We start from the raw sequence: 57,671 nt of genomic DNA, 5'->3' as shown, positions 1-57,671 counted from the left end.
GCGCTGGCTGATGGTGATTTCGATCTGGCGGACATTCTCGTTACCCTCAGCCGGCGCGGTGGCGCTGTCGAGGATGAGGGCTGCCTGCTTGCCGCCGATCAGCTCGATATAGACTTCGGCCAGCAGTTCGGAATCGAGCAAGGCGCCGTGCTTGGTGCGCCTCGTGTTGTCGATGCCGTAGCGCCGGCAGAGCGCGTCGAGCGAATTGGGGCCCATCGGGTGCTTGCGGCGCGCCAGCGCCAGCGTGTCGACGACACGGCCATTGTCGATGACCGGGTGACCGAGGCGGCCGAATTCGACATTGAGGAAGCCGACATCGAACGTTGCGTTGTGGGCGACCAGCTTGGCGCCGTCGATGAAGGCCAGCCACTCCTCGGCAATCTCGGCAAAGGTCGGCTTGCCCGCGAGGTCCGCGGCGCTGATACCGTGGACCGCCTGCGCTTCGGCGTGGATCGGCCGCCCTTGAGGGTTGATGTAGTGGTGGAAGGTCTTGCCGGTCGGGAAGCGGTTGACCAGCTCGATGCCGCCCAGCTCGATGACGCGGTCGTCGCGCGAATCGAGGCCGGTGGTTTCCGTGTCGAAGATGATCTCACGCATCGAATCAGTCGCTCCAGGCGAGCAGAATCATAAGACCGGAACAAAATGGCAATGGGCAATGCTGACGGCCTGGCGTCAGGAGATGGCATTCCTTGACTTATCCCCGGTCAGATCCGCAACCATGGCTTTGACCGCCGCGCGGGCGGCGTCCATCCCTTGTCCAGTGTCGATGATGAAATCGGCCTGACGACGCTTATCCGCATCCGGCACCTGCTTGGCCAGGATCGATTCCAGTTTTTCCTCGGTCATGCCCGGTCGCGCCAGCACGCGCTGGCGCTGCACTTCGGCCGCGGCGGTGACGACGACGACCTTGTCGACGCGGTTGCGGCCGCCGGTTTCGAACAACAGCGGAATGTCGAGCACCGCGAGCGGCGCTCCGGCGGCCCGGTTGCGCGCCAGGAAGGCATCGGCATCGGCGCGCACCAGCGGGTGGATAATGGCCTCCAGCCGCCTCAGCGCGCTGGCGTCGCCAAGCACGCGTGCGCCCAGCTTTGTGCGATCGACCACGCCGGCGTCCGTCGTGCCGGGAAAGGCCGCTTCGACCAAGGGCGCGGCCTTGCCGGCATAGAGGCGATGCACCGCCTCGTCGGAATCATGAACCGGCACGCCGGCCTCGGCAAACATCCTGGCCGTTGTCGACTTGCCCATGCCGATCGAGCCGGTGAGACCGAGCACGATCATGGTTTCGGCACCAGGTCGGCGACGATGAGCGCACGCAATTCGGCCGTAACCTGCGGCCTGACGCCGAACCAGCGCTCGAAGCCGGGCACGGCCTGGTTGAGCAGCATGCCGAGACCGTCGACCGTCTTCAGCTTCCTTGCGCGGGCCGCGGCAAGCAGCGGCGTCTCCAGCGGCACATAGACGATGTCGTTGACGATGGCGTGATCCGGCAGCAAGGCCGGATTGGCGGCAAGGGTTTCATCCCCTTGCATGCCGAGCGCCGTGGTGTTGACCAGCAGGCCGGCATCGGCAAGCAGTTCGCCGGTCGCCGCAGTGCCGTGCGCGGTAACGCCGGCGCCGAAGCGATCGCGCAATTCCTGCGCCCGGGCCAGCGTGCGGTTGACGATGCGGATGTCGGCGACACCGCGTTGCTTCAGTGCATGGATGACGGCGCGCGAGGCGCCGCCGGCGCCAAGCACGACCGCCGGGCCGTTGCTCGCCCAGCCCGGCGCGTGATCGTCGAGATTGGCGGCAAAGCCGTGACCGTCGGTGTTGCCGCCCCACAAGATGCCGTCCTCGAACCACAGCGTGTTGACGGCGCCGATCTCTTCAGCCGCCTCATCACGCCGGTCGACCAGCGCGAAGGCGGCCTCCTTGTGCGGAATGGTGACATTGCCGCCGCGATAACCGTTCGCCTGGAGCGTCGCCAGAAATTGAGCAAAGTCCTCCGGCGCCACGTCGATGGCCTGGTAGCTGCCGACGATGCCATGTTGGGCAAGCCAGTGGCCGTGGATCTTCGGCGAGCGTGAATGCTTGATCGGATGGCCGGTGACGAAGGCTTTTTTGGTCGCCTCAGCCATCGATCGCTCCAAGGGCACGAAGTTCGGCCAGCAACGGCAGCAGCGGCAGGCCGACAATGGTGAAATGGTCGCCCTCGATCTTCTCGAAGAGCTCGATGCCTTCGCCTTCGACCTGGTAGGCGCCGACGCTGGCCAGCGCCTTGGCGCCGACGCGAGCCAGATGGCGGCCGATGAAGGCAGGGTCGAGCTTGCGCATGGTCATGCTGGCGATGCCGACATGCCGCCACAGCACCTGACCATCGCGGACCAGCACGGCGGCGCTGTTGAGCTGATGGGTCTTGCCCGACAATGCCAGCAGGTGACGGCGCGCGCCCTCCATGTCGGCCGGCTTGTGGAACACGTCGTCGCCGAGCGACAGCGTCTGGTCGCAGCCGAGCACCAGTGCACCCGGCCTGCGCTCGCTGACCTCGGTCGCCTTGGCCTCGGCCAGCACCAGGGCGACATCCTCGGGCGAAACACCGCTGTCCTGCAAGGGCGCCTCGAGCGCCCGCTCGTCGACGTCGGCCGCAACCGCCTCGACGTCGACGCCGGCATTGACGAGCATCGCCTTACGGAACGAACTGCTAGAGGCGAGGATGATTTTTTCGGTCATTTTGCACTCGGGCGCAGACACAGGCGCGGTTAGAGTATGAGCAGCTCTAGTCGGTAAAGTGGGCGCTGCCCCTCATTGTCCTGCCGGACAGCTTCAGCGCCGACGCTGTTTCCGGCCACGCTGGCGATTGGCGAAACCATCGATGGCAGCGCCCCTCTCCCCGCCACTATACGGGGAGAGGGGGCCGGCAGGCGGGTGAGGGGCAGCAACGACTTTCGGCTAGATTTCGCCTGGAGAAGACTCGGAAAACTCACTTTTCGCTCATTTATCTCGACTTGCCGCGCAGGGCAACGATCGCCGCCGCCGTTTCCTCGATCGAGCGGCGGCTGACATCGATCATCGGCCAGCCATGGCGCGTGCAGATCTGGCGGGCATAGGCGAGCTCCTCGGTGATGGCGGCGCGGTCGACATAGTCGCTCGCTTCGTAAGTGCTGCTGTTGCCGAGGATGCGGTTTTGCCGGACATGCGAGATGCGCTCGGCGGTGGCAATCAGCCCGACGATCAGCGGGGTCTTGGCGTTGACTAGGCTCTCCGGCACCGGCACGCCGAGCACGATCGGGATGTTGGCGGTCTTGATGCCGCGGTTGGCGAGATAGATGCTGGTCGGCGTCTTCGACGTGCGCGAGATGCCGATCAGCACGATGTCGGCATCGTCCATATTGGCCGGCAGCTGGCCGTCATCATGCTCCATGGTGAAATTGAGCGCGTCGATGCGGCGGAAATATTCGGCGTCGAGAACATGCTGGGCGCCGACGCGGCGGCCGGCCGGCGTGCCGAGATAGGACTGGAACACGGTCAGCACTGGCTCCAGCACCGACACGCAGGGCAGGCCCATGGTCGCACAACGCTCGTCAATGCCGCGCGCCAGCTTCTGGTCGACGACCGTGTAGAGGATGATGCCCGGTTCCTCCTCGATGTCCTCGAACACTTTTGCCACCTGCTTTTCGGTGCGGATGAGCGGGTAGATATGCTCGATGGCGCGCGCGTCCTTGTATTGCGCGGAAGCCGCCCGGCCTGCGGCGAGCAGCGTTTCGCCGGTCGCGTCGGAAATCAGGTGCAGGTGGAAGAAGCTCTGGGGTTTGTTCACAAGGGGTCACTCCAGGCTGTGGGCGGCTGTGGATAAAGCGGGATGGAAAGACGGGCCGGTCACGGGTGACTGTATCAGATGGCAGTTTGTCCACAATTCGTCGCACTGTCAGCTTCGCCGAGCGGCTGGGGACAAGTCTGGGGACGGTGTCTTTTGCCTCTCGCCTGTCCACAGCGACGGCTTTTCCATTCGCTTCCTAACGCCTTGACTCCAGTCATGGATTCCAGGCTTTCCCCAGAACCCTACAGTTTGGAGAGGCAAGCGCGCGACAATATGCTGGCTGGTGTTTTTGTGGGCAAAGCGGGACAGGTGACAACCACCACAACCAACAGACTCTTAGAATCAGAAGAATCTTAGATATAAGAATCTTTGATTATAGAGAGGCTTGGAGAAGCGAGCGCTCGATGCCCCAGAACCGGATCATGCTGGACGTCCTGAAGGGCAAGACGGTGTTTCCGCCTCCCCTCTGGATGATGCGTCAGGCCGGGCGTTATCTGCCGGAATATCGCGAGACACGCCGGCGGGCCGGTTCGTTTCTCGACCTTTGCTACGATCCCGACCTTGCCGTCGAAGTGACCTTGCAGCCGATCGAGCGCTTCGGCTTCGATGCCTCGATCCTGTTCTCGGATATTCTCGTCGTTCCACACGCGCTTGGCCGCGACGTACGCTTCGAAGAGGGGCGCGGGCCCCTGCTGACGCCGATCACGGCGCCAGAGATTGCGGCTCTGGAGAGCAAAACGTTTCACGTGAATCTCGAACCGGTCTACGAGACGGTCCGCCGCCTGCGGGCAAAACTGCCCGATGAGACAACGCTGATCGGCTTCTGCGGCGCGCCTTGGACGGTGGCGACCTATATGATTGCCGGCCATGGCACGCCCGACCAGGCGCCGGCGCGGCTGTTCGCCTATCGCGAGCCGGAAGCCTTTCAACATTTGCTGAAAGTGCTTGCCGATCATTCGGCCGCCTATCTTATCCGCCAGATCGAGGCCGGTGCGGATGTGGTGCAGATCTTCGATTCCTGGTCGGGCGTTCTCGATGATGCATCGTTCGACCTGTTCTGCGTTCAGCCGGTGGCCGAGATCGTTGGCCGGGTCCGGGCGGTTCATCCCGATGTTCCAATCATTGGCTTTCCCAAGGGGGCCGGTGCGCGGTACCGGACCTATCGCCAGAAGACCGGAGTAACGGCCCTGGGGATCGACTGGACGGTGCCCCTGGTGGCGGCGAAGGATTTGCAGCGCTTGGGTGCGGTCCAAGGCAATCTCGATCCCTTGCGGCTCGTTGCTGGCGGCAAAGCCCTATCCGATGGTGTCGAGGCTATCCTGAAAACGCTGGGCGACGGGCCGCTGATTTTCAACCTCGGTCACGGCATCACGCCGGAGACGCCGATAGCGCATGTCGAGACAATGGTGAAACTGGTGAGGAGCGCGACCCGCTGATGACTCATTCAAACAGCACTGGCAGCACCAACAGCACCGGCCAGGCAATGATGCGGATGATGATCGGCATTGCCGTGCTGGTCGTTCTCACGGCACTTTTGTTTTTCGTCGCGCCCGACAGCTTCTATCCATGGGCGAAAGCGATCCACATCCTTGCCGTCATCTCCTGGATGGCGGGCATGCTCTATCTGCCGCGGCTGCTGGTCTATCACGTGGATGCCGAGAAGGGCTCGGTGCAGTCGGAGACCTTCAAGGTGATGGAGCGCCGCCTGCTCCGCGGTATCATCAATCCGGCAATGATCGCCACCTGGGTTTTTGGTCTGTGGCTCGCCTGGAAAGGCTTTGGTTTCCATGGTGGCTGGCTGCACGCCAAGATCGGTGCCGTGCTTCTATTGTCCGCCGTTCATGGCTATCTGGCCGGCGCGGTGCGCAAATTTGCCGAGGACCGCAACGAAAAACCGGCCCGGCACTGGCGGATGATCAACGAGATCCCCACATTACTGATGATCGCAATCGTGATCCTGGTTGTCGTCAAGCCGTTTTAGCTCTTACCAGGGCCCATAAAACGCAGCTTGCTCTTTCACCCAAGCGACGATAAAAGACGGGTCTTCCTTCCCGTCATGCGCCGCCCTTTATTGCTTTCGGCCGCGCCCGGCATTTGTCGCATCCCGCCGATATATTTTCCCCAAAGCAGATTCAGAGTCCGTCTATGCAAGAAATGAAACTCGCAGAGTTCAAGAACAAGAAGCCACCAGAGCTGATCGCTTATGCCGAATCGCTCGAGGTCGAAAACGCCAGCGTCATGCGCAAGCAGGAGCTGATGTTCGCTATCCTGAAGAAACTGGCCGCCCAGGAGATCGAGATCATCGGTGACGGTGTTGTCGAGGTGCTGCAGGACGGTTTCGGTTTCCTGCGCTCCGCCAATGCCAACTATCTGCCCGGTCCCGACGACATCTACATCTCACCCTCGCAGATCCGCCGGTTTTCGCTGAAGACAGGCGATACCGTCGAAGGGCCGATCCGCAGCCCGAAAGAGGGCGAACGCTATTTCGCCCTGCTCAAGGTCAACACCATCAATTTCGACGATCCCGAAAAGATCCGTCACAAGATCCACTTCGACAATCTGACGCCGCTCTATCCGACCAAGCGGCTGAAGATGGAGATCGACAATTCGACCAGCAAGGACATCTCGCCGCGCGTGATCGACCTGGTGGCGCCCATCGGCAAGGGACAGCGCGCGTTGATCAACGCGCAGCCGCGTACCGGCAAGACGGTTCTGATGCAGAATATCGCCCACTCGATTACTGCCAACCATCCGGAATGCTATCTGATCGTCCTGCTCATCGACGAGCGGCCGGAGGAAGTCACCGACATGCAGCGCTCGGTGAAGGGCGAGGTTATCTCCTCGACCTTCGACGAGCCGGCGGTGCGTCACGTCCAGGTCGCCGAAATGGTGATCGAGAAAGCCAAGCGCCTGGTCGAGCATGGCCGCGACGTCGTCATCCTGCTCGATTCGATTACCCGCCTCGGCCGTGCCTACAACACGGTTGTGCCGTCATCCGGCAAGGTGCTGACCGGCGGTGTCGACGCCAATGCTCTGCAGCGGCCGAAGCGCTTCTTCGGTGCCGCCCGCAACATCGAGGAAGGCGGCTCGCTGACCATCATTGCGACTGCGCTCATCGACACCGGCAGCCGCATGGACGAAGTCATCTTCGAGGAGTTCAAGGGCACCGGCAACTGCGAAATCCAGCTCGACCGCAAGGTTGCCGACAAGCGCATCTATCCGGCCATGGACATCTTGAAGTCCGGTACCCGCAAGGAGGACCTTCTGGTCTCCAAGCAGGACCTGCAGAAGATCTTCGTGCTGCGCCGCATCCTGGCGCCGATGGGCACCACGGACGCGATCGAGTTCCTGATCGACAAGCTCAAGCAGACCAAGACCAATGCGGATTTCTTCGATTCGATGAACACGTAACGGTCTGGCCGACACCTTCCGGCCTAAGCATCAACCCCATTCCGGCAAAACCGGGATGGGGTTTTTCATTGTCCGGGATCAGGTCGCATTCCAGATACGGCGTGGCCGTATGTGGCAGCGGACTCCCCCCGTCGGTGGAAGGCGAGGTTTCCTGATCCTATTGGCGACGCAAGAGATGTTCGAGCTCTTTGGGATTCGTCACAACGGGAAGGCAGACTTGACCGGTGCAGAGCCAGCCGCCGGCTGCGTCGGTCGGCGGCAGGATACCGCCGGGCAGCAGGGGTCGATTCGCTTCCGAACCGATAGAAACCATTATGTCGACCCGACGCGGATCGGGGTTTCGATTCGCAACCGGAACAAGTTCGGGATTGGTCGGATCATCAATTAGCACCAGCTTAAGCGGCTCGATCGCCAGCGCGCAGGCGTTGACGATGCCGGCCTGGCCATAGGCCTGCTGCGCGGCCCGGCCGGCGGCATGCTCGGCGAGGTTCCAGGCTTTCTCCTGCAGGTCGAGATCGCCGGTGACGGAGGCGAGCCGAACCAGCGCTTCGATGATCTGTCCGGTCGCGGACGGACTGGCCTCGTCGACGTCGCCCCGGATGCGGATCGGCAGGTCGGTGCTGTCGGAAGCGGTGAGATAGTAGCCGGTCCTGTCGGCATCGGCGTGCCAGAGATCGAGCTGCTCGACAAACCGGCTGGCCTGCTCGACATAGCTCCAGTCGCCGGTGGCTTCGAACAGCGCGATCGCGGCATTGGCCATGGCGGCATAGTCGCTGGACAGCGCCGGAAACAATTTCCTGGCGCCGAGCATCGAATGCGGCAACCGGTTGTCGCGGCTGGCGGCGCTGATATGGGCAAAGGCCTTTGCCGCGGCGTCGATCCAGTCGCGCCGAGCCAGCGACCGGCCGGCCTCCGCCAGGGCTGCAATCATCAGGCCGTTCCAGTCCGTGAGCGTCTTCGCGTCGAGACCCGGCCTGACCCGCCCTTCCCTTATGGCGAGAAGTTTCGCTTTGAGCGGCACGAGTTGGTCGCGATCGACCACACTTTGGGCTTGCTGCGAGCTGGTTTGATGGACGACCGGCTTGCCTTCCCAGCCAGGTGGGCTGGAGAGTGTGAAGTATTTGAAAAACAAGGCCGAATCATCACCGAGTGCGGTTTCTATCTCCTCCCTGCTCCAGGTGTAGAACAGGCCCTCCTCGCCGTCGCTGTCGGCGTCGAGGCTGGCAGCGAAGGCGCCGCCGTCGACCCGCATTTCGCGCAACAGCCAGTCGATGGTGTCTTCGATTCGTACCCGGAACAAATCATTGCCGCTCGCCGCATAGGCCCAGTTGCAGAAGCGGACGAGCTGCGCATTATCGTAGAGCATCTTTTCGAAATGCGGCACCAGCCATTCGGCATCGGTCGAATAGCGGCTGAGCCCGCCGCCGATATGGTCGTAGATGCCGCCGCTCAGCATCCGGTCGAGGCTGAGCAGGACATCGTCACGATGTGTGGAACTGCCATCGCGCAGCCAGGACAGCCACAGCGTGAGCATGAACGGCGCATTGGGGAATTTCGGCGCGCCGCGCAACCCGCCGAGATCGCGATCGATCATGCCGTCGATGCCCCTGGCAAGGCCTTCCAGCGTGTCGCGATCAAGCACTGTTTTGGCATGCGAACCAGCCAGCCGCGCCTCGACATGCGTGGTCAGGCCGTCGGCGCTCTCGTTCAGGCTCGCCCTTTTCTCCCGCCAGGCCTTGTCCACCGCTTGCATCACCTGGATGAAGCCTGGGCGGCCATAACGTGGCTCGCGCGGAAAATAGGTGCCACCCCAGAACGGCTTGCCGTCCGGCGTCAGGAACATGGTCAGCGGCCAGCCGCCTTGCTCGCCCATCGAGGACAGTGCGGCCATGTAGATCTGGTCGATGTCCGGACGCTCCTCGCGGTCGACCTTGATATTGACGAACAGACGGTTCATGACGGCGGCGACGTCGTCGTTCTCGAAGCTTTCATGCGCCATGACATGGCACCAGTGGCAAGCGGCATAGCCGACCGAGAGCAGGATCGGCCTGTCCAGCGCCCTCGCCTCTTCAAGCGAAGCCGGCGACCAGGCCCGCCAATGGACAGGGTTGCCGCTGTGCTGCTGCAGATAGGGGCTGGCTTCTTCGGCAAGCAGGTTTTGCGGAGGCAATGTCACGATGAAGCACTCGGCGATGCGATTGGACGGGCAAAGCTAGGGCAGTGCGGTAGAGCGGGCAAATGATTTCAAGGGATTCGATTGTCGCGCTGTCGAGCGGCCGGCTTCCTGCCGGCGTCGCCGTCATCCGCATTTCAGGCCCGCAGACTCGATTCGTAGTCGAAACGATCGCCGGCAGCATGGTTAAGGACCGGGTGGCGGTTTTGCGCAAGTTCCGGGCGCCTGATGGAGCCGTGCTCGACAACGGCCTGATTATCTTCTTTCCCGGCCCGGCAAGCTTTACCGGCGAGGATGTGGCGGAATTCCACGTTCACGGCGGGCGCGCGGTGGTGGGCAGGATGCTGGAGACGATCACCGGTTTCGACGGTGTCAGGCATGCCGAACCCGGCGAATTCACCCGTCGCGCCTTCCTCAATGGCAAGGTTGACCTGGTCGAAACCGAGGCGCTGGCCGATCTCGTCAACGCCGAAACCGAGGCGCAGCGGCGCTTTGCGGTCCAGAATGCGGAAGGTGTTCAGAGCGAGCTCTATTTGAGTTGGCGCCGCCGGCTGATCCACGCCCGCGCCATGATCGAGGCCGAGATCGACTTTGCCGACGAGGATGATGTGCCAGGTTCCGTTTCGGATACGGTCTGGTCGGATGTTAGGGCGATGATCGACGAGATCGACCGACACATTGCCGGATTTCGCGCCGCAGAAATCATCCGCGATGGGTTCGAGGTCGTGATTCTCGGTGCGCCCAATGCCGGCAAGTCGAGTCTGTTCAACGCCTTGGCGCGGCGCGATGCAGCTATTGTAACGGATGAGCCTGGCACGACCCGCGACCTGCTTGAGGTGGTGCTGGATCTGGAGGGGCTGCGCGTCAGGTTGACCGACACCGCCGGGCTGCGCGAGGCGGTTGGGAAGGTCGAGGCGATCGGCATCGAGAAGGCAAGGGCCAAGGCCGATAGCGCCGATCTGTTGTTGCTGTTGCAGGACGTCGCTGAGCCGCAGGCGATTGCTTCGATCCCGTCGGCGATTCCGGCCTTGCAGGTCGGCACAAAGCGAGACCTTTTGGATAGCCAAGCGGCTGCCAGTGCGGACAGGCGCTACGATTACGTGATCTCGGTCGTCGATGGGGCCGGCGTTGACGCGTTGTTGGCGGAAATCGGCCGGCAGGCAGCGCATGCGGCCAGCAGCGCCGGCGATGTCCTGCCGTCGCGCCTGCGCCATGTCGACTTGCTTGGCGAGGCGAACCGCCATCTGCACCGGGCGGTTGACGAGCGGGCCGTCGGGCAGGAGCTGCGCGCCGAAGAGTTGCGGCTCGCCGCCGACCGCCTCGGACGGATCGTCGGTGCCATCGATGTCGAGGATATGCTCGACGTGATTTTTGCGCAGTTTTGCATTGGGAAATGACTCACGTGAAACATTGGCAGCGCATCGCGGTGGCGACCTCGTTGATTCACGTGAAACACAGTGGCTGGACGCTGGTGCCCTCATTGCCCTGCCGGGGCATTTCTCCCCGTATAGGGACGGGGAGAAAGAGGCTGGCCGTTGCGCCAGCGCCTTTTCTGCAGCGCCGACAATTGGCGAAACCGTAGATGTCAGCGCCCTCTCCCGTCCCGGTACGGGGAGAGGATGCAGGCAGGCAGGTGAGGGCAGCGCCAAGCTGTGATTGCCCTGCTGTTTGGAGCGCGGATTCACGTGAAACATGGCGAAGGCTCGCCACAGGGTTGTTTCACGTGAAACGAGCAGCGGAGTTTTCTTGACAGCATCGCCTTGCGGGGACATGTGTCGCTCAATCTTTTTTGAGTCTAGGACGTTGTGGAAATGACCGATCACTATGATGTGGTTGTGGTGGGCGGTGGCCATGCGGGTTGCGAGGCGGCGAGTGCAGCGGCGCGCGCCGGCGCCAGCACCGCGCTTGTGACGTTGCGCTTCGACACGATCGGCGTGATGTCGTGCAACCCGGCCATCGGCGGTCTCGGCAAGGGCCATCTGGTTCGCGAGATCGATGCCATGGATGGGTTGATGGGTCGGGTGGCTGATGCCGCCGGCATTCAGTTCCGCCTGCTCAACCGTCGTAAGGGGCCAGCGGTGCGCGGGCCACGCACTCAAGCGGATCGCAAACTCTATCGCCTTGCCATGCAAGATGCGATTCGGCTCCAGAACGATCTCGACGTGATCGAGGGCGAGGTTCTCGACTTCGAGATCGTCGATGGGCGGATCGGGGCTGTTCTGCTGGCCAACGGCCGGCGGCTCGCCTGTGGCGCCGTCGTTTTGACGACCGGGACTTTCCTGCGCGGGCTTATCCATATCGGCGACAAGAAGATCGTTGCGGGCCGGATGAACGAGCAGGCGAGCATGGGCCTCTCGGCGACGATGAGCCGCGTCGGCTTCAAGCTCGGCCGGCTGAAGACCGGCACGCCGCCACGGCTGGACGGGAAGACCATCGATTGGGTGTCGCTGGATCGCCAGGCGGCGGATGAGGATCCGGTGCCGTTCTCACTGATGACCGATCGCATCGAAACACCGCAGATCGAGTGCGGCATCACCCGCACGACCGCGGCGACGCATGATTTGATTCGCGCCAATCTTGGCCGGTCCGCCATGTATTCCGGCTCGATCGAAGGTGTCGGGCCGCGCTATTGCCCATCGATCGAGGACAAGATCGTCAAGTTCGGCGACCGGGACGGGCACCAGATTTTTCTAGAGCCGGAAGGGCTCGACGACGACACCGTCTATCCCAATGGCATCTCGACCTCGTTGCCGCAGGATGTTCAGCTGGATATTCTCAAGACCATCCCTGGCCTAGAGCGCGCCGTGATGCTGCAGCCGGGCTATGCCATCGAATATGATCATGTCGATCCGCGCGAGCTGACCACGGGTCTGGAGACCAGGCGCGTCAGTGGTCTCTTTCTCGCCGGTCAGATCAACGGCACCACCGGATATGAGGAAGCCGCCGGGCAAGGCCTGCTCGCTGGTCTCAATGCGGCGCGCCGTGCGGCCGGCAGCGAGCAGATCGTGCTTAGCCGCACCGAGGCCTATATCGGCGTGATGGTTGACGATCTAACCAGCCGCGGCATCAGCGAGCCCTACCGGATGTTCACCTCGCGGGCCGAGTTCCGGCTGTCGCTGCGCGCCGACAATGCCGATGAGCGGCTGACGCCCCTCGCCGCCAGGTTGGGGATCGCCTCCGCGCAGCGGATGCAGCGCTACGGCAATATGATGCAGCAGCTCGACGAAGCGCGTCGGCTGGCGGTGTCGCTGACCATGACCCCAAACGAGGCGGCGCGGCATGGGCTGGAGATCAACCGGGATGGCGTGCGCCGCTCCGGCTATGAACTGCTGGCCTATCCCGGTGTCGACGTCGGTTGGCTGGCGCGCGTCGAGCCCAAGTTTGCGGCGGTTGATGCTAAAACGGCCGAGCGCCTGGAAACGGAAGCGAAATATTCGGTATATCTGGACCGCCAGAAGACAGATGTGGCGCAGATCCGGCATGAAGAGAGCCGGCTGATCCCGGAGACAGTCGATTTCGCCGGTGTGCCCGGGCTGTCCAACGAGCTGAAACAGAAGATGCAGGCGCGGCGGCCACGGTCCATCGCCGATGCCCAGCGCATGGAAGGCATGACGCCGGCCGCGCTGGCGATCATCGTCGCGCATGTGCGCCATGAAGAGAATGCGCAGAGGCCCCAGAGGGACGTTGCGTGAATTCTTTCTCTTGGAAGAGCCTGCAGGACGCGGCCGGTCCGGTTTCACGTGAAACATTCGACCGCCTGGTGACGTTCGAGCAGATGTTCCAGAAATGGAACCGCAGCATCAATCTGGTTGCGCAGTCGACGGCAGGCGATGTCTGGCAGCGTCACATCCTGGACAGCGCGCAGCTTGGGCGTATCGAGCCGACCGCGAATCACTGGGTCGATATCGGTTCGGGCGGCGGATTCCCGGGCCTTGTCATGGCCTTCCTGCTTGCCGAGCGCGACGGGGCGAGCATCGATCTGGTTGAAAGCAATCGCAAAAAGGCGTCGTTCCTGCAGACCGTCATTGGCCAGTTCGGCCTGCCGGCGCGGGTGGTGGCGCGCCGCATCGAAGACAGCCATGCGCTGGTCCCGGCGCCGCAGATCGTCACAGCGCGTGCCCTGGCCTCGCTTTCGACCTTGCTGGACCTGTCGGCGCCCTGGCTGACGTCAGGCGCCCGCGGGCTGTTCCACAAAGGCCGGGATTACCGCGCGGAAGTGCAAGAAAGCGTTCACCGATGGGCCTTCGATCTGGTAGAACATCCGAGCGTGACCGACCCGCATGGGGTCATCCTCGAACTGTCGAATCTTCGACCTGTCTGATTTGCTCCAGGCGACCCAAAAATGAATTTCTGGCATAGATCCATGATGAAGAATGGCCCCCGAATCATCACCGTAGCCAACCAGAAGGGCGGTGTCGGTAAGACGACCACCGCCATCAATCTGGCTACTGCGCTCGCGGCAATCGGGGAAAAGGTGCTGATCGTCGACCTCGATCCGCAGGGAAATGCGAGCACCGGCCTCGGCATCGACCGCAAGGACCGGACGGTCTCGTCCTATGACGTGCTGACGGGCGAACTGGACCTGGAAGCTGCGGCGATCCCGACGGCGGTGCCCGGCCTGTCGATCGTGCCGTCGACGCTCGACCTGCTCGGCATCGAGATGGAGATCGCCTCGGCGCCTGACCGGGTGCTGCGGCTGCGCAACGCCTTGCGTGCCTCGGCCGACCGTTCGGCCGGTTTCGGCTATGTGCTGATCGACTGCCCGCCGTCGCTCAATCTCTTGACGCTGAACTCGATGGCCGCGGCCGATTCGGTGCTGGTGCCGCTGCAGTGCGAATTCTTCGCGCTCGAAGGCCTGAGCCAATTGCTGGAAACCGTCGAGCAGGTGCGCCGCTCGATCAATCCGGATCTCACCATCCAGGGCATCGTGCTGACCATGTATGACGGTCGCAACAATCTCGCCAACCAGGTGGTGCAGGATGTGCGGGCACACATGGGCGACAAGGTCTACGAGACCATCATTCCGCGCAATGTGCGGGTGTCCGAGGCTCCGTCCTACGGCAAGCCGGCGATCCTGTACGATCTGAAATGCTCGGGCAGCCAGGCCTATCTGCAGCTCGCGTCGGAAGTGATCCGCCGCGAGCGTAAATTGCGGGCCGCTTGATTAGCTGCAATGCATAATTAAGAGCCGATTCGATACCGAAACGATCTGGATGTTAACTGGAAGTGTTATGAGCGAAGACCTTTCGAGAAAGAGACTGGGGCGTGGGCTGGCAGCGCTGATCGGCGAAATCGATCGTCCGGTGGCACCGGAAAAGCCCGGGATGAGCGCCGACGGCAAGGTGCCGATCGAGTTCCTGACCCCAAATCCGAAAAATCCGCGCCGGCATTTCGGCGAGGCCGAGCTGACCGACCTCGCCCACTCGATCCGCGAACATGGCGTGGTGCAGCCGGTGGTGGCGCGGCCGTCGCCGACGCAGGCCGGCCGCTACGAGATCATCGCCGGCGAGCGGCGCTGGCGCGCGGCGCAGCGCGCCGGGCTGAATGATATCCCGGTCATCATCCGCGAGGTCAACGACCGCACCGCGCTCGAACTGGCGATCATCGAGAACGTCCAGCGCACCGACCTCAACGCGGTCGAGGAAGCGCTTGGCTACCAGCAGCTGATCGACGATCACGGCTACACCCAGGCTGATCTCGGCCAGGTGATCGGCAAGAGCCGTAGCCATGTCGCCAACACGCTGAGACTCTTGAAACTGCCGGATGTGATCCGCGACATGCTGGTCGACGGCGCTCTGTCGGCGGGCCACGCCCGCACGCTGGTGACCGCGGAAGATCCGGCCGGCCTTGCCAAGCGCATCGTCGAAGAAGGGCTCTCGGTGCGCCAGGCCGAGGCGCTGGCGCAGATGCCGGCCGGCAGCACGACAAAGGAAGCCAAGCCGGCGGCAAGCCCGGAACAGAAGGACGCCGACACGCTGGCGCTGGAAAAGCTGTTGACCGATACGACCGGGATGATCGTGTCGATCGACCACAAGAGCAAAGGCGGCACGCTTCGTGTCGCGTATCGGTCGCTGGAGCAGCTCGACGAGCTATGCCGCCGGCTGAAGCAGGAGCGGTAGTTAGCCGGCGAATATTCTGATGGAAGGCTGATCTACCAAGGGCTCACTCAAATGGAATTCGCTCGTTATTCCAAGTGCTTGGTACGCCAGCGCCGCCCCTCACCTGCCTGCCGGCATCCTCTCCCGTAAACGGGCGAGGGACGCTGTCATCAGCGGTTTCGACAATCGCCAACGTCGCAGGAATAGCGCCAGCGTGGCGGCCAGCCCCTTTCTCCCCGTTCACTGGAGAAATGCCCGGCAGGGCAATGAGGGGCGGCGCTGACCTCGACGGCTGAGCCGTCAGTCCCAAAACTACCGCTGCGCCAGCCGGCTGCTTTCCACCGCAATGCCAAGCAGTGCTTGGCGCGCCAGTGCGACGGAGAGATCCGGGCGCCGCCGCGTCTGCAGCACAGCGGTCTGCAGCCGGGTCAGCGCGCGACCGAGGGCTTCGCTGCTCCAGCGCTCCAGCGCCTTCTCCACCAGCTTGCGCCGCGAGAAGAAAACCGGCGGGCGGGCGGCGGCCACGACCGAAGCGGCGTTGCGGCCGGCAGACTCCATCTGGCCGCGCATGGCCTGGATCGCCTGCAACTGGCGCATCGCAGAGGACAGCACCAGGAAGGGCTGGCCACCGGATTGGCAGTGCCGGGTGAAGGCGGTGTCGAAATCGCCGACCTTGCCTTCGAGAAGCGCGTCGACGGCGTCATCGAAAGAGGCGCCGGAGACGTCGCCCGACATCGCCCTGACGTCGTCGAAGCCGATCTCCTTCTGGCCATGGGCGTAGAGGATGAGCTTTTCGATCTCGCCCCGCGAAGCCAGCCGGTCGCCGCCGAGATTTCGGCGCAGCGCCTGTCTTGCCTCCATGGTCATCGACATGCCGGCCTTGCGCAATTCGTCGTCGATGACGGCATCGATGTCGCGGGCCTCATCGGCATAGCAGGGCAGCGCCATGGCGTTGTCCGCAGCCTCGACCACGGCACGTAGCCCGACGCCCTTCTTGAGATCGCCGGCCTCGATCAGGATGATGGCGTCGCGGGGCGGCTCCGCGGTCAGCGCCTTGACGTCATCGGCCAACGCCTTCTGGCCGCTGGCGTTGCGCACCCACAGCAGGCGCCGGTCGGAAAACATCGGCACGGTGCGCGCCTCGTCGAGCAGCCGGCCCTCGTCGCGGTCAACCTCCGAACCATCGAGCCTGACCACCGAGAACGGATCGTCGAGCGGCAGGCCGGTCTTTTCGGCAAAGGCCTTGGCGCGCTCGGCGACGAGCCCGCGATCGGGGCCGTAGAGCAGGACGATCGAGATGCGCTGGTCCGGACGGGCCAGCCAGGAATCGACCTCGAAAGCTTTCTTCTGTGCCATGGGGGGTGGTTAGCATGATGCTGTGGCGGCTTCCAGCTTGGGTCCGCCAACCTTGCCGTCCTTCCTCCCCTCCGGGGCGCAAAGTGAGGGAGAGGAACCCAACTGTTGCCAACCAAACCTTATCTGGCGAAAAACCTCCGGCAACCTTGCCCCTAATTGCGCGCCGCCGCCCAACATCGACAAGAAATTTCGCGGACATATCTTCATGTTGTGCCTCGGAGGCCGGCGCGGCTGGGACCGAGGCCTGAAGGCTTGCCCAGACGAATTCGCACTGGTCTGGCGGCGCAGATATGCAAATATCCTTGGCCGGGGAAGTTTGGGCCAGGGAAATTTGGGGCCAGGCAACATTGGAGGACAAAGGTCATGGCCGATGCTGGGATGTTGCGTTTTCACGTTCCGGAGCCGGAAGTGCGGCCGGGCGGAACGCCTGACTTTTCCAACGTGCCCATCCCCAAGGCCGGCTCGGTGCCGCGCCCCGACATCGATGTCGATCCGCGCACCATCCGCGATTACGCCTTCTCGATTATCCGCGTGCTGAACCGCAATGGCGAAGCCGTCGGCCCTTGGGCCGGGCTGCTTTCCAGCGACGAGCTTCTGGCCGGCCTGCGTCACATGATGACACTGCGAACCTTCGACGCGCGCATGCAGATGGCGCAGCGCCAGGGCAAGACCTCGTTCTACATGCAGCATCTGGGCGAGGAGGCGGTGGCCTGCGCCTTCCGCAAGGCACTTGCCCCCGGCGACATGAATTTTCCGACCTACAGGCAGGCAGGCCTGCTCATCGCCGACGGCTATCCGATGGTCACGATGATGAACCAGATCTACTCCAACGAGGCCGACCCACTGAAGGGCCGGCAACTGCCGATCATGTATTCGTCGAAGGAGCACGGCTTCTTCTCGATCTCCGGAAATCTGGCGACGCAGTATATCCAGGCGGTCGGCTGGGCGATGGCCTCGGCGATCTCGAACGATTCGAAGATCGCTGCTGCCTGGATCGGCGACGGCTCGACGGCCGAGTCCGACTTCCATTCGGCGCTGGTGTTCGCCTCCACCTACAAGGCGCCCGTGGTGCTCAATGTCGTCAACAACCAGTGGGCGATCTCGACCTTCCAGGGCATTGCCCGCGGCGGCTCGGGCACCTTCGCTGCCCGCGGCCTAGGCTTCGGCATTCCGTCGCTGCGCGTCGACGGCAATGATTATCTCGCCGTCCATGCGGTGGCCAAATGGGCGGCCGAGCGGGCGCGCAGCAATCTCGGGCCGACGCTGGTCGAATATGTCACCTACCGCGCCGGCGCGCATTCGAGCTCGGACGATCCTTCGGCCTACCGGCCAAAGACCGAATCCGACGCCTGGCCGCTCGGCGACCCGATCGTGCGGCTGAAGAACCACCTCATCCAGCTCGGTGTCTGGTCGGACGAGCGACATGCACAGGCCGAGGCGGAAATCCTCGACACGGTGATCGCGGCGCAGAAGGAAGCCGAGAGCCACGGCACGCTGCACGCCGGCGGCAAGCCGTCGACACGCGACATGTTCGAAGGGCTCTATGCCGAGATGCCGCCGCATCTGCGGCGCCAGCGCCAGCAGGCGGGGGTCTGACCATGCCAAGACGGACCATGATTGAGGCGATCCGCGACGCCATGGACGTGTCGATGGGACGCGACGACAAAGTCGTCGTGTTCGGCGAGGATGTCGGCTTCTTCGGCGGCGTCTTCCGCTGCACGCAAGGTCTGCAAGCCAAGTACGGCAAGAGCCGCTGCTTCGATGCGCCGATCAACGAATCCGGCATTGTCGGCTCGGCCATCGGCATGGCCGCCTACGGGCTGAAGCCATGCGTGGAAATTCAGTTTGCCGACTACATGTATCCGGCCTACGACCAGCTGACCCAGGAAGCGGCAAGGCTGCGCTACCGCTCGAACGGGGATTTCACCTGCCCGATCGTGGTGCGCATGCCGACCGGCGGCGGCATCTTCGGCGGCCAGACGCACAGCCAGAGCCCGGAAGCGCTGTTCACCCATGTGTCGGGGCTGAAGACAGTGGTGCCGTCCAACCCGCATGACGCCAAGGGGTTGCTCATCGCGGCGATCGAGGACCCCGATCCGGTGATCTTCCTCGAGCCGAAGCGGCTCTACAACGGCCCGTTCGACGGCCACCACGACCGACCGGTGACGCCCTGGTCCAAGCATGCGCTCGGCGAGGTCGCCGACGGCCACTACACGGTGCCACTCGGCAAGGCGGCGATCCGCCGGCCGGGCTCGGCAGTCACGGTGCTGGCCTACGGCACCATGGTCTATGTCGCGCAGGCCGCCGTCGAAGAAACCGGCATCGATGCCGAGATAATCGACCTTCGGACCCTCTTGCCGCTCGACCTCGACGCCATCGTCGCTTCGGTCAAGAAGACCGGGCGCTGCGTCATCGTGCATGAGGCGACGCTGACCTCCGGCTTCGGCGCCGAGCTGTCGGCGCTGGTGCAGGAAAACTGCTTTTACCATCTGGAGGCGCCGGTGGCGCGGGTCGCCGGCTGGGACACGCCCTACCCGCATGCGCAGGAGTGGGACTACTTCCCCGGTCCGGCGCGCGTCGCCCGGGCGCTGCTGGAAACCATGGGAGCTTAAGATGGGCGAACACATCATCAAGCTGCCCGATGTCGGCGAAGGCGTCGCCGAGGCCGAACTGGTAGAATGGCACGTCAAGATCGGCGATATCGTGCGCGAGGACACCGTGCTCGCCGCGGTCATGACCGACAAGGCGACGGTCGAGATTCCGTCGCCGGTCGATGGCGAGATCCTGTGGCTGGGCGCCGAGATCGGCGACACGGTGGCGATCGGCTCGCCGATCGTGCGGCTGAAGGTGGCTGGCGAGGGCAATGTGAAGCCGCAGGGCGGCGACGTTGAAGTGGTGGCCGCCGAACCGCCGGCGAAGCTGCCGACCCCGAAGCCCGAGACTGCCGCGCCGGCCGCGAAGGCGCCGCCAAAGGCGGGTGGGACAGACGTGAAACCTGCAGCGGCCGTCTCGAAGAGCCCCCGGCAGCCTTCCGTCTCCGGCGCACCGCGTCCGGAGGGCGAAAAGCCGTTGGCCTCGCCGGCGGTCCGACTGCGGGCAAAGGAGGCCGGCATCGATCTCAGGCAAGTTGCCGGAACTGGGCCGGCCGGCCGCATCGGCCACGAGGACATCGAAGCTTTTTTGGCGCGCGGACCCCAAGTTGCGAAGACATCGGGCCTCGCCCGCAACGAGGCCGTCGAGGACATCAAGGTGGTGGGGCTGCGGCGCAAGATCGCCGAGAAGATGACGCTGTCCAAATCGCGCATCCCGCACATCACCTATGTCGAGGAGATCGACGTCACCGCGCTGGAGGACTTGCGCGCCGCGCTCAACAAGGAAAAGCGCGCGGGCAAGGCGGAGCGGCCTAAGCTGACGCTGCTGCCGTTCCTGATGCGGGCGATGGTCAAGGCGATAGCAGACCAGCCCAATCTCAATTCGTTGTTTGACGACGAGGCCGGCATCATCCACCAGCATGGCGGCATCCATATCGGCATCGCCGCGCAGACTCCGTCGGGGCTGGTCGTGCCAGTGGTCAAGCATGCCGAGGCACGCGACATCTGGGAGTGCGGCGCCGAGGTGATCAGGCTTGCCGAGGCGGCCAAGTCGGGCACGGCGACACGCGACGAGCTGTCCGGTTCGACCATCACCATCACCTCGCTCGGCGCCATGGGCGGCGTGGCGACGACGCCTGTCATCAACCATCCGGAAGTGGCGATCATCGGCGTCAACAAAATGATGGTGCGGCCGGTCTGGGACGGCACCCAGTTCATACCGCGCAAGATGATGAACCTGTCCTCCAGCTTCGACCACCGCGTCATCGACGGTTGGGACGCCGCCGTCTTCATCCAGCGCATCAAGACGTTGCTGGAAACGCCGGCGCTGATTTTTGTGGATTGAGGGTGAGACAATGCCTTCTCAGCGTTTTGCTCAACCTGCCTTTCGGAGTCGCGCTGCCCCTCATTGCCCTACCGGGCATTTCTCCCCGTATAGAGACGGGGAGAAAGACGCTGTCGTTGGGGGTTTCGCCAATCGCCAGCATTGCAAAGAAGGCGCCGAGGTCGCGGCGGTCCCCCTTCTCCCCGTCCCTATACGGGGAGAAGGTGCCGGCAGGCGGATGAGGGGCAGCACGACGCCGGATGGACAGTGCGACTGGCAGTTCTCACTGGAAGGATGCAGCTGACATGAAAGAAATCTCCTGCAAGCTGCTCGTCATCGGCGCCGGCCCCGGCGGCTATGTCTGCGCCATCCGTGCCGGCCAGCTCGGTGTCGATACGGTGATCGTCGAGGCCGGCAAGCCGGGCGGCACTTGCCTCAATGTCGGCTGCATCCCCTCCAAGGCGCTGATCCATGCGGCGGAGGAGTTCGAGAAGGTGTCGCACATGGTGGGCGGCAACAGCCCGCTCGGCATCTCGGTCACCGCTCCCGTGCTCGATCTTGCGAGGACCGTCGCCTGGAAGGACGGCATCGTCAGCCGGCTCAACAGTGGCGTCGCCGGCCTGCTCAAGAAGGCTGGGGTCAAGACCGTGCATGGCTGGGCGACGTTCCGTGACGGCAAAACCGTTGCGGTCGAGACCGAGACCGGCGTTCAGGTGATCCGCGCCGAGACGATTGTCATCGCCACCGGCTCGGCGCCGGTCGAGCTGCCGTTTCTGCCGTTCGGCGGCCCGGTGGTTTCGTCGACCGAGGCGCTGGCCCTGAGCGAAGTGCCGAAGAAGCTTGCGGTCGTCGGTGGCGGCTATATCGGCCTCGAGCTCGGCATCGCCTTCGCCAAGATGGGCGCTGAGGTGACCGTCGTCGAGGCCTTGCCGCGCGTGCTGGCGCAGTATGATGCCGAGCTGACGCGGCCGGTGGTCAAGCGGCTCGCCGCACTCGGCATCGAGGTGATGACAGGCGCCAAGGCCAAGGGGACCAAGGGCGGCGCGCTGCTGGTCGAGACATCGGACGGCAAGAGCGCCAAGGTCGCCGCCGATAAAATCCTGGTCACCGTGGGCCGCAAGCCAGTGACCGAAGGCTGGGGGCTCGACCAGATCGACCTCGACATGGCGGGAAAGTTCATCCGCATCGACGACCAGTGCCGCACCTCGATGCGCGGCATCTTCGCCATCGGCGACGTCACCGGCGAGCCGATGCTGGCGCACCGGGCGATGGCGCAAGGCGAGATGGTCGCCGAGATCGCTGCCGGCCACAAGCGCAGCTGGGACAAGCGCTCGATTCCCGCCGTCTGCTTCACCGATCCCGAGCTGGTGACGGCCGGCCTGTCGCCGGATGAGGCCAAGGCTCATGGCGGCGAGATCAAGATCGGTATGTTTCCGTTCGCCGCCAACGGCCGGGCGATGACGAAACTTGGCGAAGACGGTTTCGTCCGCGTCGTCGCCCGCGCCGACAATCATCTGGTGCTCGGCATCCAGGCAGTCGGCCTGGGCGCGTCGGAACTGGCGGCAGCCTTTGGGCTGGCGCTGGAAATGGGTGCGCGGCTGGAGGACATCGCCGGCACCATCCATGCCCATCCGACGCAAGGCGAAGGCTTCCAGGAAGCGGCGCTTAAGGCGTTGGGGCACGCGCTGCATATTTGAAGTGGTGGCTTTCCTCTCCCTCCGGAGGGGGGAGAGGTGGCGCTGCGAAGCAGCGACGGAGTGGGGGAAGCCGGTCCTCGAAGGCACAGTCGTCGACAGCTTACCACAGGCTGCAATCAGCGCGAGGCATCGCTCCGGCTTGAAATAACAACACCTGAGCCGGTCGACCCCCACTCCGTCGAGCTTAGCTCGACACCTCTCCCCCGATTGACGGGGGAGAGGAACGGCGCGAACCTCCAGGCTTCCTTCCTCCTCCAGCCGACTCCCTCAGGGAGAGAAAGTAAGGGCGGCTCCTCAGCTCGCGAGCCGGCTCACCATTTCATGTTGCGCGTAGGCGCGGCCGAAGCGGTTGGCGAGGAAGGCGTCGAGCGCGATGTCTTCCTGCTTGACGAAGCCGGTTGCCGGCAGGCTGCCGTCGGCCAGCATGTCGAGCACGGCGCAGATGCCGGAGGCGGTGGTGATCTGGATGGCGCTGCGCACGACGTCGCCGACGCGCTTGGAATAGATCTTATTGGCGTAGGTTTCCTGCAGCAGGCGGCCGTTCTTGCGGCCCGAGACGGTGACGAAGACGATGACCACATCCTGCAGCGTCGCCGGCAAGGAGCTTTCAAAGATGTCCTTCAGCACGTCGCGGCGATGGCGCAGGCCAAGGTCGTTGAGCAGCGCCTTCATGATCGCGGCATGGCCGGGGTAGCGGATGGTGCGGTAGTTCAGCGTGCGCACCTTGCCTTTCAGCGTCTCGGCCAGCGTGCCCAGCCCGCCGGAGGTGTTGAACGCCTCGTAGGTGACGCCGTCGAGCGAGAACTCCTCGCGCTCCTCCAGCGGCGGCACTTCGATCAGCTCGCCCTCGACGATCGCCTCGCAAGGCTCGCAATACTCGTTTATGACGCCGTCGGTGCTCCAGGTCAGATTGTAGTTCAAGGCATTCGACGGGTATTGCGGCAGCGCGCCAACGCGCATGCGCACGCTTTCCAGCGAATCGAAGCGGCTGGCGAGATCGTTGGCGACGATCGAGATGAAGCCCGGCGCCAGCCCACATTGCGGGATGAAGGCGCTCTTGCCCGAACGCGCCAATTCCTTGACCCGCCTGGTGCTGACGACATCCTCGGTGAGGTCGAGATAGTGCACGCCGGCGTTTGCCGCTGCCTCGGCGATGCGCGTGGTCAGGTGGAAGGGGGCGGCGCTGAGCACCGCGAACTTGCCGGCCAAGGCCGCCTCGAGCGCGCCCGATGCCTCGATGTCGAGTTCCAGGGTGGCAACCGTGGCCGGCAGTTCGGCAGCGGCGAGCTGTGCCGCCGAGCGGTCGACGAGAGTGACGTGGTAGTCACCGGTGGCGGCGAGCATTTCGGCAATGGTCGAGCCGATCTTGCCGGCGCCGACAACAACAATTTTCTTCATGAAACGTCCCTCACCCAAAAGCTGAACCTGAGCACATAATTTTGTGCATGTCGTTTGTCCCAAAACCGCTGCGCACTTTTGGGAGACATGCATCAGAATCGCAGCTTGCCCGTCGAAAGGAAGCGTGGAATTGTTCGAAACGAAACTCTGATTGTGCATTATGCCGAATGGAATCGTCGAAATGCTCAGTGAAGCCGAACAGGCCCTGCTCTCCCTGCTGCGCGACAATGCGCGTGCCTCGACCGCCGAACTTGCGCGCAAGCTCGGCGTCTCGCGCACGACAGTGCAGAGCCGGATCGAACGGCTGGAGCAGCGCGGCATCATCACCGGCTACGGCGTCCGGCTGGCGCCGGACTACGAGCAGGGGCTGGTGCGGGCGCATGTGCTGCTCACCGTAACGCCCAAGCTCGCCGACAAGGTGGTGCGCGGCCTGCAGGCGCTGGCGCCGGTCAGGACGCTGCATTCGGTCAGCGGCAATTTCGACATGATCGTCATCGTCGACGCACCGTCGATCCGGGACCTCGATATGCTGCTCGACCAGATCGGCGCCATGGACGGTGTCGAGCGAACCTTGTCGTCGATCATCCTGTCGACGCGCATTGACCGCTGAGCTGACTCGATGGAGCCGGGCCTTTCAGGACCCAGGCTTGATCGCCGGCTAACCAACTGCCAGCGGAAAGCTTATCACGACGGCGAGGCCCGGCCGGCAATCGTCAAGGGCGATCGACGCGCCGTGTAGATCGGCGATGGCCCTGACAAGGCTGAGGCCAAGGCCGCTGCCCGGTGTCGACCGGCTGTGGTCCAGTCGGTAGAGCCGCTGGAACACTTTCTCGCGTTCGTCCGGAGGAATGCCGGGTCCATTGTCGGCGACGCTGGCGACAACGCGCTCGCCCTGGCGCGTCACCGACAGCTTGATGGTCGTGCCGGGCGGGCAGTGGCGCAGCGCATTCTCCACCAGATTGGCGAACATCTGAGTCAGCAGCTCGCGATCGCCGTGGATCCGGTCCGCGGTTTCGTTCAGTTTGGTCGACGACAGCACCTTGCCGTCGTCCTCGGCCACGTCGGTGTAAATCTCGGAGATGGTTTGCAGGATTTCGCCGAGAGCGACGTCGGTAAAGCGCGCCCTGCGGGCGCCGGCCTCGATCTGGGCGATGCGCAGCAGCGCATCGAAGGTCTCGTTGATCTGGTGGCCCTCGGCGCGCGCTTCGGCCAGATCGTCGGAGACCTCGCGGCCTTGCGCGGCTCTGTCGGCGGCGCCCTCCAGGATCATCTGCAGCCGGTTGAGCGGCGTCTTCAGATCATGGGCGATGTCGGCGCTGACCTGTTTCATGCCCTCGACCAACGCCGACAGGCGGTCGAGCGCCGCGTTGACCTGGCGGGAGACGATGTCGATGTCGTCGTCCTTGCCGGTCAGCGGGATGCGGGTGTCCAACCGTCCATGCGAGACGTCCACCATGGTGGCGGCGATGCCGTCGAGCCGGCGCTGGACGCGCGAGGCGAGCAGGGCGCCGCCGGCGACCGCCAGCCCGGTGATGATCAGCGTTGCCCAGCCGAAGCTCATCAGCATGATGGTCTCCAGTTCCTCCGTCTCGGACAGGCTGAAGGCGACCGTCAGATTGTTGCCGCCGATCGAGCCGGAATAGGCACGGTATTCAGCGCCGGGCGGCACGCCGGGCATTTCGGCGTTGAACATCGAGAAGCCGTCGGGAAGTCCAGCTGCCGTGAAATTGCCGGCCAAGCGAATCCCGGCCGCGTCGGTCAGCGAAAACAGCTGTTCCTTCTTCGGGCTGCGCATGGAGTGGCTTTCGATGGTCTCGACAAGCTCCTTCAGGTCATTTTCGGCATAGGTCGCCGCGACGACCGCGTAGGTTTCCTTGATGGTGTCGTCGAGCTGCTCGGCAAGATCGGCGCTCATCATCTGGTATACGATGGCGCCCGACAGCACGAAGGCGAGCATGAACAGGAAGGCGAACGTCAGGGCGAGCCGGAACGGCGTGCTGCGCAGCAGGCGGGGCCATGCTCCGGTCATGGCGCTGCGTGCAGACTGTAGCCGGTGTTGCGGACGGTGTGGATAAGCTGGGTTTCGAAAGGCTTGTCGATCTTGGCCCGCAGCCGGCTGATATGGGTTTCGACGACGCTGGTCTTGGGGTCGAAGTGAAAATCCCAGACGCGCTCCAGAAGCATGGTGCGGGTGATCACGCGTCCTTCGCCGCGCATCAGGACCTCCAGCAGGCTGAACTCCCGCGGCTGCAGGTCGATCGGCTGGCCCTGTCGCGTGACGCGGCGCATGATCAGGTCCATTTCGAGGTCGGCAACCCGCAAAACGGTCTTCTGCTCCTGCGCGGCCGGCCGGCGGCCAAGCGCGTTGATGCGGGCGAGAAGCTCGGAAAAGGCGAAGGGCTTGACGAGATAGTCGTCGCCGCCGGCCTCGAGCCCCTCGACGCGGTCGTCGACGCCGCCGACCGATGTGAGAAAGATCGCCGGTGTCCGTACCCCAGCGGCGCGCACCGCCTTGATCATCGACAGGCCGTCGAGATCGGGGATCATGCGATCGGCTATGATCACGTCATAGCTGCCGCTGGTCGCCGCGTAGAGCGCGTCATGGCCGTTGCGCAGCAGGTCGCAGACATGGCCGGCCTCGGTCAATCCCCGGACGATGTAATCGGCCGTCCTGTGGTCGTCCTCGACAAGCAGAAGTCGCATGGCTGTTCCGGTTCGTGGCCGATTTCGGTGAGAGGCTAGCACCGGCATGGGCCCGTTCCTAGGATGTCGCGAGGCTGCTTCCATACCGCGCCGCCAAATCGATGCAGCGGTGCGGAATTCTGCTTCGCTCCGCCCGTGGATGACGAAGCGATGGGCGTTCCTAGTCCGATTCCAGCAGGATTTCGTCGGCCTCGTCGGCGGTTTTCTTGAGTGTCATGTAGAGAACGAGACCAATGATGCAGCCAAGGAAGATCAGGCTGGTGAAAATGGTGCCGAAACCCAAGCCGCCATATTCGACCGGCTGCGACAAGAGATCGCCGAAGGAGGCGCCAAGCGGCCGCGTCAGGATGTAGGCGAGCCAGAAGGCCAGGATGCCGTCGAGATGGAGCAGGTACCAGGCAAGCGCGATGAGCGCGATGACGCCACCGAACAGCAGGCCAGATGTCAGGTAGCCCATGTCGAAGCTCTCCGCGACGAGGTCGCCGGCGGCGGTGCCGAGCGAGAAGGTGAACAGGATCGCCAACCAGTAGAAGATCTCGCGCCTTGTGGTGACGATGGTGTGGATCGACAGCGTTCTTTCGCTGGCGTACCAGACGGCGAATGTCGCGGCGAGCGCCACCGAGAAGGCGATGGTCGTCGTCTGCAGGCGTACGCCGAAATTGTCGACGAGGTTGTCGGTGATCAGCGTGCCGACGACGCTAATCAGCACCACCGCCAGCCAGTAGGCCCAGGGCACGTAACGCTTCTGCGCGAACTGCACGATAATGGCGACGATCAGGATGCCGGTCATGATCAGCGATGTGACGGTCAGCCCGAGGCCGAGGTTGACGGCGAGATAATCGGCCGCCGTTTCACCCATGGTCACCGCCATCAGCTTGATCAGCCAGAAATCGACAGTGACCTCCGGGACCCTGTTGTGGCTCGGCGCGGCGGGCGTAGTGGGAGAAAGCATGGTGGACGTCCCTGCGGCTGGTGGTTCGCGGCACTATTTGCCCATGACCTTCATGGCCTGGGCGAAGAACTCGTCGGCGCGCTGGTCGTCGTCGGCGTTGCAGCGTTCGATGCCCTTGGCCTCCAGTTCCGAGACCTTCGCCTTGTCCGCGGCGCTGAGCGTGGCCGCCGCTTCCGCCGCACGAAGGGTCTTCAGCGTATCCTCGCAAGGCGCGATGGCAGCGAACAAGGACGAAGCCGGACTGGACACGGCAAGGCCGCAAAGTGCGATAGCGAGCGCAAATCGTCTCATGAGATGTTTCCCTGTTTGATGCCGGTTGCGGCAATTGAATCCGGCCCGGTGGTGGTCGATCCGACACCAGCACAGTAGGGAAGCGAGTTCACGCTCGCCTGTCCGGCGGTTTACAAATTCGTAAGAATGGGCTGGGGCCGCGCGAAAGGCCTTTACGAACGCCTCGCGGTGCGCTGATAGAAGGCCCGGGCGCCTTGCATCCGCCATCAATGGGGTGACCCGGTGTCTCCGGGCTTGCCAGCGCTCCAGGAAACACGATGACCTACGCTACCCTAAAACCGGTTTCACGAGCCTTCAACCAACGCAAGCGGCTGATCTTCGTGCGGGCGGCGGCTGTGCTGGCGGTGCTGCTTCTGTTTCTCACCAAACCGGCGCTCAGCGAGGGCTCGAACGGGCACGAGACGCTCGAACTCTTCGGCTTCTGCCTGGTGCTGGTCTGCGTCGTCGGACGGCTGTGGAGCATCCTCTATGTCGGCGGCAAGAAGAACGAGGAACTCGTCTCGACCGGACCGTTTTCGATAACCCAGAACCCGCTCTACTTCTTCTCGACGGTCGGCGCAGTCGGCGTCGGATTGCTCTATGGCTCGTTGCTGGCGGCCGTCGCGCTTGGCCTTGCCAGCTTCTTCATCTTCCGCGTCACGGCGCGCAAGGAAGCCGGATTTCTGCTCGGCAAGTTCGGTCCGGCCTACCTTGCCTATGTCAAGAACACGCCCCGGTTCTGGCCAAATCCGCTTCTGTATCACGACCATGACCAGATGCAGTTCTCGACGCAGGCGCTGAAGCGCACGTTCTATGACGGGCTCTATTTCCTCGCCATCTTCCCGGCCATCGAACTGGTCGAGCATTTCCGGGCGACCGGCCTGCTGTTCCCGGCCTTCGTCACGCTCTACTGATCAGCGGCGCAGCGCCGCTCAACCAGCGCTACGAGCTGCCAAGCGGATGCGGCATGTAGCCGACGAAGCCCGAAATCTTCCAGCTGCCGCCGACCTTAGTGCAGAAATACAGCGTCTGCCATTTCAGCCTGTCGACGCTGCCGTCGGCCTTGGCGACGGAACCGTCGAATTTCTTGTGCAGCACGGCGCGGTCGCCGTCGACATCGATGTCGCGCATGTTGGTGACGCGAAACAGCGCCTCGCGCAGCGGCTCGGCGAATTTCGTCGCCGCGGTCTCCTTGGCCTGGCGCAGCCACTCGTCGCGATAGACCTCCAGCCTCGGGAACTGCAGCCGCCAGGCGTCGGCATTGCTGAGGAAATGCGCATGCATGCCGAAGAAGCTCGAGGCCGCGAAATCGCCCTCGACCCTCGACCAGTCCTGGCCGATGAAGGCGTCGATGTCGCGCCGCACCAGCATTTCCCATAGCGCGTGGCGATCGGCATCGCCGGCCGGAAACGGATTCTTGTCGTAGGGCATTTTCTCACTCTCTCCGGGTCACAAATGCGTCTATCGTCGCGGCTTCAAAGCGACGTGACGGCGCGCACGATGCAAGCGCCTCTGTAATAAAGCAACATGGATTCCGTGAAAATGTTGCTTTCCAACAAGGCCCCTATGAGGATCGCCCCGATCGCGATAAATGTCGATCGAAGCGGGGGGCCGCCATGGCATCCCGTCACGCCATCAGACGAGGTGATCCCTTGCCGAAGCAGTGTTTTGGAACGTCGCATGTGCCGCTATCGCCGGCCGTGCGCGCCGGCGATTTCGTCTATGTCTCGGGCCAGGTTCCCGTCAGCAGCGACGGCATCGTGGTCAAGGGCGGCATAACGGAACAGACCGAACAGGTGCTCGCCAATGTGAAAGCCGCGCTGGCGCTGGCCGGCTGCACCCTGGACGATGTCGTCAAGACCACGGTCTGGCTTGAGGACGCGCGCGATTTCGGTGCCTTCAACGCGGTCTATGCCAGGCATTTCCCGAAGAACCCGCCGGCCCGCACCACGGTCGAGTCGCGGCTGATGATCGACATCAAGATCGAAGTCGAGGCGGTCGCCTACCGGCCGGTCTGAGCCTCTGAGGCGGCAAAACAACGAAACGGAGGTTACCTCAATGCAATTCGACCTCCTGCTTAGAGGCGGACGGCTGATCGACCCGGCCTCAGGGCTCGATGCGCCGCGCGATGTCGCCATTGCCAATGGCCGCATTGCCGCGGTCGATGCCGATATCCCGGCCGACCGCGCCGCGCAGGTTGTCGATGCCACCGGGTGCATCGTCACACCGGGCCTCGTCGACCTGCACAGCCACGTCTATTGGGGCGGCACCTCGCTCGGCGTCGATGCCGACCGGCTGGCTGCCAAAAGCGGAACCACCACCTTCATCGATGCGGGCAGTGCGGGCGCTGGCAATTTCCTCGGCTTCCGCCGCCATGTCATGGAGCGCTCGAAGGTGCGCATCCTGGCCTATGTCAACATTTCCTTTGCCGGCATCTTCGGCTTCTCGCAGACGGTGTCGGTCGGCGAGTGCAGCGATCTCAGGCTCTGCGAACCGCGCGAGGTCGTGGCCGCGGCGCGCGAACACCGCGATGTCGTGGTCGGCGTCAAAGTTCGCTCCGGCCGCCATGCCGGCGGCACCAGCGGCATCGCCCCGGTCGACCTGGCGCTGGAGGCCGCCGACCAGGCCGGCCTGCCGCTGATGGCGCATATCGACGAGCCGCCGCCCGGCCGCTCGGAAGTGCTGCCGCGCCTGCGCAAGGGCGACATCCTCACCCACTGCTTCCGGCCGTTCCCCAACGCGCCGGTGTTCGCCTCCGGTGCAGTGCGGCCGGACATGCGGCTGGCGCGCGAGCGCGGTGTCATCTTCGACCTTGGCCATGGCATGGGTTCGTTCGATTTCGCGGTCGCGCGGGCCATGCTCGAGGAGGGACTGGCGCCCGACGTGATCAGCAGCGATGTGCATCTCTACTGCGTCGACGGGCCGGCCTTCGACATCCTGGTCTGCATGTCGAAGCTGTTGGCGCTCGGCATGCCGCTGGTCGAGGTTCTGCGCGCGGCAACACAAGCCCCGGCGCAGGCGATTGCCAGGCCCGACCTCGGCACGCTGGCAGTCGGCACCGTCGGCGACGTCGCCGTGCTGCGGCAGCGCCCCGGCCGCTTTGCCTTTGTCGACGCGGTCGGCGCCTCGCTGGTCGCCGACCAGCGGCTGGTGTGCGAAGGCATCGCCATCGGCGGCACCTGGTGGCCGAACGAGGTGGTCGACGATGCCAGCGAGACCGAGCGTTTCGAGGCGCATCCCACGCATACGCATGTCGAGGTGGCGGCTAGGCACTTTGGGCATCGGCACGAGTGATGAGAGCCAATCTCCCCCACGAGGGATAGATCGAGCGTCACCGACCGGCGTTGCTGAACGCCCCATAGACGGTCGTCTCAAGCCCTTCCATGCGCGCCTTGATCTGCAGCGCCACATATTTCGAATAGAAGCGCGACAGCGCCAGATTGCCGCCGTGGAACCACAAAGCTTGCTGCGCGGTCGGCTTCCACATGTTGCGCAACTCGCCTTGCCATGGTCCGGGATCGCCCTTCACGCCAGAGCCAAGTCCCCAACACGGGCCGACCTTGTCGGCGACCTCGCGCGAGACGATCGCGGCCACCGTCTCGTTCATCGACTGAAAACCGGTGCAGGCGACGATCGCGTCGGCGGCAAGCTCGCTGCCGTCCTCGAAAAGGATGCCGGTCGGCGTCAACGATTTGATAGCGACGCCGCTGCGCACGCCGATCTCGCCGTCGATGATCAGGTCCGAGGCACCGACATCGATGTAGTAGCCGGAGCCGGTGCGGTAGGCCTTCATCAGCAGGCCGGTCTCGTCGTCGCCGAAATCGATGGCGAAGCCGGCGGCGCGCAGGCGGTCGTAGAAGGCCGCGTCGCGTGCCTTGATCACCTCGTAGAGCGCCTGCTGGCCCTTCGGCACCAGCGCGAAGGGCGTCGAGGCGACGATCATGTCGGCCTTCTCGGTGGTGATGCCGCGCGCCAGCGCGTTCTCCGAAAAGATCTCGAAGCCGACTTCCATCAGCGTGTCCGACTTGACCACGGTGGTCGGCGAGCGTTGGATCATGGTGACCTCCGCACCGCTCTCCCAGAGGTCGACGCTGACATCATGCCCCGAGCTTGCCGCGCCGATGACGGCGACCTTCCTGCCGCGGAATTTCTCCCCGCTTGAATACTGGCTGGAGTGCAGCAACTCGCCCTTGAATTGATCGGCGCCTGGCAGATCGATCCGCCGTGGCGGACCATAGGCGCCGGTGGCAAACACGATGTGCTTCGGCTTCAGGGTGATGTGGCGGCCGACGCGGTCGACGACGACGGTCCAGACCTTTTCGGCCTCGTCATAGGACGCGCTGAGGCACTTCGTGGCGACCCAGTAGTTGAGCTCCATGACGCGCGTGTACATTTCCAGCCAGTCGCCCATCTTGTCCTTGGGCGTGAACACCGGCCAGTTTTCCGGGAACGGAATGTAGGGCAGATGATCGTACCAGACCGGATCGTGCAGCACGAGAGTCCGGTAGCGGTTGCGCCAGGAATCGCCGGGGCGCGCGTTCTTCTCGATGACGATGGTGGGCACGCCGAGCTGCCTGAGCCGCGCCCCCAGCATGATGCCGCCCTGGCCGCCGCCTATGACAAGGCAATAGGGCTGTTCGCCGGCGCCGAGGTCGCGCGTCTCGCGCGCCCGCGCCTCCGTCCAGGTCTCGCGGCCGGGGTCGGCCTTGTGGCGCACGCCCAGCGGCCGCGCCGGCCCCTTGCGCTCCTCGAACCCCTTGAGATCGGTCATCGCGGTGAACAGCGTGCGGCAGCGGCCATCGCGCAGGCGCATGACGCCTTGGCCACGCGCCGATGTGGTCTCGAAGCTGAACCAGGCCTCGACAGTGCCCTCGTCCGAGGTCGCCTCGCCGGTCAGCTGCCATGCGGCCGGCTTCGTCGCCGCCAGCGTCGAGGCGAGCATTTCGGCGATCGCCTCGCGGCCTTCCATGGTCGTGATGTTCCAGGTGAAGGTTAGGAGATCGCGCCAGTAGCAATCGTCGACGAACAGGTTGCTTGCCGCCGCCACGTCACCCGCTGCGAGCGCCTTGGCAAAGGACCCGAGCCATGCTGCCGCCTGTTTCGATGGTGCCATGTCGAGCATTTCTTCCCTCTTGCCGCAAAGGCGCCGAACACGGCGCGAAAACTCAATTATCGACCTTGGCGCATCGCGCTGTGGAGCGCTACTCCCGAAGTGAGCAACGACCAGGACCAAAACCGCCCTCGCTAACCAATCGTCTCCAGCCGTCTTGGCAAGCGGTTCATGGCAACCGGTCCGTCCGGCGTGATCAGGAACTGGTCCTCGAGATTGAAGCTGGCGAGGCCGTCGATGTAGAGCGGGATTTCGAAGGCCAGCACCATGCCGGCTTCGATCACGACTTCGCTGTCGGCCGCAATGAACGGCCATTGTTCGGAAAAGACCGACTGGCCGACGCCATGGCCGAAATGGCCGCGGCGGTAGGAGCGCAGCCCTTGCCGCGCCAGGCTGTCGCTGGCGACCCGATGCACGTGGCCGAGCGAGGCTCCCGGAACAAGGGCTGCCAGCCCATCCTCGAAGGCCCGTTCGGCGATGGCATGCAGCTCGGCCTGTTCGGCGGATGGCGGCCCGAAAATGAAGTTGCGCGACATGTCGGAGGCGTAGCCGCCGACGGTGCAGACCATGTCGCACTTCAGCGGATCGCCGGGCATTGCCTTGGCATCGGCGCCTTTGGCCCGGGCGCCCAGCGTCACGTATTCGGCGGTAGCAACCGGATGCGACAGGCCGGCCGCGGCCGTGGCGACGCCTTCCCGGTAGAGTGCAACGAGATCGGCCTGGCGCATGCCCGCCATGGCATCCACCTGCAACCGGTCCAGCCCGGCTTCCGACAGAATGATGCCTTGCTGGAGCAGCTCGATTTCGCGTTGCGATTTCACCGCCCGCAACCGATCGAGCACCGCCGAACCGTCGACCATCGAACAACCCGGCAGCATCGCCTGCAGGACCGAAAAATCGGCCACGGCAATGAAATCGAGGTCGACGCCGAGCGCAGCGCGGTCAAGCCCGAAGCCGGTCAGGATCTGCTTCAGCTCGCGGGCGGAATTGGCCAGGTCGAATGTCGCCGGCCGGGAAAAATGGGGCGGCCGGCCAGACGATGCGAGACCGGCATCGATGCGTTGCGCCAGCGCATGGCCGGAGGTCGAGGGGTCAAGCGTGGTGGTTTCGATCCAGATCGGGTGGCTGCGGACCACGGCGTCCGGCAATGCCGCCTGTAGCTGAGCCGCGTTGAAGTCCCCCACCACGACGCCGATCGGCAGGTCCTGCCGGGCCGGGATGATGACGAAGCCGGCGCCGGCTCGCCGGAACAGTCCCGCCGGGCCGATCCAGGCACCGGTCGCATAGTGGAATGCCTCGGGCGCGCAGAGCACTAGCGCTTGTAGGCCGGCGTGCTCCATCAGCTGCGTCGCGCGCAGGCGGTCGACAAACCCCGTCATGAATTTTTCTCCGGATGTCCGAAGCGGCAACGGAGCATTCCGGGTTCAGACAATCAAGCCGGTTTCATAGGCAGAGGTGCGCGGAACTTGCGCGATGTGGGCGGGAAGGATCGCGACAGAACAACTTTCAGTTTTGCCCACAGCATTGTTCGGCGGGCGTTGAGGCGGCTTCGCGTCCAGCCGGCGTCAGCACCCCCGCTACTTGATGGATTCCAGCTCGGCGACGGCAGCCGTGAAGCCGGCCAGCGACACCGGGATGGTGACCGGCTTGCGGGTGACCGATTCCATGCCGATGTTCAGATTGGTTCCCGACTTCATGGCCTTGATGAGGTCCGCTGACAGCGGCGTGGCCGCATAGGCGCCGTTCTGGTCGCTGGTCTGGATGGCGAGGGTCGTCTTCTGGCCCTGGTCGATCTGGAACGAGGCGCCGGACGGCAGGAACAGTCCATGCGGCAGCGCGAGCAGCATGGCCAGGTCGCCATTGGCGTTGTCTCGGCGCACGGTCACGGTCAGCACGCGCTGTCCGGACTTGGCTTCGGTCAGGTTCTGCGACACCTGGCACTGAAGCTCGACGGTTGCCGAGCCGCTCGAGCAGTTCACCGCCCACGGATTGGCATCGGCAGGTTTTGCAGTGGAATCAGCCGGTTTGGGCTGGGCCGGCTTGGCGTCTTCGGCAAGGGTCGGTCCCGCCGCCGACAAGACTAGCCACAGGGCGGCTGAACTTGCGATCATTAGATTAGCGCGAGCTAAACTTGACGACGTTTTCTTTAGACCCCGCATTCTTTCTTTCCCCGTCAGGTATTTTCATCGGCGGGGTTTGATACAACACTCGGGACTGTTTCGGAAGCTAGGCCGGCGCCAAGAAAGCCGGCAAAAGTACTGTGACCTTTCGGACACACGAAAGAAAATTGGAGGAAACCCCTAGAAATCGAAGGATTCGCGACTCGTTCTACAATACAATTCGAGTATGAATTCACACGCGGGACGTGCAGTCCCAAAGGACTCGCCTGGGATGGGAAAACCCGAGGATACTCGGCTGGGTGGTGAGATGGCGGCGCGTGGGGAGGATTTCCGCGTGCGCGCCGGCTATCGCCGTTCGCAAATTGCCAGGCATCTGTGGAAGACGACGGCGCTGACGACGCTGGCGCTCGGCCTTTCGGGCATGTCGGCCTATGCCGATCCGAACGGATTGTGGCAGCCGCAAGTGCGCGCCATTGTCGGCGCCGACAACAACGGCGGCAACGCCGCGCTCGAAGGCTTCATCCCGCTCAAGCAGACGGCCGAATCGGTGCTGTTCCTGGATGTCCGGGCCAAGCACGATTTCAAGGACGGCTTCGGCCAGGATGTCGGCCTCGGCGTCCGTCGCATTGTCAATCCGGACCTGATGATCGGCGGCTACGCCTATCTCAACGTCGAGAACTTCAACAGCAACCAGTTCACCGCCGCGACGCTCGGCGCCGAGGCGATCACGCCGCATTTCGACGCGCATGTGAACGTCTATCTGCCGATCAAGGGCGACTACAAAGACCGCTCCACCGACTCGACCCTGTCGATGGTCGGAAACCAGCTGCTCGAGCAGATATCGGTGATCGATCATCGCCAATACGCGGCCTGGGGCATCGAGGGCGAGGTCGGCGCACAGGTGCCGATCAACCTGCCCGACAAGCATTCGCTGCGGCTGGATATCGGCGGCTATCACTTCGAGGATCCGCATGGCGACGACCACAGCGTCACCGGCGCCAAGGCCGGGTTCGAGTATACGATCGGCGATGTCTTCGGCAGCAACACCTCGCTGGTGTTCGCCGGCGAGGTCCGCAACGACAATCGCGACGACACCCAGTTCGCCGGCAGCGTCCGGCTGAACATCCCGTTCAATCCCGGCCATGGCTCGGACAATGCCGACAACGGGGCCGCCAATGGGGCCGAAAGCGGGCCGGAGCCGGTCTATCCGGTCAGCGAAGGCCTGCGCAAACGCGTCAACGAGCGCGTGCGCGGCGATATCGGCGTCAGGATCCAGTCGCAGGACGTGAACGGCGGCACGACGACGCGCCTCGCCATCAATGCCGCCACGGGCGCTGCTTTCGGCAAGTTCTTCTTCGCCGATGGCGGCAATTCGCTCGGCCTCGGCACCATCGGCGATCCGACGACGCTGGACGATGCGGTGACCAAGGCCGGCAACGGCTTCGTCGTGGCGCTTGGCGGCAGCGGCAATCTCACCACCGGCGGCGTGACGCTGACCAATGGCCAGACCGTTATCGGCGGTGGCAGCAGCGTCACCGCCCTGCTTTTCGGCGGCGGCACCAGCAGCTTCAACCTGGGCGGCAGCAACGGCACGATCCAGGGCACCAATCCGGCCAACAACGTCATTACGCTGGGCAACGGCAACACGCTGAACGGCATCACCATCACAGGCGGCGCCAACGGCATCTTCGGCAACAACATCTCCGGCGCCACGCTGACCAACGTCACGGTGACCGGGGCCGGTGGCAATGGCGCTGACTTCACGGGCACCTCGACCGGCATCAAGGGCTCGGACTTCACCGCTGAGAACAACGGCCTCGACGGCCTGCACATCGAGGGCGACGGCACCTACAATTTCGCCGGCACGACGCTGCTGCAGGGCAATGGCGACGACGGGCTCGATGCCACCGGCAAGGGCACCTATACGTTCGCGACGCTCAATGCGAAGGACAATGCCGATCGCGGCATTACCGTGCAGGGCACCGCGACATCAGGCAGCTTCACCACCAGCGGCGGCACCGTGTCGGGGAATGGCGGCACCGCCGTCTTCATCGACCCGATCACCGCGCATGTGGTGCTGGATTCGATCACCCAGGCAGGCGGCACATCGGGCGTGGTGCTCGATCAGGTCTCGGGCAGCTTCACCGTCAACGGTGCGACGACGATCTCGAACACGACCGGACCGGCAATCGCCATTTCGGACTCGCCGGCGGCGATCCGCTTCGGCGATGTCGCCATCTCGGCCCCCGGCGGCGACGGCATTTCGTTTGCCGGCGTCAATGCGGCGGTGGTCGCCGGCAACATCGTCATCTCCGGCCTGGGCGTCGGCACCGGCCTCGACTTCTCCGGCAGCCATACGAATTTCACCGCGCAGTCGCTCAACATCACCGGCACCGGAGCCGCCGGCTCGATCGGCATCGATCTCTCTTCACCGATCTCGGGCGGAGCAACGATCGTCATCACCAATGGCGGTGCGATCGCTGGGGTCGACACCGGCGTGCGCTTCGGCATTGCCGGCTCGCTGGCCAATTCGGCCAATGCCGAGTTCAGCTTCGGTGGCGGTTCCATTGCCGGCATCAGCGCTTCGCTCGACGCGCGCGGCCTCAACCAGACGCTCGGCCATTATGCGTTCGGCTCGACGACGTTCAGCGGGCCGCAGCTGTTCGACGTGCAGAATGTGATCTTCGTCGGCGCCTCCGCGACCGGCACGGGCAGCGGCTCCTCGCTTTCGGACCTGGCCTCGATCGGGACGGCCGATGCCAACACCGACGCCGACGCGATCTTCGTGCTGGTCAATCGCGGCACGGCCATCGACGATACCGACGGCTTCTCGCTGGGCGCCGAGCAGACGCTGGCCTCGTTCGGCAACGGGCGGACCTTCTCGCTCGGCGGCATCCCGGTCAACATTACCGGTGACAACATCACACACAGCGGCGTCGTCTCGGATGCAGGGGGTGCTGCGACGCTGACCGATTCCGGCAGCGGCGATGTCGTTACCCTGGCCAACAACAGCTCGCTGCTCGATTTCAACATCGCCGGCGGCAGCGCCAACGGCGTCCACGGCAGCAACATCAGCAATATCACGATCTCGGGCCTGAATGTTTCGGGCGCTGGGCTCAATGGCGTGCTGTTTGACAACGGCAACATCGACAGCAGAGCCGCCGTCAACAATTTGAACTCGAGCGGCAATACAGGCGATGGCCTGCGGATCCAAGGTGGCAGCGGCTTCAATTTCACCGGTACGACGACGCTCACGAACAACACCGGCGACGGCCTGCACATCCTCGGTCGTACCGGCTTTTTGGGTGGGTTCTATGGTTTCGAGACGGTCGACGCGAAGGATAATGGCGGCGACGGCGTCTTCTTCGGTGCAACCGGCCCCGCAATACTGAAGATCACTGGCGGCACTATTTCGGGCAACGGCCGCATGGCCTTCGAGACCGAAGCTATAGGGGGGGGTATCTTCAGCCCCGACCTCGATGTCACGCTGGACACGGTGAGCCAGTCCGGTGGACAGAGTGGGATCAGTCTGTCGCGCGCCGAGGGCAATTTCTCCGTTACTGGCACGACGACGATTTCCAACACCGCGCTTGACGGCATTGCGATCTCAGCAAGCACCGCCACGGTTGATTTCGGTGGCGCCGTCACCATCACCCAGCCATCCGGCAACGGCATCTCGCTCACCAACGATTCCGGCGCCGTCACGTTCGGCCAGGTGACGATCAACCAGCCAGGCCTGAACGGTATCGACGTTTCGAGCATCAACGGCACGATCGGCTTCGGCAACATCGACATCACCGGGCTGCCCACCGGCCGGACCGGGCTCGACCTGTCGGGCAGCCAGTCGACCTTCACCGCCACCTCGCTCGATATCGCCGGCGCCGGCAGTTCGACCGGCATAGACCTTTCCGGCACCACCGGCGGCTCGGTGACAATCGGCACCGGTACCATTTCGGCTGGCACCGGCGTGCAGATGGGCACGCATGGTGCGGTCGGAACCACCGCCGACATCGCGTTCTCATTCGGCGGTGGATCGATCACCGGGACAACCGCTTCGCTCGACATGCGCGGCCTGAACCCGGGCAGCGGCACCTATGCCTTCCACGACACGGTGCTGAACGGGCCGCAGCTATTCGACGTCGCCAATGTCATCTATGTCGGCGCCACCAGCACCGGCCTCGGCGATGGCTCCAGCGCCAGCAATTTGATCAATGCCGCCGCCGCCGATAATCTGACCACCAGTGCCAGCACGATCTTCGTTCTGGTCAAGACGGCAGCCGTCCAGACCACCAACACCGACGCCGACGGCTTCACGCTGGCCAGCGGCCAGTCGATCGTGTCCTTTGCCAATGGCGGCACCGTCACCCTGGGCGGGCCGCCCGCCAACGTCACCGGCACCCATGTCGTTACCGGCGCGACGCAGGCCGATCCGACTGGCTTTGGCGGGGCAACGCTCAACAATGCCGCCGGCAACACCATCGACCTTGCCAACGGCAACCTCGTCAAGAACCTGACGGCCAGCAGTACCAACTTTGCGATCGACGGGACGGGCAGCAACGGCGCAACGATCGGCGGCGTGACGATCAGCAGTGCTGCGGTCGGCCTTTTGCTTGACAGCGCCACCGGCATCGTCACGGTCAACAATCTGACCATCCAGAGCGCGAGCCAAACTGGCATCGCGCTTGTCGATTCAAACGCGACCGTCAATTTCACCGGCAACACGAAGATTGCTAATGCTACCAATGTTGCGCTGTTCGCCAACAATTTCGACGGCACCACCACCCTCAACGATCTCGATATCACAGGCGGCGGTACAGGCGTCGCCGTCCTCGGCGGCTCAAGTGGAACCTTGATCTTCGGAGCTGGGAGTTCCATCACCAATACAGGCAGCAACGCCTTTTCCATTGGAAATTCGTCGGCCGACGTCTTCTACAGCGGCACAATCAACCAGACCAGCGCGGCAAGCGCGGTGAAGGTTTCCTCCCTGACCGGCGGCAGCGCTTCGTTCAGCGGCAAGATCACTGCCAGCACCGGCGCCGCCAACGCGATCGACCTGACCGGCAACACCGGCAGCACGATCAACTTCAACGGCGGCGGGCTCAACCTCTCGACGACGACCGGCACCGGCTTCAACGCCACCGGTGGTGGCACGCTCAATATTTCGATGACGGGCACGGAGTCGATCACCACCGGCACCGGCCGGGCGATCAACCTCGATGGCATCACCATCGGCACCACCGTCGGGGTCTGGTTCGACAGCATCACCACCGGCGTCACGACAGCCGCGGCGCTGAACTTCAACAACGTCTCGGGCGGCACGTTCTTCGGCGGCAATATCACGGTCGCCGGCACCGCCGCCGGCATCAACGGCCTTGCCATCAACGCTTCGTCGGCGACCTTCGATATCACCAAATTGGTGACGACCAATGTCGCGGGCGCCGATGTCATCCTGACCAACAACACCGGAACGATCGGTATCGGCGCCGGCACAATCACCAATTCTGGCACGGGCGACGGCGTCGTCGTCTCCGGCGGCAACGCGACAATCGGCGTAGGGGCCAACATATCAAGCTCGGCAAGCGGACCGGGCACTGCGGTGAGGATCGACGGTACCACCGGCGGCTGGGTAGGCGTGAGCCGTATCGTCTCGACTGGAACTGGCAATCTTTTTGATGTTGGTTCGACAACGGCGCCGACTAACACCTTGATTAACCTCGGCGGCGTGGGGGCGTTGGCGACAGGCGGCGGCAGTGCCGTAATTGGCGGGCTTGGTGCCGGCACAACCTTCAGCGACATTTCGCTCTCCGTCACCAATTCGACCGGAACCGGGCTTGCGATTTCGAATGTCGCCAGCACAGCCGTCGTCTCTTTCGAGATGGTCGACGTCAGTGGTGGCGCGACGGGCATCGGCATCTTGAACAATTCGGGCACCGTCGCCTTCAGCTTCACCAACATAACCAATGTCGGGCTGAACCAGACCGGCGTCAGCGTATCCGGCACCAATTCGGGCACGGTGTCCTTCGGTCCCGGCGGCGTTGGCAGCCTCGGCATCGCCATGACCGGCAATGGCGCGACCGGCATCAGCTTCGCCAATGCGGTGGTCAATGGCACCATCACCGCGACCGATTTCGACCTGACGAGCGCCAGCTCGACCGGCACGACGGCGGTCAACCTCACCAACACCACCGGCACCGGCACCATCCAGCTCGGCGATCCCGGCGCACCGGCCAACACGACCGCTTCGACCATCGGCGGCCCCGGCGCCGGCCCCGGCATCGGTTTCCAGTTCAGCAACACGACCGCGGTCAACTTCATCTATGGCGACGGCGAGGGTGCCGCCGACAAGCTGTCGACAGTCAAGGCGGTCGATATACTCAATTCGACTGGCGGCTTCCCAGCCGGCGGCACCTACAATTTCAAGGACGTCAACGGCACCACCGGCTTCATCGGCGACATCTCCGAAGCGCAGGGCTCGACCATCTACTATGTCGACCCGAACGGGACCGGCGACGGCACCGCCGACAATCCGGGCTCGATCGCCGGCGCCGAAGCGTCTGGCGCCAAGATCATTGCGCTGATCGACCGCTCGCAGAACGGCACCAGCAACCTGATCAACATGATGCTGGCGCAGCAGAATGGCGGCGGCAACAACACGCTGAACCTCGCCGACGGCCAGATCCTGATCGGTCTCAAGGCCGGCGATTCCATCGATACCGCGCCCTATGGTGGCGTCAGCAGCGTGCTCGGTGGCAACTTCAAGTTCAGCAACATCAATTCGTCGAGCATCATCGATGCGCCTGATGGCGTCGACAGCGTGCTGCCGACACTGACGACGGCGAGCGGCAACACGGTCGACTTCACCGGCCGCGCCAGCATCGACAACGTCATCATCACCAACACCGGCACCGGCATTGGCGTCTCCGGCACCGCCATCACCGAGTTTGTGCTCAACCGGGCGACGATCACCGGTGGCGACGGTGGCGCGCTGTCGATCGTCGACGGTGCGGCCGACAGCGAGGTCGCGCTGTCGAACCTCACCCTCTCGGCCACGGGCGGCAACATCGCTTCGGTCAACGGCACGGCTGGCGCCGGCACCATGAAGGTTAGCGCCTTCTCCGACATCACGCTTCTCGGCAACAAGGGCGAAGTCGGCGGCCTCCTGTTGACGACCGCCATTTTCGACGCCAATGCGGCCACCCCCGGCATAGACCAGGTCGATGGCGGCGCCTTTGTCGCCGGCACCACGGCGAACCGCGTCGGCGGCTATGGCCTGGTGCTGGTCGGTGTGGCTGGCGACATCAAATTCGACACGACCAATGTCGCGGTCAAGACGGCGACCAGCACAACGTTCCCCGGTCCGAGCGCCATCGGTGTCGTCGCGAGCGGTGCGGTGGGAGGTGGTAACAACATCGACCTCGGCACGGCCACTTTCAATATCGACGGTGTTGGCGCCAGCGCCGGGCTCAACAGTGCCTTGTGGGCGCGGATCATCCCGGGCAACCGTGTTGGCTTCTCGGGCGTGGTCACTGTCAACACCGTCGAGGCGGCCGGCCTGGTGTCCGATCTCGGCGGCACGCTGTTCTTCGGCGCGGCCGGCAACACGGTGACGACCACCGGCCAGCCGGCGATCTCGTTCAGCAACGGCACAAGGGTCGAAAACGGCTCTGGCGGCTCGGCGCAGTTCGGTGCCATCAATTCGAGCGGTGGCGGCCAGAACGGTATTCTGCTGTCCGACCTCGCGGCGTCGCCGACGCTTCTGTTCAACGGCCCGGTGACGATCGACGGCACGACGTCCAACGCCATCCAGATCCAGAATACCACCCTCGCCGCGACATCGGTGACCTTTGCCGGCGCGGTCTCGATCACCAACGCCACCGGCGGCGGTGTCGAATGGCAGCGCCTGGCCGGCAGCACCGACACGCTGACCTTCTCGGGCGGCCTCGCCATCCAGAACAGCGGCGGCGTCGGCTTCTCTGCCGACCATGGCGCGGTGGCGCTGTCCGGCACAAACACGGTTTCCACCACCAACGGCACCGGCGTCAGCATCAGCAACGCGACCGTCAGCGGCGGTTTCACCTCGGTCAGCGCCAGCTTCGCCGCCGGCAACGGCATCAATTTGCAGAACCTGACCGGCTCGCTCAATCTCGGCACCGGCACGCTGACCAACACCGGTGCGGGCGCGGCCTTCAACGTCGGCTCGGCCACCAATGCGAGCGGTGGCAATGCGGTCATCTCCTATGGCGGCACCATCGCCAGCAACGGCGCCGGTGCGGCGGTTTCGATCCGGGAACTCACCGGCGGCTCGGTGACGCTGTCGGGCAATCTGACCGACGGCAACGCCGCGGCCGGCGGCAACATCGTCGTCGGCAACATCGACAACGGCTCGGCGGCAACCGTCACCTTCTCCGGTGCCAGCAAGCAGATCCGCTCGGGCAGCACCGACGCCGTCAGCCTCGGCATCCTCGGCGCGTTCCCGGCGGGTACTCCGGCCCCCAACACGAACGGCACGATCAATTTCACCGGCGGCGGTCTCGATATAACGACGACAGGCGGGGCGGGCTTCGTCGCGCTCGGCAGCGGCGTCGTCAGCGTAACCGGCACTAACAACACCATCGCTTCCGGCGGTGACGGGCTGCTGGTGGGCTCTACCAATGTCGGCAGTGGCGGTATCACCTTCGACGACATTTCGTCGGTCGCCACCACTACCGGTGGCGTGCTGTTGAACAACGTCAACCTCGCCGGCAATGTGAACATCGGCGGGCTGACCAATACCGGTGTCATCGGCGTCACCGTGTCCGGAGTGACGACCGGCTCCGGGAAGTCCGTCAACTTCACCGGAACGACCAACGTCGACGTCGACACTTCCGGCTTCCAGTTCAGTGGCCAGGTTGCAACGGTCAACATCGCCAATGTCGCCGGGTCCAGCCTGACCATCGACGGCGGCACGCGCGGTATTGATTTCAACGGCGTGATGGGCGGAACCGTCAACATCGGCGGCAATGGCGGCACTGCCAGCATCGGCGCGACGACAAGCACCAGCGACATTGCCATCGCTGTCGGCGCCAATACCGGCGGCACGCTGAACTACAACGGCTCGGTCAAGGTCGGTGCGGGCAGCGTGGTGAGCGCCGGCGGCGGCGACCTCGCCACCCTCAACCTCAGCGGTTCGGTGCTTTCGACAACGGCGTCGACGGCCTTCGTCTTCAGCGGCAACGCCGACGGCGTGTACAACATTTCGAGCACCATCAATCACACAGGCGGCACCGGCATCCTGGTCGATGGTTCGTCGGAAGGCACGATCACCTTCTCCGGGGCGACGAAGACCTTCAACACCGGCGCCAACGACGCTGTCGTCAAGCAACCCAGCATCGGCCCGGGACAGGGCACGGCAACGCTCGCCTTCACCGGCGGCGGCCTCGGCATCACCACCACCAGCGGCGCCGGCTTCACCGCCAGCACCTTCGGCGCCGGCACGGTCAGCGTCACCGGCTCTGGCAACACGATCAGCACCCAGACCGGCACCGCGCTCAAGCTCGACAACGCGACGGTCGGCGCGGGCAGCCTTAACTTCAGCTCCGTCTCCGCCAATGGCGCCGCCACCGGCGTCTCTCTCAACAATGTCGGCGGCGGCGGCATCATCCTCGGCACGGTCAACCTGCAAGGCATCACCTCGCGTGGCTTCGATGTCGCAGGCACGCTCGGCTCGGCGCTGAGCATCACCAGCCTCAACGTCGGGCTCGGTGGTGCGAACGCCATCGGCCTCGATCTCAACGGCGCGGTCATCAGCACCGGCATCACCGCCGGCGATTTCGACGTCGCCGGTGGTGGCTTTGCCGGCACGCTCGGCATCGACATGGCCGGAACCACGAGCGCCGCCACCATCCAGCTCGGCGACACGGTCAATCCCGGCGGCGCCCAGACGTCGACAATCACCAATGTCGCGCAGGGCATCCAGTTCTCCAGCACGACCAATGCAACTCTGGTGTTCGGTGACGGCGCGGGACCGGCCGAATCGCTGATCTCGACCACCGGCGGGCAGGTCATCCACGCCACCGACACCTTGCCGCTGAGCGGCAATTACGATTTCGACGACGTTACGTTCGTCGGCGACATCTCGAACCTGTCGGCAATCAGCGTCTACTACATCGACGCAGCCGGCGAGATTTCGGGCACCGGTGACGGCAGCTTCCTCAATCCGGGCAGCGTCGCCCAGGCGGAGGCTTCCAGCGCCAATGTCTTCGTGCTGATCGACAAGACTGTTGACACGAACCAGGCGACCATCAACATCGGCAACAGTTCGCTCGACCTCAAGGACGGGCAAGCGGTGATCTCGTTCATGTCCGGCGATGCGGACATCGACGTGGGGCCGCTCGGCGTTGGCGGCGGCCTTGGCGCGCCGTCCTCCTTCCACTTCACCACCATCCAGGCTTCGACGGTCGTCACGAACCCCGGTGGCCTCGACAATTCACACCCGATCCTGGCCAGCAGCGACGCGGCCGCGACGATCAACCTGCCATTCAGCGGCACTGGCGTCATCACCGCCGGGGTCCAGAACGTCACGGCCCTCAACAGCGGCAGCGGCGCCGGCATTTTCGTCAATGCCACGCTTGCCTCCAATTTCGTGATCCGGGACAGCATCATCACCGCCGGCGGCAACGCACTCGACTTCTCGACGAGCGGTGCGGCGACAGCCGACAAGCTCCTGCTCTCGATCGACGGCAACACGCTCAGGTCGACCGCGTCCGGGCTGGCGGCGTCCTTCGTCGGCCAGAACATCAACGCGACGGACAATTCGATCGCGATCAGGTCGTTTGCCGGCAACAAAGTGACCGGCGGCGCCGGTAGCGGCGGCATCGTGTTCAACAATGTCCGCTTCGATTCCAACGGTGCCGGCGGCACCGTCAGCGCCGGTACGCTTGGCATGGGCACTCCCGGCGCGCGGATCCAGGGCAACGGCCTCAGCTTCACCAACACCAGCGGCACCTTCGATCTGGGCACGCTCAGCCTCGCCAACACTGGCGGCACCGGTGTCATCGCCAACACCAAGACCACCACCTTCACGCTGAACAGCAGCGCCGGCGTGGTCACCACCATCAACGGCGCGGCCTTCGATCTCGATCCGCTGACCATCAACATGACGTTCTCCAGCGTCAGCGCCGTCGTCAACGGCGTCGCCAGCGGCATCACCTTCGACGGCGTTGCCGGCACCTTCACCGTCACCGGCGCGACAAGCGTTTCCAACACGACGGGCTTCGGCATCGATGCCATCAACACCAACACCGGCACCTTCAATTTCAACACGGTGACGGTGAACAACGCCTCGACAACCGGCGGCGGCATCCACGTTGCATCCGGCACGCTCAATGTCACCGGCCTCGCCAACATCGACACGACCAGCGGCATCGGTCTCTCCCAAGGCGGCGGCACGACCAGCTTCACCGGTGGCCTGACCATCGACACCACCACTGGTACCGGCATCGCCGGCACGGGCGGCACGATGGGTATCACCGCTTCCGCGGCCGCCGAGACCGTGAATGCCACCGGTGGCCAGGCGATCAACCTCTCCGGGGTCGTCGCAACCATCACGCTGGACTCGACCTCGTCGGCCGGCGGCGTCAACAATGTGAGCCTGACCAGTGTCGGCGGCACCATCGGCCTCGGCTCTGGTGCGCTGAGCGGCGCTTCGGGCGCTTCGTTCAATGTCGTTGGCGGCACGGCCGCTGTCACTTATGGCGGCAACATCACCCAGGCGAACAACGCCGCCCTGGTCAGCGTTTCGGCCGGACACACCGGCACGCTGACCTTCAACACCGGCACGCTTTCGGCGACCAACGGAACCGGCCTGCAGTTCGCCAATGCGGACGGTACCTACAATTTCAACGGCACAACCACGCTCAATGGCGGCGATGCCGGCGTCGACATCCTCACCGGGTCGAGCGGCACCTTCAGCTTCGGCGCCGGCACTTCGATCACCAGCCCGACCGGCACGGCGTTCAATGTCGACACAAGCTCGGCGAGCGTCACCTACAACGGCAACATCACCCAGGCCAACAACGCCGCGCTGGTCGCGGTCACGGGCCACACCACCGGAACGATCACCTTCCAGACTGGCACGCTGTCGGCAACCAACGGCACCGGCCTACAGTTCAACAATGCCGACGGAACCTATCAGTTCAACGGCACGACGACGCTGAATGGCGGCGACGCCGGGGTGGACATCCTCACCGGTTCGGGCGGCAGTTTCGGCTTCGGCAGCGGTACCTCGATCACCAGCCCGACCGGAACCGCGTTCAACGTCGTCGGCGGCACCGCCGCCGTCACCTATGGCGGCAATATCACCCAGGCGAACAACGCGGCCTTGATCAGCGTTTCGGGCGGCCACGCCACCGGCACGCTGACCTTCAGCACCGGCACGCTGTCGGCGACCAACGGCACCGGCCTGCAGTTCGACAACGCCGACGGCACCTACAATTTCAACGGCACCACGACGCTGAATGGCGGCGATGCCGGCATCGACATCCTCAACGGCTCGGGCGGCACGTTCAGCTTCGCCGCGGGCACCTCGATCACAAACCCGAGCGGTGTCGGTTTCCTTGTCGCCGGCGGCACGTCAAACGTCACCTACAATGGTACGATCAGCAAAACCGCCGCGGCAGGCAAGATCGTCGATATCTCCGGCGTCACCAGCGGCACGATCACGCTGGCCGGCAATCTCACCGCCACAGGCGGCTTCGACAACGGCATCTTCGTCCACGGCAATACCGGTGGCACCTTCAATTTCAGTGGTGGCACCAAGACGCTGACCACCGGTGCCAACAACGCCGTCAACCTGACCAGCAACGCCGGCGCGACGATCAACTTCAGCAATGGCGGGCTGGCGATCACCACCACCACCGGCATTGGTTTCAATGCCACGGGCGGCGGAACGATCAATGTGAGCGGCGCCGGCAATAGCGTGCAGACGGCGGGCGGCCAGATTCTGAACTGGAACGGCATGATCGTCGGCGGCAGCGGCGCCACCTTCGCCACGCTGCAATCGACGGCTTCGGTCACGGGCCTCGACGCGATCAACCTGACCGGGGTCAGCGGCGGCACCTTCAACGGCGGCGCGGTGAGCGTGGCCGGTACCACGACCAGCGGCGATGGAATAGAGATCAACGGCTCCAGCGCGGCATTCAACTTCACCTCGGCCACGATCGCGGCGACCGCCGAGAACGGCATCCTGCTCAGTGGCGCCAACGGCGCGGTGACCTTCTCGACGGTGACGATCAACAACACAGGGCTGGCGGGCATCAGGATCGACAACAACACCAATGCGGTCAGCGTGAATGGCGGCTCGATCGGCGCCACGAACGACCCGACCGGCGTTGGCGTCGATATCAATGGCGGTTCGGGCAACATCACCATCGCCGCGTCGGTGACGAAGACCACCGCCGGCAATATCGTCCAGGTCAGTGGCCATACTGCCGGAACCCTCGCGTTCAGCGGCAACCTGAGCGCCACGGGCGCCGTCGCCAACGGCATCGACGTCAGCAGCAACACCGGCGGCACGATCACCTTCTCGGGCGCGACCAAGACGCTCACCACAGGCGGCAACAACGCCGTCAACCTAATCAGCAACACCGGCGCGGCGATCGACTTCACCGGCGGCGGGCTGGTGATCAGCACCACCAGCGGCATCGGTTTCAACGCTACCGGACCGGGCCCGGCCGCAACCACCGGCGGCACGGTGACAGTGCAGGGCACCGGCAACACCGTCACGTCGACCACCGGCACGGCGCTCAACGTCGTCAACACGACGATTGGCGCCAACGACCTGAGCTTCCAGAGCATCACATCGAACGGTGGCAGTGCCACCGGCATCATTCTCGACAACACCGGCTCGAGCGGTGGCCTGCATGTGACTGGAAATGGCGCGAATGTCGGCGCCACCGGCGGTGGCGTCATCGCCAACAAGACCGGCTCCGACCTTGCCACCACGACGGGTGTTGGCATCTACCTCAACAACACGTTCGACGTGCAGCTCAACGGCCTGCAGATGAACGATTTCCAGAACTACGGTGTCCTTGGCAACAACGTCACCAATTTCACGATGGACCACACCGTCATCAATGGCAGCAACGGCACAAACGTCAGCGGTGTCGGCGAAGGCGACGCTTACTTCACCGGTCTCAAGGGAACCGCCACGGTTTCGAATTCCACCTTCACCGGTGCAGTCCTGGATGCGTTCCATGTCTTCAACAACAATGGCGAAACCCTCAATCGGATCACCATTACGGGTTCGACCTTCGCGACGAACGCAGCTGCAGCAAACCAGTCCGGCGACGCACTGGTCTTCCAGGCGACGAATGGCGTCTTCAATGCCACGATCCAGAGCTCGACATTCACCTCGGCGCGCGGCGACCTGTTCCAGCTCGATCTGCACGGTGGCGTCAGTTCAGACCTGGTGTTCGGCGGAGCGACGGCTCTTCTCGGCAATACGCTGACGAATAACAACCAGAATATCGTTTCCGGCGGCGGCGGCATCACGATCAGCTCGGGTGGCGCGGGCGACCACGCCAACCTGACCTTCAACATCGCCCACAACACGATGCGCGACGCGCTGGGTTCCGCTCTCGGGATCAGCTCGGGCTCGGGAACCGGTTCGTTCAACGGCACAATCGATTCCAACACGATCGGTGTCGCAGGGGTTACGGACAGTGGGTCGGCCCAAGGGTCCGGCATCGGATTCGTCACCGATGGCGGGGCCGCGTCGAGTGTGACAATCACCAACAATACCGTCTATCAATATAACAATTCCGGTATTTTCATACAAACCGGCGACGCCGCGAATGGCGGCAACGCCCAGCTTACCGCCGTCGTACAGGGCAATACGGTCAGCAATCCCGGCACCTTCGGCACCAATGGCTTCCTGCTAAACGCCGGTACGGTCACAAACGATGCACAGACGGTTTCGCTGACCCTCGGCGGCCCAGGGGCTTTGACCAATAACTTTGCCGGCTCCGGTGCCAATGGAGGTACGGATATCCGTCTTCGCCAGCGATTCAACGTGCATGTCGGGTTGCATGCGGGTGGCGGCAACAACTACGGTGGCGCGCCAACGGATTCGGCCGCAATCACAAGTTTCGTCCAGACGTACAATACGGGTTCTCCGACGGTCAGCGTCGTCACCGGTCTTGCCGGCAGTGGATTCTTCTCGGTGCCATAGTCCGCAGATCGACGGACAGAAGGCGTCTGGGTTGCCGGCACGGCAAGCAAGGGTTGTAGAATTGTCCGCGCTCGTGTTGAGAGTTTACTTGTAGCAGGCAAACAATATTTTAAGAAAATTTGTTCTTTCAGTATTGCTAATGGACTTTAATGTTCGCGTGTGTATAGTGCCAAATGGAAGCGAGGGGTGCCGAAATGTCAGAACCGTTTCTGTCTGAAATCCGCGTTATGTCGTTCTCGTTCGCGCCCAAGGGGTGGGCACTCTGTAACGGCCAGCTTCTGCCCATCAACCAGAACCAGGCGCTGTTCTCATTGCTGGGTACAACCTTTGGCGGCGATGGCCGCGTGAATTTCGCGCTGCCCGATTATCGCGGGCGTACACCCATCCATGTCGGTAACGGTCATACACTCGGCGACCGTGGCGGCGAACAGGCGCATACGCTTTCCATTGCAGAGTTACCAACCCACACGCATCAGGCGCTCGCGACGAACAACAACGGTACTGCGCCGACGAATGCAGGAAGCTTTCTCGGTGCCTTCAACAATGGCTATACCCAGCCAAACAACGTGACGACGCTCAACCCTGCAACGGTGGCGAACGTCGGTGGCAGTCAGGCGCATCTCAACATGCAGCCGTTTCTGACATTGAGCTTCTGCATTGCCCTGCAGGGCATTTTCCCCTCGCCGAATTAAGGGAGCGCACCCATGGGACAACCTTTCATTGGCGAGATTCGCATGTTTGCCGGCAATTTCGCACCGGCCGGCTGGATGTTCTGCAGCGGACAACTTCTGCCGATTTCGGAGTACGAGACCCTGTTCAACCTGATCGGCACGACCTATGGCGGCGACGGTCAGAGCACGTTTGCGCTGCCGGATCTGCAAGGGCGCCTTCCGATCCATCAGGGCAACGGCCTCATTCTCGCCGAGACCGGCGGTGCGGAAGAGGTCACTCTTACCACCCAGCAAATCGCGGCGCATTCTCACCCGTTTTTGGTATCGACACAGACCGGCACAGGGACAAATCCAGGCGGGAACGTTCTCGATCAGACCTCTGGGACGATCTTCATGTACATCGACGGCCAAGGTCCCGATGGTCCCATGGCCGCAGCCATGGTGACACCCGTCGGAGGCAGTCAGCCTCACACGAATTTCCAGCCTTATCTGTGCGTCAATTTTATCATCTCGCTGTTCGGCATCTTCCCGTCGCCGACTTAAGAGGGACCGTCATGGCCGATCCGTTCGTTGCTGAAATCCGCATATTTCCGTTCAATTTTGCCCCGAAGGGTTGGGCATGGTGCGATGGGCAGTTGTTGCCGTTGTCGCAGAATACCGCCCTGTTTTCGTTGCTTGGCACCACCTATGGCGGCGACGGCAAGAGCAATTTTGCCTTGCCGGACCTACAGGGCAGCGCGCCGATGCATCCGGGACAAGGTCCGGGACTTTCCCTGCATGATCTCGGCGAGACCGGTGGCTCGGAAACCGTGATGTTGCTCGAATCGGAGATACCATCGCACCCACACAGTATCATGGTGGGAACCCAGGACACCGCCGATGTTCAGGTTCCCGGTCCGTCAAGGATACTGGGTAAATCCGGCGGCGTATTTGCCTATGTTCCCGGAACACCGGCGCTGACGCCTATGAGCAACAGCATGCTGGCCCCCACCGGCGGCGGCCAGCCGCACAACAACATGCAACCCTATCTCACCTGCTATTTCTGCATCGCGCTGCAGGGCGTGTTCCCGTCGCGCCCCTGATTTTTCGATGAACGACTTTCGCGTGGCGGTTTCGGCCGGTTGGGCACGGGCGGCTGGCGCCGGGCTGACGTTTCGTCCAGTGACGGACGCCGATCTGCCGTTCCTGGCACGGGTCTATGCCTCGACCCGTGCCGAGGAACTGGCCGTAACGTCCTGGACCGAGGCGCAGAAGACCGCCTTTCTCGACATGCAGTTTCGGGCGCAGCACACACATTACATCAAGCATTATTCGCAAGCCGACTGGCTGGTGGTGATGTCTGCCACGAACGACATCGGCCGCCTCTATGTCGAGCGTTGGCGGAACCAGTATTGCATCATCGACATCTCCTTTCTTCCGCTGCATCGCGGCAAGGGGTTCGGCGCGGCACTGCTCAGCGACCTCATCGACGAGGCAAGTGCCGCCGGCAAGGCGGTGTCGATCCATGTCGAGAAGAACAATCCCGCCAGGCGGCTCTATACGCGGCTGGGGTTCGTCGTCACCGAGGACAAGGGCGTCTACGACCTGATGGAGTGTCCGCCGTAAGGCGAGTTGAGATTCAGGTGATGCCGGCCTGCGAATGGCGGCTTCCTCCGCTTCCGATGTTCACGTACTTCTACGATCTGATGGAGTGTCCAGCGTGCTAGCCAAAGCGCGTCGCGTGAAACCTCGTGCAAACGCGTTGAACAAGGGATCGTTGGTCCGCGCCGCCCCTCATTGTCCTGCCAGTCGTTTCTCCCCGTATAGGGACGGGGAGAAAGAGGCTGACCGCCACACGGCGCCTTTCTTGCAACGCTGATAATTGGCGAAATCATGGATGAGAGCGCCCCTCTCCCCGTCACTATACGGGGAGAGGATGCCGGCAGGCAGGTGAGGGGCAGCCCCTACGCCTGAAGCGTGTCCTGAGTTCGGTTCAACGCGACGTGCAGTCGAGCGGCCGTGACGCCGCCGCCGACCGTCACGCCCCGCGGTACCACGACACGATGGTGAAACGCTCGTTGCGCGTGACCGGGGTGACTTCGTGCGTTGTTTCCGAACGAAACGCGACGAGGGAGCCTGGCAATGCCGGCATGGCGACGCGCAGGTGCGGACCATGCAGGACCAGCGAGCCGCCGGTATAGTTTGCCGGCGAAGGATCGTCCAATTGCCGGTTGAGAAAGATCACCGCCGAGATTCTTCTGAATCGCGAGTCGTCGTGGATCAGCGGCGTGTTGCCGTCCTGGTGCGGCACGAAGAAATCGCCTTCCCGATAGTGAAGAAACTGAGGTTTTTCAGTATTGCCGAGCGCGAGGCCGAAATGCCGTTCCAGAGCCGCCTTCTGCTGCGCCAACAGGGCATTCACCAGCGCTTCGGTGGCCAGCGAGACCTCGGCGCGCGTGGTGCGGCGAACTTCCGGCCATGCCGGCTTCTGGTCGTCACGCCCCAATAGGCCAGCCGGACGACCGCTGGCCGCCCGGGATTTCCGCGCACAGCGCACTGCATGCCGCTTCGTCAAGCACGCCCGCGATCTCGATGTAGTCGATCATCTGTTCAGCCGTCCCCTTTCGGAGTGCCCTGATCGTCGCCCCGGCTGGCCGGATCGCCGAAAATCAAAAATCAGTTGAAGACAGCCTCGTAGACATAGCCGGTCGTGTCGACCGAAACCGGGACGATGAAGATGTCGTCGGTGATGGCATCGCTGGTGAGGTGGTAGATGGCCTGCGGCAGCCCTATGTCGCGCGGCCCCTTGAACAAAAGCGTAAAGCCGCCGCCGGGACGCGGGCTGGCGGCAATCTGGCGGACCGCCGTCAGCTCGAGGGAAACCATCCTGCCGCCAATCTCGGCAGTGAAAACCGACCCGACCGCCTGTTCGAAATCCGATGCCGACGCCATGCAATTCGCCTCACTCTACCTGCTGCCGGCGGCACTGTCGCCGCTTCGCCGCAAGCTGTCCAGAGGTCCCAACCGCTGCCGACCTTGGGCCAAGTCAATTCGTCGGAACAAACCCCAAAATACAGCACTGCCTGTCCTTTTATGCGCGCAAGAGACGATGTAGTACTTTGTTCCTGCGCGGGATTGTTTCCAGAACAAGGTCAGCGCAAACAAGAACAGATCCCGGGTTTTTGGGGTCCGGCAGTGGCGGCCTGATCGGCTTTCGGAAAAGGGACGGACGATGGCAGATACGAAGACGAAAGTGGCAAGCGATACGATGCCGTTGTTCTACTCGACGCCGGAGGCGCTCAACCCGGTGCGGCATGGCTCGCTCGGCCTGACGGCGCGCAGCGACTTTGGCTTCGCCCGCTCGGCGCACGCCATTCCGGTGGTGGCCTCGGAAATGCCGGCAGCGATGCGCTCCTACCCGATCGTCTTCATCGGCCCGGCCAAGGCGCCGGTGATCATCACCGGCGTGCGCAAGGACGAGAACCTGTTCGTCGATGCCGACGGCAAATGGACCGGGCCGCACTACATCCCGGCCTACGTCCGCCGCTATCCCTTCATCCTGGCCGAGGACCCGAAGTCGCCCGGCCGGCTGACGCTGTGCGTCGACCGGGCAAGCGACCGCGTCGTCGACCAGTTGTTGGCGCCATTCCGCGACGAAAAGATCCTGCCGTTCTTCAACGGCACCGAGCCGACGGAAGCGACCAGGCAGGCGCTCGCCTTCTGCAACCAATTCCAGCTCGATTTCAACGCCACCCGCGTGATGATCGAAAGGATCGACGCGCACGGCCTGTTCGCGCCGCGCCAGAGCAAGGTGACGCTCGAAGGCGGCGAGGTACTCAACCTCACCGACTTCCAGGTGATCGATGAGCCGGCTTTCAACAAGCTGAGCGACGAGGCGTTTCTCGACCTGCGCAAATCAGGCGCGCTCGGCCTACTCTACTGCCACCTCGCCTCGACCAACAGTTGGACCTCGCTGGTCCACCAGGCGTCGCTGCGCAAGGCGGGCGGCCAGCCTGGCTGATTTCAGCTGCTGCACTGCCTGATCGGCCCCTTGCTTGCGCAAGGCCTCACATAACGGCAACAATTCGGCTGCCGGAGGAGGCGACGTCGCTGACGATGGGGGGTAAGCGTCATGGCGAATCTGATGCCGCTGCTTGTGGTCGGGGCGATGCTCCTGATCGTTGGCAGCCTGATCTATCGCGGCATTGGCAGGCTGTTTTCCGGTTCGGCTTCGAAAGGCAAACCACAGGACAGTTCGGCCTTGCCGGTCGGCAAGGCTCGACAGCGCACGCCGGCATCGTCCGAAGCGGCCCACGCCGCATCGCCCCGGCCCAACCCTGTAGCGGAAAAGCTGATCGCCGACTTGCAGCAGCAAGCCAAGGACAGCGACGACCAGCGCAAGGCGAAGTTCAGAGCGCATGTCGAGCGCAAGATCCCGCCGATTTCCGTCGATGGCCGCGAAGCGATCGAACGGGGGCAAGCCGCGCGCATTGCGATCAAGCACGTCTTTCCGCCGCGTCTTCCGCAACGCAGCATGAGCTATTTTGGCGGGCTGCCGATCGTCCCCGATGAATTCGACTGGCCGACGGTTCACAATCGGCAGGGATTGCTCGAGCGCCTCAATTTCATGGCGCAAATCGACTGTTCGGATTTGCCACGGGGACCCGGCCGCGATCTGCTGCCCGAAAAGGGCTACCTCTATTTCTTCGCGCCGATGTCCGACACGTTTGGGCCCGACGCTCTGCATTTCGTGACCCGGTATGAGCCGCGCCGGGTGACGCAGAAGTGGCAGCCGCTCGACATGCCCTTCACCGCCAAGATTCTGGGATCGGATCCGACGGACGAAATCCTGTGGGGCAAGCGAACCCACTATGATCGGGTCGAGGTCGAATTTGCCTGGATCGAGGAGCCGACCGACGCCGAAGTCGCGGCGCGTGCGGAGGAAGGTCATGCTTTCGAGGTCGCGGACAAGATTCGCGCCGAAAGGGTTGAGGTCTTCTACGGTCCGCCTGTTACCCCCGATGCGCTGCTTTCCGTTCATCAGGCGCCGAAGGACACGCTTTGTACGCCGTACCCGGGATTTCCGGCCAATTGGCATTCCGCGCGGATCGTTCGCAGGCTTGTGGAGGCATATCACCGCGAAGAGACGGCCGACGTCGCGGCACAGTTGAAGGCGCTTGGCGATGTTTCTAAAGATGATCCGGAGGCCAAGCAGCTACGGGCAGTGCAGCGCGAACTGTCGGCATTCGGCTCGAAGATGTTCAGCGCATTCTTTTCGACCGTCAACGCCGGACTGAAGGAATATGACGCACCTCCTGCCGAGGTGAAGCAGCAGATCCTTGCCTTCCTCGAAGACTTGCGCGCCAACGGCATGCCGTCATCGTCTCCGGCGCGGCGGCCGCATCATCGCCAACTTCCGCAGGTGATGAACCATTGGCTTTCAATCGCGGCGATCCGGGGCGCCGAGGGTGGACTGACAGATCCGGACGGTGCGGCGTTGATAGGCCCAGACGTCGTGGCCGTCCTGTCTCACCGCCATTCACCCCGTGGCCATCAGATGCTTGGCAAGGGTGAGGTCATCCAGGTCGCAGCCGACGAGATGAAGGACCGCTACCTGCTGTTGCTCCAGATCGGGCCGGATATGGCGCTCGATTGGACCGTTGGCGAGATGGGGCCGCTTCAATATTGGATTACGCCCGAGGACCTTGCGGCCAAGCGATTCGAGAACACAATTCTGACAATCGAAGCCTACTGACGTTTGGTCAGTGACCCTCCGGCCGCTTTGCCATCCTCGCCGGCTATCACAATAGCGGGATCGGATCACGGCCTGCGGGTCGCAATTGCAGGTCGAGATTAGGGAACCCTCCCGCTCGCCTCCAGTGCCAGACAGCAAGAAAGGTCCGGTCACCCCCGCCCCTTTGTTCTTTTCAGACATAACGAACATTTGGAGGCGGGTGAAGCGATTCGAACGCTCGACCCCAACCCTGGCAACACCAATTTCCGCCGACGCCGCCCTATGCTACTCTCCGCCAGGGTGCGATAAACCGTTGAGTTTGCTATATATCGACCAATCTTGCCTTCACCCTGCTATTCGACTGGCACCCCGTTTGCTATGCCGACTGCTTCCATTGCGCCTGGACATGTGGCAAGCGAGCAGCCGATCAGACGCAGCTTTCTGGCTACAGCATATGGGCCTCTTGGGTAATTCAATTTGAAAATTGCGCTCTCATGTTTCAAAACAGGCCGGTAGACCCGCGAGTTTCGAAGCCAGCGGGGCCGCTCCGGTCCTCAAGGCGAGAATTCTAAAAGACGTTCAACAATGACCCAGCACGTACAAAACGTTCGAATTCTCATGTACAGCCACGACACGTTCGGGCTCGGCCACTTGCAGCGCTGCCGGACGATCGCGCATTCGCTGGTCGAGGATTTCCGCGGACTTCAGGTGCTTATCATTTCGGGTGCGACCATCGCCGGCGCCTTCGACTACCGCGCCCGTGTCGACTTCGTGAAGATCCCCAGCGTCATCAAGCTGCGCAACGGTGAATACACCTCGCTGGAAAAGCATATCGACCTGCATGAGACGCTAAGGATGCGCCAGTCGATCATCCGCCACACAGCCGAGACCTACCGGCCGGATATCTTCATCGTCGACAAGGAACCGCTCGGCCTGCGCGGTGAGATCGAGGACACGCTGTCCTACCTCAAGACGCGGGGCACCACGCTCGTGCTTGGCCTGCGCGAGGTGATGGACGCGCCGCATCTGCTCGAAGCAGAGTGGGCACGCAGGGACGTGATGCGCAAGATAGGCCTGTTC

Annotated in this window: 42 protein-coding genes (2 of these 42 cut by a window edge); 24 read left to right on the top strand and 18 right to left on the bottom strand. The window is 63.6% G+C overall.

Annotated features, from left to right (window positions below; translation table 11 throughout):
* The 5 genes from dnaQ to AC0ZT5_RS29265 all read right to left on the bottom strand — a co-directional run.
* Window positions 1-597 carry the 5' portion of a DNA polymerase III subunit epsilon gene (gene dnaQ, locus AC0ZT5_RS29285; RefSeq protein WP_488499267.1) on the bottom strand. 108 nt of this gene lie to the left of the window's left edge, so 597 of the gene's 705 nt are visible here — the first part of the coding sequence; it begins with the start codon at window positions 595-597; its stop codon lies beyond the left edge, outside the window.
* 75 nt (window positions 598-672) lie between these two features.
* The gene (coaE, locus tag AC0ZT5_RS29280; protein WP_488499266.1) at window positions 673-1,278 is read right to left on the bottom strand and encodes a dephospho-CoA kinase; all 606 of its coding nucleotides are present in this window, start codon (window positions 1,276-1,278) and stop codon (window positions 673-675) included.
* Window positions 1,275-2,117 (bottom strand): shikimate dehydrogenase, encoded by an 843-nt coding sequence (locus tag AC0ZT5_RS29275; RefSeq protein WP_488499265.1) that lies wholly within the window; start codon window positions 2,115-2,117, stop codon window positions 1,275-1,277. Before AC0ZT5_RS29275 ends, coaE begins: the two co-directional genes overlap by 4 nt.
* Window positions 2,110-2,709, bottom strand: coding sequence for a Maf-like protein (locus AC0ZT5_RS29270; protein ID WP_488499264.1), 600 nt, complete (start codon window positions 2,707-2,709; stop codon window positions 2,110-2,112). Before AC0ZT5_RS29270 ends, AC0ZT5_RS29275 begins: the two co-directional genes overlap by 8 nt.
* Before the next feature lie 265 nt (window positions 2,710-2,974).
* A complete protein-coding gene (locus AC0ZT5_RS29265) occupies window positions 2,975-3,796 on the bottom strand; it encodes a pyruvate, water dikinase regulatory protein (protein ID WP_095083883.1) in 822 nt (273 codons plus the stop codon).
* A 404-nt stretch (window positions 3,797-4,200) separates the two neighbouring features.
* Here AC0ZT5_RS29265 and hemE point away from each other — a divergent pair, with 404 nt between their 5' ends.
* The 3 genes from hemE (at window position 4,201) to rho (ending at window position 7,207) form a co-directional block, all read left to right on the top strand.
* The gene (gene hemE / locus AC0ZT5_RS29260; protein ID WP_488499263.1) at window positions 4,201-5,232 is read left to right on the top strand and encodes a uroporphyrinogen decarboxylase; all 1,032 of its coding nucleotides are present in this window, start codon (window positions 4,201-4,203) and stop codon (window positions 5,230-5,232) included.
* Complete coding sequence (gene hemJ, locus AC0ZT5_RS29255; RefSeq protein ID WP_488499262.1) at window positions 5,232-5,777, top strand: protoporphyrinogen oxidase HemJ; 546 nt, start codon at window positions 5,232-5,234, stop codon at window positions 5,775-5,777. The genes hemE and hemJ overlap by 1 nt, the downstream gene beginning before the upstream one ends.
* 164 nt (window positions 5,778-5,941) lie before the next feature.
* Entirely contained in the window at window positions 5,942-7,207 is a 1,266-nt protein-coding gene (gene rho, locus AC0ZT5_RS29250; RefSeq protein ID WP_095083886.1) for a transcription termination factor Rho, read from the top strand.
* Window positions 7,208-7,364: 157 nt separating this feature from the next.
* Here the strand turns inward: rho and AC0ZT5_RS29245 are convergent, their stop codons facing one another.
* The gene (locus AC0ZT5_RS29245) at window positions 7,365-9,383 is read right to left on the bottom strand and encodes a thioredoxin domain-containing protein (RefSeq protein WP_488499261.1); all 2,019 of its coding nucleotides are present in this window, start codon (window positions 9,381-9,383) and stop codon (window positions 7,365-7,367) included.
* Between the two features lie 62 nt (window positions 9,384-9,445).
* Between AC0ZT5_RS29245 and mnmE the strand changes: the two genes are divergently transcribed.
* The 5 genes from mnmE to AC0ZT5_RS29220 all read left to right on the top strand — a co-directional run bounded on the left by mnmE (window position 9,446) and on the right by AC0ZT5_RS29220 (window position 15,499).
* Window positions 9,446-10,777 (top strand): tRNA uridine-5-carboxymethylaminomethyl(34) synthesis GTPase MnmE, encoded by a 1,332-nt coding sequence (gene mnmE, locus AC0ZT5_RS29240; RefSeq protein ID WP_488499260.1) that lies wholly within the window; start codon window positions 9,446-9,448, stop codon window positions 10,775-10,777.
* A gap of 414 nt (window positions 10,778-11,191) precedes the next feature.
* Window positions 11,192-13,072, top strand: a complete 1,881-nt coding sequence (gene mnmG, locus AC0ZT5_RS29235; protein WP_488499259.1) for a tRNA uridine-5-carboxymethylaminomethyl(34) synthesis enzyme MnmG — start codon at window positions 11,192-11,194, stop codon at window positions 13,070-13,072.
* Entirely contained in the window at window positions 13,069-13,701 is a 633-nt protein-coding gene (rsmG, locus tag AC0ZT5_RS29230) for a 16S rRNA (guanine(527)-N(7))-methyltransferase RsmG (protein ID WP_488499258.1), read from the top strand. The genes mnmG and rsmG overlap by 4 nt, the downstream gene beginning before the upstream one ends.
* A gap of 42 nt (window positions 13,702-13,743) precedes the next feature.
* Complete coding sequence (locus tag AC0ZT5_RS29225; protein ID WP_095084379.1) at window positions 13,744-14,544, top strand: ParA family protein; 801 nt, start codon at window positions 13,744-13,746, stop codon at window positions 14,542-14,544.
* A gap of 67 nt (window positions 14,545-14,611) precedes the next feature.
* On the top strand, window positions 14,612-15,499 hold the full coding sequence (locus AC0ZT5_RS29220) for a ParB/RepB/Spo0J family partition protein (RefSeq protein ID WP_488499257.1): 888 nt from the start codon (window positions 14,612-14,614) through the stop codon (window positions 15,497-15,499).
* A gap of 291 nt (window positions 15,500-15,790) precedes the next feature.
* On the opposite strand, the gene holA is transcribed toward AC0ZT5_RS29220, so the two are convergent.
* Window positions 15,791-16,834, bottom strand: a complete 1,044-nt coding sequence (holA, locus tag AC0ZT5_RS29215; RefSeq protein WP_488499256.1) for a DNA polymerase III subunit delta — start codon at window positions 16,832-16,834, stop codon at window positions 15,791-15,793.
* A 363-nt stretch (window positions 16,835-17,197) separates the two neighbouring features.
* Between holA and AC0ZT5_RS29210 the strand changes: the two genes are divergently transcribed.
* The 4 genes from AC0ZT5_RS29210 to lpdA all read left to right on the top strand — a co-directional run bounded on the left by AC0ZT5_RS29210 (window position 17,198) and on the right by lpdA (window position 22,446).
* Complete coding sequence (locus AC0ZT5_RS29210; protein WP_477224795.1) at window positions 17,198-18,430, top strand: 3-methyl-2-oxobutanoate dehydrogenase (2-methylpropanoyl-transferring) subunit alpha; 1,233 nt, start codon at window positions 17,198-17,200, stop codon at window positions 18,428-18,430.
* Window positions 18,431-18,432: 2 nt separating this feature from the next.
* Entirely contained in the window at window positions 18,433-19,446 is a 1,014-nt protein-coding gene (locus AC0ZT5_RS29205; protein WP_488499255.1) for an alpha-ketoacid dehydrogenase subunit beta, read from the top strand.
* A gap of 1 nt (window position 19,447) precedes the next feature.
* Window positions 19,448-20,770, top strand: a complete 1,323-nt coding sequence (locus AC0ZT5_RS29200; RefSeq protein WP_488499254.1) for a dihydrolipoamide acetyltransferase family protein — start codon at window positions 19,448-19,450, stop codon at window positions 20,768-20,770.
* 284 nt (window positions 20,771-21,054) lie between these two features.
* Window positions 21,055-22,446, top strand: a complete 1,392-nt coding sequence (gene lpdA / locus AC0ZT5_RS29195; protein WP_488499253.1) for a dihydrolipoyl dehydrogenase — start codon at window positions 21,055-21,057, stop codon at window positions 22,444-22,446.
* 294 nt (window positions 22,447-22,740) lie between these two features.
* Here lpdA and AC0ZT5_RS29190 read toward each other — a convergent pair whose 3' ends face one another.
* Window positions 22,741-23,844, bottom strand: coding sequence for a saccharopine dehydrogenase family protein (locus AC0ZT5_RS29190; RefSeq protein WP_488499252.1), 1,104 nt, complete (start codon window positions 23,842-23,844; stop codon window positions 22,741-22,743).
* A gap of 181 nt (window positions 23,845-24,025) precedes the next feature.
* Between AC0ZT5_RS29190 and AC0ZT5_RS29185 the strand changes: the two genes are divergently transcribed.
* The gene (locus tag AC0ZT5_RS29185; protein ID WP_095084380.1) at window positions 24,026-24,454 is read left to right on the top strand and encodes an Lrp/AsnC family transcriptional regulator; all 429 of its coding nucleotides are present in this window, start codon (window positions 24,026-24,028) and stop codon (window positions 24,452-24,454) included.
* Between the two features lie 48 nt (window positions 24,455-24,502).
* Here AC0ZT5_RS29185 and AC0ZT5_RS29180 read toward each other — a convergent pair whose 3' ends face one another.
* From AC0ZT5_RS29180 to AC0ZT5_RS29165, 4 genes are all read right to left on the bottom strand, one after another.
* A complete protein-coding gene (locus AC0ZT5_RS29180) occupies window positions 24,503-25,873 on the bottom strand; it encodes a sensor histidine kinase (protein ID WP_488499251.1) in 1,371 nt (456 codons plus the stop codon).
* Complete coding sequence (locus AC0ZT5_RS29175; protein ID WP_488499250.1) at window positions 25,870-26,547, bottom strand: winged helix-turn-helix domain-containing protein; 678 nt, start codon at window positions 26,545-26,547, stop codon at window positions 25,870-25,872. Before AC0ZT5_RS29175 ends, AC0ZT5_RS29180 begins: the two co-directional genes overlap by 4 nt.
* Before the next feature lie 160 nt (window positions 26,548-26,707).
* A complete protein-coding gene (locus AC0ZT5_RS29170) occupies window positions 26,708-27,499 on the bottom strand; it encodes a COG4705 family protein (RefSeq protein WP_488499249.1) in 792 nt (263 codons plus the stop codon).
* Window positions 27,500-27,532: 33 nt separating this feature from the next.
* Entirely contained in the window at window positions 27,533-27,790 is a 258-nt protein-coding gene (locus AC0ZT5_RS29165) for a hypothetical protein (RefSeq protein ID WP_488499248.1), read from the bottom strand.
* Window positions 27,791-28,047: 257 nt separating this feature from the next.
* Here AC0ZT5_RS29165 and AC0ZT5_RS29160 point away from each other — a divergent pair, with 257 nt between their 5' ends.
* Window positions 28,048-28,683 carry a methyltransferase family protein gene (locus AC0ZT5_RS29160; protein ID WP_488499247.1) on the top strand — a complete coding sequence of 212 codons (636 nt, stop codon included), beginning with the start codon at window positions 28,048-28,050 and terminating at the stop codon, window positions 28,681-28,683.
* A gap of 28 nt (window positions 28,684-28,711) precedes the next feature.
* On the opposite strand, the gene AC0ZT5_RS29155 is transcribed toward AC0ZT5_RS29160, so the two are convergent.
* Entirely contained in the window at window positions 28,712-29,200 is a 489-nt protein-coding gene (locus AC0ZT5_RS29155) for a hypothetical protein (protein WP_488499246.1), read from the bottom strand.
* A gap of 185 nt (window positions 29,201-29,385) precedes the next feature.
* On the opposite strand from AC0ZT5_RS29155, the gene AC0ZT5_RS29150 reads away from it, so the two are divergent.
* Together AC0ZT5_RS29150 and AC0ZT5_RS29145 are read left to right on the top strand one after the other, a co-directional pair.
* Complete coding sequence (locus AC0ZT5_RS29150) at window positions 29,386-29,787, top strand: RidA family protein (RefSeq protein WP_488499245.1); 402 nt, start codon at window positions 29,386-29,388, stop codon at window positions 29,785-29,787.
* A 40-nt stretch (window positions 29,788-29,827) separates the two neighbouring features.
* The gene (locus AC0ZT5_RS29145; protein ID WP_488499244.1) at window positions 29,828-31,063 is read left to right on the top strand and encodes an amidohydrolase/deacetylase family metallohydrolase; all 1,236 of its coding nucleotides are present in this window, start codon (window positions 29,828-29,830) and stop codon (window positions 31,061-31,063) included.
* A gap of 37 nt (window positions 31,064-31,100) precedes the next feature.
* Here AC0ZT5_RS29145 and AC0ZT5_RS29140 read toward each other — a convergent pair whose 3' ends face one another.
* The 3 genes from AC0ZT5_RS29140 to AC0ZT5_RS29130 all read right to left on the bottom strand — a co-directional run bounded on the left by AC0ZT5_RS29140 (window position 31,101) and on the right by AC0ZT5_RS29130 (window position 34,990).
* Entirely contained in the window at window positions 31,101-32,891 is a 1,791-nt protein-coding gene (locus AC0ZT5_RS29140) for a flavin-containing monooxygenase (RefSeq protein ID WP_488499243.1), read from the bottom strand.
* A gap of 122 nt (window positions 32,892-33,013) precedes the next feature.
* Complete coding sequence (locus AC0ZT5_RS29135; protein ID WP_488499242.1) at window positions 33,014-34,258, bottom strand: M24 family metallopeptidase; 1,245 nt, start codon at window positions 34,256-34,258, stop codon at window positions 33,014-33,016.
* A gap of 198 nt (window positions 34,259-34,456) precedes the next feature.
* Entirely contained in the window at window positions 34,457-34,990 is a 534-nt protein-coding gene (locus AC0ZT5_RS29130; protein WP_488499241.1) for an invasion associated locus B family protein, read from the bottom strand.
* Window positions 34,991-35,270: 280 nt separating this feature from the next.
* Here AC0ZT5_RS29130 and AC0ZT5_RS29125 point away from each other — a divergent pair, with 280 nt between their 5' ends.
* From AC0ZT5_RS29125 to AC0ZT5_RS29105, 5 genes are all read left to right on the top strand, one after another.
* On the top strand, window positions 35,271-50,207 hold the full coding sequence (locus AC0ZT5_RS29125; protein WP_488499240.1) for a hypothetical protein: 14,937 nt from the start codon (window positions 35,271-35,273) through the stop codon (window positions 50,205-50,207).
* A 194-nt stretch (window positions 50,208-50,401) separates the two neighbouring features.
* Window positions 50,402-50,899, top strand: coding sequence for a phage tail protein (locus tag AC0ZT5_RS29120; RefSeq protein WP_488499239.1), 498 nt, complete (start codon window positions 50,402-50,404; stop codon window positions 50,897-50,899).
* A gap of 42 nt (window positions 50,900-50,941) precedes the next feature.
* Window positions 50,942-51,421: a phage tail protein gene (locus AC0ZT5_RS29115; RefSeq protein ID WP_488499238.1), complete on the top strand. Its 480-nt coding sequence runs from the start codon at window positions 50,942-50,944 to the stop codon at window positions 51,419-51,421.
* A gap of 11 nt (window positions 51,422-51,432) precedes the next feature.
* Window positions 51,433-51,960, top strand: a complete 528-nt coding sequence (locus AC0ZT5_RS29110) for a phage tail protein (protein WP_488499237.1) — start codon at window positions 51,433-51,435, stop codon at window positions 51,958-51,960.
* 7 nt (window positions 51,961-51,967) lie between these two features.
* Complete coding sequence (locus AC0ZT5_RS29105) at window positions 51,968-52,483, top strand: GNAT family N-acetyltransferase (RefSeq protein ID WP_488499236.1); 516 nt, start codon at window positions 51,968-51,970, stop codon at window positions 52,481-52,483.
* Between the two features lie 412 nt (window positions 52,484-52,895).
* Here AC0ZT5_RS29105 and AC0ZT5_RS29100 read toward each other — a convergent pair whose 3' ends face one another.
* Both AC0ZT5_RS29100 and AC0ZT5_RS29095 read right to left on the bottom strand, forming a co-directional pair.
* Window positions 52,896-53,267, bottom strand: a complete 372-nt coding sequence (locus tag AC0ZT5_RS29100) for a 2OG-Fe(II) oxygenase (RefSeq protein ID WP_488499235.1) — start codon at window positions 53,265-53,267, stop codon at window positions 52,896-52,898.
* Between the two features lie 266 nt (window positions 53,268-53,533).
* Window positions 53,534-53,809: a DUF6916 family protein gene (locus AC0ZT5_RS29095; protein ID WP_488499234.1), complete on the bottom strand. Its 276-nt coding sequence runs from the start codon at window positions 53,807-53,809 to the stop codon at window positions 53,534-53,536.
* A gap of 280 nt (window positions 53,810-54,089) precedes the next feature.
* Here AC0ZT5_RS29095 and AC0ZT5_RS29090 point away from each other — a divergent pair, with 280 nt between their 5' ends.
* From AC0ZT5_RS29090 to AC0ZT5_RS29080, 3 genes are all read left to right on the top strand, one after another.
* On the top strand, window positions 54,090-54,878 hold the full coding sequence (locus AC0ZT5_RS29090) for a SapC family protein (RefSeq protein WP_488499233.1): 789 nt from the start codon (window positions 54,090-54,092) through the stop codon (window positions 54,876-54,878).
* Window positions 54,879-54,989: 111 nt separating this feature from the next.
* Window positions 54,990-56,612 (top strand): PqqD family protein, encoded by a 1,623-nt coding sequence (locus tag AC0ZT5_RS29085; protein ID WP_488499232.1) that lies wholly within the window; start codon window positions 54,990-54,992, stop codon window positions 56,610-56,612.
* A gap of 564 nt (window positions 56,613-57,176) precedes the next feature.
* On the top strand, window positions 57,177-57,671 hold the beginning of the coding sequence (locus tag AC0ZT5_RS29080; protein ID WP_488499231.1) for a glycosyltransferase family protein. It continues 720 nt past the right edge of the window; the window shows 495 of its 1,215 coding nt (coding positions 1-495); the start codon lies at window positions 57,177-57,179; its stop codon lies beyond the right edge, outside the window.

The organism is Mesorhizobium sp. CNPSo 4670 (genome assembly GCF_057784235.1).
This window is presented reverse-complemented; position numbering and strand designations above follow the sequence as displayed.

Coding starts and splice junctions, on each gene's coding strand:
- AC0ZT5_RS29210 (WP_477224795.1), top strand. CDS start 17,198: ATGGCCGATGCTGGGATGTTGCGTTTTCACGTTCCGGAGCCGGAAGTG.
- AC0ZT5_RS29225 (WP_095084379.1), top strand. CDS start 13,744: ATGATGAAGAATGGCCCCCGAATCATCACCGTAGCCAACCAGAAGGGC.
- AC0ZT5_RS29175 (WP_488499250.1), bottom strand. CDS start 26,547: ATGCGACTTCTGCTTGTCGAGGACGACCACAGGACGGCCGATTACATC.
- AC0ZT5_RS29085 (WP_488499232.1), top strand. CDS start 54,990: ATGGCGAATCTGATGCCGCTGCTTGTGGTCGGGGCGATGCTCCTGATC.
- lpdA (WP_488499253.1), top strand. CDS start 21,055: ATGAAAGAAATCTCCTGCAAGCTGCTCGTCATCGGCGCCGGCCCCGGC.
- AC0ZT5_RS29275 (WP_488499265.1), bottom strand. CDS start 2,117: ATGGCTGAGGCGACCAAAAAAGCCTTCGTCACCGGCCATCCGATCAAG.
- AC0ZT5_RS29090 (WP_488499233.1), top strand. CDS start 54,090: ATGGCAGATACGAAGACGAAAGTGGCAAGCGATACGATGCCGTTGTTC.
- AC0ZT5_RS29095 (WP_488499234.1), bottom strand. CDS start 53,809: ATGGCGTCGGCATCGGATTTCGAACAGGCGGTCGGGTCGGTTTTCACT.
- mnmG (WP_488499259.1), top strand. CDS start 11,192: ATGACCGATCACTATGATGTGGTTGTGGTGGGCGGTGGCCATGCGGGT.
- hemJ (WP_488499262.1), top strand. CDS start 5,232: ATGACTCATTCAAACAGCACTGGCAGCACCAACAGCACCGGCCAGGCA.
- AC0ZT5_RS29185 (WP_095084380.1), top strand. CDS start 24,026: ATGCTCAGTGAAGCCGAACAGGCCCTGCTCTCCCTGCTGCGCGACAAT.
- AC0ZT5_RS29135 (WP_488499242.1), bottom strand. CDS start 34,258: ATGACGGGGTTTGTCGACCGCCTGCGCGCGACGCAGCTGATGGAGCAC.
- AC0ZT5_RS29115 (WP_488499238.1), top strand. CDS start 50,942: ATGTTTGCCGGCAATTTCGCACCGGCCGGCTGGATGTTCTGCAGCGGA.
- AC0ZT5_RS29140 (WP_488499243.1), bottom strand. CDS start 32,891: ATGCTCGACATGGCACCATCGAAACAGGCGGCAGCATGGCTCGGGTCC.
- AC0ZT5_RS29190 (WP_488499252.1), bottom strand. CDS start 23,844: ATGAAGAAAATTGTTGTTGTCGGCGCCGGCAAGATCGGCTCGACCATT.
- mnmE (WP_488499260.1), top strand. CDS start 9,446: ATGATTTCAAGGGATTCGATTGTCGCGCTGTCGAGCGGCCGGCTTCCT.
- AC0ZT5_RS29160 (WP_488499247.1), top strand. CDS start 28,048: ATGACCTACGCTACCCTAAAACCGGTTTCACGAGCCTTCAACCAACGC.
- AC0ZT5_RS29270 (WP_488499264.1), bottom strand. CDS start 2,709: ATGACCGAAAAAATCATCCTCGCCTCTAGCAGTTCGTTCCGTAAGGCG.
- AC0ZT5_RS29220 (WP_488499257.1), top strand. CDS start 14,612: ATGAGCGAAGACCTTTCGAGAAAGAGACTGGGGCGTGGGCTGGCAGCG.
- AC0ZT5_RS29205 (WP_488499255.1), top strand. CDS start 18,433: ATGCCAAGACGGACCATGATTGAGGCGATCCGCGACGCCATGGACGTG.
- rho (WP_095083886.1), top strand. CDS start 5,942: ATGCAAGAAATGAAACTCGCAGAGTTCAAGAACAAGAAGCCACCAGAG.
- hemE (WP_488499263.1), top strand. CDS start 4,201: ATGCCCCAGAACCGGATCATGCTGGACGTCCTGAAGGGCAAGACGGTG.
- AC0ZT5_RS29130 (WP_488499241.1), bottom strand. CDS start 34,990: ATGATCGCAAGTTCAGCCGCCCTGTGGCTAGTCTTGTCGGCGGCGGGA.
- AC0ZT5_RS29155 (WP_488499246.1), bottom strand. CDS start 29,200: ATGCCCTACGACAAGAATCCGTTTCCGGCCGGCGATGCCGATCGCCAC.
- AC0ZT5_RS29170 (WP_488499249.1), bottom strand. CDS start 27,499: ATGCTTTCTCCCACTACGCCCGCCGCGCCGAGCCACAACAGGGTCCCG.
- holA (WP_488499256.1), bottom strand. CDS start 16,834: ATGGCACAGAAGAAAGCTTTCGAGGTCGATTCCTGGCTGGCCCGTCCG.
- AC0ZT5_RS29165 (WP_488499248.1), bottom strand. CDS start 27,790: ATGAGACGATTTGCGCTCGCTATCGCACTTTGCGGCCTTGCCGTGTCC.
- AC0ZT5_RS29150 (WP_488499245.1), top strand. CDS start 29,386: ATGGCATCCCGTCACGCCATCAGACGAGGTGATCCCTTGCCGAAGCAG.
- AC0ZT5_RS29200 (WP_488499254.1), top strand. CDS start 19,448: ATGGGCGAACACATCATCAAGCTGCCCGATGTCGGCGAAGGCGTCGCC.
- coaE (WP_488499266.1), bottom strand. CDS start 1,278: ATGATCGTGCTCGGTCTCACCGGCTCGATCGGCATGGGCAAGTCGACA.
- AC0ZT5_RS29145 (WP_488499244.1), top strand. CDS start 29,828: ATGCAATTCGACCTCCTGCTTAGAGGCGGACGGCTGATCGACCCGGCC.
- AC0ZT5_RS29125 (WP_488499240.1), top strand. CDS start 35,271: ATGGGAAAACCCGAGGATACTCGGCTGGGTGGTGAGATGGCGGCGCGT.
- AC0ZT5_RS29180 (WP_488499251.1), bottom strand. CDS start 25,873: ATGACCGGAGCATGGCCCCGCCTGCTGCGCAGCACGCCGTTCCGGCTC.
- AC0ZT5_RS29105 (WP_488499236.1), top strand. CDS start 51,968: ATGAACGACTTTCGCGTGGCGGTTTCGGCCGGTTGGGCACGGGCGGCT.
- AC0ZT5_RS29120 (WP_488499239.1), top strand. CDS start 50,402: ATGTCAGAACCGTTTCTGTCTGAAATCCGCGTTATGTCGTTCTCGTTC.
- AC0ZT5_RS29110 (WP_488499237.1), top strand. CDS start 51,433: ATGGCCGATCCGTTCGTTGCTGAAATCCGCATATTTCCGTTCAATTTT.